Source organism: Telluria sp. PB2R4 (assembly GCF_059685695.1).
In genome coordinates this window covers 113926-171596 of sequence record NZ_JCASIC010000011.1, presented here as the reverse complement: position 1 = coordinate 171596, position 57671 = coordinate 113926, and the positions used below count along the sequence as shown (strand labels likewise).

37 protein-coding genes and 1 pseudogene (2 of these 38 only partly in view) are annotated in these 57671 nt (G+C 66.9%); 24 read left to right on the top strand and 14 right to left on the bottom strand.

Annotated elements, in window-relative coordinates; translation table 11 throughout:
- The 3 genes from AC56LU_RS18175 to AC56LU_RS18165 form a co-directional block, all read left to right on the top strand.
- Positions 1–1414: the 3' portion of a hybrid sensor histidine kinase/response regulator gene (locus AC56LU_RS18175; RefSeq protein WP_497177014.1), read on the top strand. Its footprint begins 1043 nt before the window's first position; the window shows 1414 of its 2457 coding nt (coding positions 1044–2457); its start codon lies off the left edge, out of view; it ends in the stop codon at positions 1412–1414.
- Positions 1415–1538: 124 nt separating this feature from the next.
- On the top strand, positions 1539–1946 hold the full coding sequence (locus AC56LU_RS18170) for a hypothetical protein (RefSeq protein ID WP_497177013.1): 408 nt from the start codon (positions 1539–1541) through the stop codon (positions 1944–1946).
- A gap of 33 nt (positions 1947–1979) precedes the next feature.
- Positions 1980–2420, top strand: a complete 441-nt coding sequence (locus AC56LU_RS18165; protein WP_497177012.1) for a hypothetical protein — start codon at positions 1980–1982, stop codon at positions 2418–2420.
- A 34-nt stretch (positions 2421–2454) separates the two neighbouring features.
- Here AC56LU_RS18165 and AC56LU_RS18160 read toward each other — a convergent pair whose 3' ends face one another.
- Complete coding sequence (locus AC56LU_RS18160; protein ID WP_497177011.1) at positions 2455–3666, bottom strand: MFS transporter; 1212 nt, start codon at positions 3664–3666, stop codon at positions 2455–2457.
- An 86-nt stretch (positions 3667–3752) separates the two neighbouring features.
- Here AC56LU_RS18160 and AC56LU_RS18155 point away from each other — a divergent pair, with 86 nt between their 5' ends.
- Together AC56LU_RS18155 and AC56LU_RS18150 are read left to right on the top strand one after the other, a co-directional pair.
- Complete coding sequence (locus AC56LU_RS18155) at positions 3753–4595, top strand: AraC family transcriptional regulator (protein ID WP_497177010.1); 843 nt, start codon at positions 3753–3755, stop codon at positions 4593–4595.
- A gap of 102 nt (positions 4596–4697) precedes the next feature.
- Positions 4698–6971: a S9 family peptidase gene (locus tag AC56LU_RS18150; RefSeq protein ID WP_497177009.1), complete on the top strand. Its 2274-nt coding sequence runs from the start codon at positions 4698–4700 to the stop codon at positions 6969–6971.
- A 76-nt stretch (positions 6972–7047) separates the two neighbouring features.
- Here AC56LU_RS18150 and AC56LU_RS18145 read toward each other — a convergent pair whose 3' ends face one another.
- Positions 7048–8292 (bottom strand): sensor histidine kinase, encoded by a 1245-nt coding sequence (locus AC56LU_RS18145; protein WP_497177008.1) that lies wholly within the window; start codon positions 8290–8292, stop codon positions 7048–7050.
- On the bottom strand, positions 8282–9640 hold the full coding sequence (locus tag AC56LU_RS18140; RefSeq protein WP_497177007.1) for a sigma-54-dependent transcriptional regulator: 1359 nt from the start codon (positions 9638–9640) through the stop codon (positions 8282–8284). Before AC56LU_RS18140 ends, AC56LU_RS18145 begins: the two co-directional genes overlap by 11 nt.
- 214 nt (positions 9641–9854) lie before the next feature.
- On the opposite strand from AC56LU_RS18140, the gene AC56LU_RS18135 reads away from it, so the two are divergent.
- From AC56LU_RS18135 to AC56LU_RS18065, 15 genes are all read left to right on the top strand, one after another.
- Positions 9855–11135 (top strand): efflux RND transporter periplasmic adaptor subunit, encoded by a 1281-nt coding sequence (locus tag AC56LU_RS18135; protein ID WP_497177006.1) that lies wholly within the window; start codon positions 9855–9857, stop codon positions 11133–11135.
- 24 nt (positions 11136–11159) lie between these two features.
- Entirely contained in the window at positions 11160–11840 is a 681-nt protein-coding gene (locus AC56LU_RS18130; protein ID WP_497177005.1) for an ABC transporter ATP-binding protein, read from the top strand.
- A 10-nt stretch (positions 11841–11850) separates the two neighbouring features.
- Positions 11851–14274, top strand: coding sequence for an ABC transporter permease (locus tag AC56LU_RS18125; protein ID WP_497177004.1), 2424 nt, complete (start codon positions 11851–11853; stop codon positions 14272–14274).
- 972 nt (positions 14275–15246) lie between these two features.
- Positions 15247–15951, top strand: coding sequence for a phasin family protein (locus AC56LU_RS18120; protein WP_497177003.1), 705 nt, complete (start codon positions 15247–15249; stop codon positions 15949–15951).
- A 473-nt stretch (positions 15952–16424) separates the two neighbouring features.
- On the top strand, positions 16425–18770 hold the full coding sequence (locus tag AC56LU_RS18115) for a GH92 family glycosyl hydrolase (protein ID WP_497177002.1): 2346 nt from the start codon (positions 16425–16427) through the stop codon (positions 18768–18770).
- Positions 18767–21076, top strand: a complete 2310-nt coding sequence (locus tag AC56LU_RS18110; protein WP_497177001.1) for a GH92 family glycosyl hydrolase — start codon at positions 18767–18769, stop codon at positions 21074–21076. The genes AC56LU_RS18115 and AC56LU_RS18110 overlap by 4 nt, the downstream gene beginning before the upstream one ends.
- A 4-nt stretch (positions 21077–21080) precedes the next feature.
- Entirely contained in the window at positions 21081–22076 is a 996-nt protein-coding gene (locus AC56LU_RS18105; protein ID WP_497177000.1) for a LacI family DNA-binding transcriptional regulator, read from the top strand.
- Positions 22066–23325, top strand: coding sequence for an AGE family epimerase/isomerase (locus AC56LU_RS18100; protein ID WP_497176999.1), 1260 nt, complete (start codon positions 22066–22068; stop codon positions 23323–23325). The genes AC56LU_RS18105 and AC56LU_RS18100 overlap by 11 nt, the downstream gene beginning before the upstream one ends.
- Positions 23326–23400: 75 nt before the next feature.
- Positions 23401–23739, top strand: a complete 339-nt coding sequence (locus AC56LU_RS18095) for a four-helix bundle copper-binding protein (RefSeq protein ID WP_497176998.1) — start codon at positions 23401–23403, stop codon at positions 23737–23739.
- 265 nt (positions 23740–24004) lie between these two features.
- Positions 24005–26002 (top strand): LTA synthase family protein, encoded by a 1998-nt coding sequence (locus tag AC56LU_RS18090; protein WP_497176997.1) that lies wholly within the window; start codon positions 24005–24007, stop codon positions 26000–26002.
- A 243-nt stretch (positions 26003–26245) separates the two neighbouring features.
- Positions 26246–28366, top strand: a complete 2121-nt coding sequence (locus AC56LU_RS18085) for a protein-disulfide reductase DsbD family protein (RefSeq protein WP_497176996.1) — start codon at positions 26246–26248, stop codon at positions 28364–28366.
- A 57-nt stretch (positions 28367–28423) separates the two neighbouring features.
- Positions 28424–29029, top strand: a complete 606-nt coding sequence (locus AC56LU_RS18080; protein ID WP_497176995.1) for a redoxin domain-containing protein — start codon at positions 28424–28426, stop codon at positions 29027–29029.
- Between the two features lie 104 nt (positions 29030–29133).
- A complete protein-coding gene (locus AC56LU_RS18075; RefSeq protein WP_497176994.1) occupies positions 29134–30045 on the top strand; it encodes an alpha/beta fold hydrolase in 912 nt (303 codons plus the stop codon).
- A gap of 72 nt (positions 30046–30117) precedes the next feature.
- Entirely contained in the window at positions 30118–31443 is a 1326-nt protein-coding gene (locus AC56LU_RS18070; protein WP_497176993.1) for an ATP-binding protein, read from the top strand.
- An 84-nt stretch (positions 31444–31527) separates the two neighbouring features.
- Positions 31528–32625: an extracellular catalytic domain type 1 short-chain-length polyhydroxyalkanoate depolymerase gene (locus AC56LU_RS18065; protein ID WP_497176992.1), complete on the top strand. Its 1098-nt coding sequence runs from the start codon at positions 31528–31530 to the stop codon at positions 32623–32625.
- A gap of 170 nt (positions 32626–32795) precedes the next feature.
- On the opposite strand, the gene AC56LU_RS18060 is transcribed toward AC56LU_RS18065, so the two are convergent.
- Positions 32796–36323: an indolepyruvate ferredoxin oxidoreductase family protein gene (locus tag AC56LU_RS18060; RefSeq protein ID WP_497177052.1), complete on the bottom strand. Its 3528-nt coding sequence runs from the start codon at positions 36321–36323 to the stop codon at positions 32796–32798.
- 144 nt (positions 36324–36467) lie between these two features.
- Between AC56LU_RS18060 and AC56LU_RS18055 the strand changes: the two genes are divergently transcribed.
- Positions 36468–36935, top strand: a complete 468-nt coding sequence (locus tag AC56LU_RS18055; protein ID WP_497176991.1) for an Lrp/AsnC family transcriptional regulator — start codon at positions 36468–36470, stop codon at positions 36933–36935.
- On the opposite strand, the gene AC56LU_RS18050 is transcribed toward AC56LU_RS18055, so the two are convergent.
- The 3 genes from AC56LU_RS18050 to AC56LU_RS18040 all read right to left on the bottom strand — a co-directional run bounded on the left by AC56LU_RS18050 (position 36930) and on the right by AC56LU_RS18040 (position 44108).
- Positions 36930–38489: an EAL domain-containing protein gene (locus AC56LU_RS18050; RefSeq protein WP_497176990.1), complete on the bottom strand. Its 1560-nt coding sequence runs from the start codon at positions 38487–38489 to the stop codon at positions 36930–36932. The two genes, AC56LU_RS18055 and AC56LU_RS18050, sit on opposite strands and share 6 nt — an antisense overlap.
- Before the next feature lie 128 nt (positions 38490–38617).
- A complete protein-coding gene (gene pelA, locus AC56LU_RS18045; RefSeq protein ID WP_497176989.1) occupies positions 38618–41101 on the bottom strand; it encodes a pectate lyase in 2484 nt (827 codons plus the stop codon).
- A gap of 82 nt (positions 41102–41183) precedes the next feature.
- The gene (locus tag AC56LU_RS18040) at positions 41184–44108 is read right to left on the bottom strand and encodes a TonB-dependent receptor domain-containing protein (protein ID WP_497176988.1); all 2925 of its coding nucleotides are present in this window, start codon (positions 44106–44108) and stop codon (positions 41184–41186) included.
- Between the two features lie 384 nt (positions 44109–44492).
- Here AC56LU_RS18040 and AC56LU_RS18035 point away from each other — a divergent pair, with 384 nt between their 5' ends.
- Positions 44493–45941 carry a Gfo/Idh/MocA family protein gene (locus AC56LU_RS18035; protein WP_497176987.1) on the top strand — a complete coding sequence of 483 codons (1449 nt, stop codon included), beginning with the start codon at positions 44493–44495 and terminating at the stop codon, positions 45939–45941.
- Between the two features lie 109 nt (positions 45942–46050).
- A complete protein-coding gene (locus AC56LU_RS18030) occupies positions 46051–47112 on the top strand; it encodes an AI-2E family transporter (RefSeq protein ID WP_497176986.1) in 1062 nt (353 codons plus the stop codon).
- A 21-nt stretch (positions 47113–47133) separates the two neighbouring features.
- Here AC56LU_RS18030 and AC56LU_RS18025 read toward each other — a convergent pair whose 3' ends face one another.
- The 5 genes and pseudogenes from AC56LU_RS18025 to AC56LU_RS18005 all read right to left on the bottom strand — a co-directional run.
- Positions 47134–49074, bottom strand: coding sequence for a TonB-dependent receptor domain-containing protein (locus AC56LU_RS18025; RefSeq protein ID WP_497176985.1), 1941 nt, complete (start codon positions 49072–49074; stop codon positions 47134–47136).
- A gap of 54 nt (positions 49075–49128) precedes the next feature.
- Positions 49129–50322, bottom strand: a complete 1194-nt coding sequence (locus tag AC56LU_RS18020; RefSeq protein WP_497176984.1) for an MFS transporter — start codon at positions 50320–50322, stop codon at positions 49129–49131.
- Positions 50323–50465: 143 nt separating this feature from the next.
- A complete protein-coding gene (locus AC56LU_RS18015; protein ID WP_497176983.1) occupies positions 50466–51707 on the bottom strand; it encodes a hypothetical protein in 1242 nt (413 codons plus the stop codon).
- A 184-nt stretch (positions 51708–51891) separates the two neighbouring features.
- Positions 51892–52392 (bottom strand): chemotaxis protein CheW, encoded by a 501-nt coding sequence (locus tag AC56LU_RS18010; RefSeq protein ID WP_497176982.1) that lies wholly within the window; start codon positions 52390–52392, stop codon positions 51892–51894.
- Positions 52393–52415: 23 nt separating this feature from the next.
- Positions 52416–53303 (bottom strand): annotated as a pseudogene (locus tag AC56LU_RS18005) (methyl-accepting chemotaxis protein); the annotation flags it as partial.
- Between the two features lie 10 nt (positions 53304–53313).
- Between AC56LU_RS18005 and AC56LU_RS18000 the strand changes: the two are divergent.
- Positions 53314–53862, top strand: a complete 549-nt coding sequence (locus AC56LU_RS18000; protein WP_497177051.1) for an EAL domain-containing protein — start codon at positions 53314–53316, stop codon at positions 53860–53862.
- A gap of 1 nt (position 53863) precedes the next feature.
- Here the strand turns inward: AC56LU_RS18000 and AC56LU_RS17995 are convergent, their stop codons facing one another.
- Both AC56LU_RS17995 and AC56LU_RS17990 read right to left on the bottom strand, forming a co-directional pair.
- The gene (locus tag AC56LU_RS17995; protein ID WP_497176981.1) at positions 53864–55069 is read right to left on the bottom strand and encodes a cyanophycinase; all 1206 of its coding nucleotides are present in this window, start codon (positions 55067–55069) and stop codon (positions 53864–53866) included.
- 62 nt (positions 55070–55131) lie between these two features.
- Positions 55132–57671, bottom strand: the 3' portion of a protein-coding gene (locus AC56LU_RS17990; RefSeq protein WP_497176980.1) for a TonB-dependent receptor. Its footprint extends 235 nt past the window's final position; the window shows 2540 of its 2775 coding nt (coding positions 236–2775); its start codon lies beyond the right edge, outside the window; it ends in the stop codon at positions 55132–55134.

The following is a 57671-nucleotide window of genomic DNA, read 5'->3' as shown; positions in this document are numbered from 1 at the left end:
CGGCCTGCCGCTCGCGCGCATCGGCGAGGAGCCCTGGGGCGGCATCATCCATCCCGACGACCTGCCCGCCCTGCTCGCGGCCTGGGAGCGCAGCCTGGCCACCGGCGCGCCCTACGAGATCGAACACCGCGTGCTGCACCGTTCCGGCGAATATCGCTGGATGCTCAACCGGGCCCGGCCGTCGCGCGACGCGGCCGGCCGGGCCACGCGCTGGATGGGCACCCTGACCGACATCCACGACAAGAAGGCCGGCGAGGACGAGCTGCGCGCCCAGGCGCAGCGCAAGGACGAGTTCCTGGCGATGCTGGCGCACGAGCTGCGCAACCCGCTGGCGCCGATCAGCAACGCCGCCCAGCTGCTGTCGATGGCCGTGCACGACCCGCAGCGGGTGCGCCAGTCGAGCGAAGTCATCATCCGCCAGGTGCGCCATATGACCTCGCTGGTGGACGACCTGCTGGACGTCTCGCGCGTGACGCGCGGCCTGGTCGAACTGGAACGCGAACGGGTCGACATCAAGGCGGTCGTCGCCAGCGCGGTCGAGCAGGCGCGCCCGCTGATCGAGGCGCGCGGCCATGCACTCGATCAGCACATGGGGTCGCGGCGCTGCTGGGTGCACGGCGACCGCGTCCGCCTGGTGCAGGTCATCGCCAACCTGCTCAACAACGCGGCCAAGTACACCGCCCAGGGCGGCACCATCGCGCTGTCGGTCGAGACGGATGCGGGCTCAGGAAGCGTGACCATCTCGGTGCGCGACAACGGCATCGGCATCGACCGCGCCATGCTGCCGCACGTGTTCGGGCTGTTCACCCAGGCCGAGCGCACGCCGGACCGCTCGCAGGGCGGGCTCGGGCTGGGCCTGGCGCTGGTGCACAGCCTGGTGCAGCTGCATGGGGGCCGGGTCGCCGCGCACAGCGAAGGACTGGGCAGGGGCAGCACCTTCACCGTCACCCTGCCGGTGGTCGACGGCGACGCCGCCACGGCCACGGGCGAAGCGCCGGCGGTGGCGGGTGCTTGCGTCCGCGCCGGCGCCGGCCGCCGCATCCTGGTGGTCGACGACAACGTGGATGCGGCGCAGTCGCTGGCCGAGGTGCTGCGCTCGCTCGGGCACCTGGTCGCCACCGCGTACGACTCGCACGGGGCGCTGGCGCAGGCCGGGACGACGTGGCCGGACCTGTTCATCCTGGACATCGGCCTGCCCGACATCGACGGTTATGCATTGGCGCGTCGCTTGCGTGAAGCCGAGGCAAGCGGCGCAGGCACGCCCGCCGCGACCCTGGTCGCCCTCACCGGCTACGGCCAGGCCCACGACCGGGTGCTCGCCCGCACCGCGGGCTTCGACCACCACTTCGTCAAGCCGGTCGACCTGTCGGCGCTGCTGGCGATCGTCGAGCGGGCGCCGCGGCCTACCGGTTAAGGCAGGGCCAGGCGGCCGATCGCGCGGCAGAATATTCATAACGATTGGAAACAAATATTTCGTTCGTTACGGTTTGGAACAATTTCGAATCGTGCAGATGCTGGAGTCGGATTACGATTAATGCATGAACTTCAGCTTCTCAACCCCCACCTGCGGCGACTGCCTGGTCAAACTCTGGGCCAGCGGACGCTACGGTTTCTCGCTCCCGAAGAAGGTCGAGATCACCGGACCGGACGGCGTGACCGCGAGCTTCCTCTACCATAGCCGCAAAGTCGGGCAGTCGTCTGAACTCACCAACCGTATGCTTGTCAGAATCGCGATTGCCCAATTCCTGGCAGGCGGCACGGGCCATGCGGGTGGAATGCACCAGATCGACGATACGGTGGCGCCCTTCAGCGGCACCCTGACGCAGATCCGCCCCTTCGCGCCGCCGCCACCGCCGCCGCGCGTGCGGCCGTCGCGGATCATGCCGAGGGGGGACGCGAATCGCGCGGCGGCCCCCGGGCTGGCCTGCGCCAAGGAAGCGGCATGACTTCTTTACGAACTCGGACCATGAGGTAGACGCATGCGTATCACCTTCACTCCCGGCCAGGTCGGCATGCTGATCGGCAGAGCCGAACGCCAGCTCGAACAGATCGTCGCCGACTCGATACGCGAGGCCGGCAACGGACGCAACATCTCGCGTGGCGCCCAGCACACGCTGCACGAAACCGTGGTCACCCTGATCCGGCTGTACCGCGAGCAGGTGCCGCAGGGCGCGCCGGTGGCGACGCGCATCGCGCGCGCCTACGCCAAGGGCACCGACGCGCACAGCGGGGTGCCGACCCTGGCCTGCGTGCGGACCATCCTGTCGGTCATGCGCGATGCCCGGGAGCTGCTGGCGGCGCTGCAGCCGGATTCTCAGCCGGATTCTCAGCCGGATTCGCAGCCGGATTCGCAGCCGGTCCTGCAGCCGATCGCACAGCCGGACGGGGCCCGCCGCTCCGAGAAGGCGACCGTCGAATAGATCCTCGCTCCGGGTGCGGCATGACGCGGGCCGGTCAAGCAGGGCTGAGCCGGCGCGCGCGGGTCGTGCCGCCCACGCCCACCGCCGTGGCAATCGCCAGTGCCTGGAACAGGGCCACCCCAAGGAACACCCAGCCCGGCCGCCCCGCATCCATCACCAGGCCGAACAGCAGCGGCCCGATCGCCAGCCCGCTATCGAGTCCCGAATACACCACGCCGTACACGCGGCCGGTCGCACCCTGCGGCGCGGCCGCGCGGATCATCAGGTCGCGCGAGGGTCCGGCCACGCCCGAGCAGAGGCCGATCAGGCCCATCAGCGGCAAGGCCATCCAGGACGGACCGGCGCCCGCCGCCAGCACCAGCGCCAGCAGCGCTGCCGCCGTGAAGGCCAGGGCCACGGTACGGTCGTGATGTGTCGACTGCGTGCCGAGAAAGCCGCCGGCCACCATTCCCAGCGCCGAAGCCAGCATGTAGGCGGTGTACGAGCTGGTGGCCAGGGCGTGCGAGATCCCGTACAGCGATTCCAGGCTGATCGTCGCAAAACTCTGGATGCCGCCCAGCGCCACTGCCGTCAGCAGGAAGAAGCCGAAGCACAGCCACACCGCGCGCAACTTGAGGAAGCCGAGCGTGTTGCCCTGGGCCTGGCCGCCCTGGCGCACGACCGGGTCCGGGTACAGCACGTGGCGGTTCAGTACCAGCAGCGCCAGCACCAGCATCGGGATCGCCGCCGCCGACAACAGCGCGACGCGCCATCCCTGGCTGGCGGCGATGGAAGCCAGGAAGACCGGCGCCGCGGCCCAGCCGATATTGCCGCTGATGCCGTGCACCGAGAAGCCGTGCGCCAGGCGCGCACGCGACACGCGCTGGTTCAGCAGCGTGTAGTCGGCCGGGTGGAAGATCGCATTGCCGGAACCGGCCAGCAGCGCGCCCACCACGAGCCCGGCGTAGCCCTCGGCGCGCGACAGCACCAGCGCGGACACGCCCAGCATGCTCATCCCGAAGAACAGCACGGCGCGGGCGCCGACGCGGTCGACCACGAAACCGGCCAGCGCCTGCCCCACGCCCGAGACCACGAAGAACATGGTCATCAGCAGACCCAGCTCGGTGTAGCTCAGGCCGAAAGCGGGTTTCAGCCAGGGGATCAGTGCCGCCAGGATCAGGTGGTAGAAGTGTGAGGTGCCGTGCGCCAGGCCGACCAGGCCGATCACGCGGGCATCCTGCTTGAGGGTGTTGTTCTGTTCTTCCATCGGAACCTCTCATCGAAAAAGCCAGTGTAAGCAAAGTGCCGGCGTCCGATTTAAGATAGTGCGTCAAGATTTATCGAGAACCTGCCATGCACGCACATCGCCCAACGCTGCCACCCAGTCCGGGCCCCGGTCCGACCGCCGGCCGTCCCGTCAGCCTGACGGCACGCGACCTGCCCGCCGACGTGTCGGTCGGCGCCCACAGCCACGAGTGGGGACAGCTGACCTATGCGCACGACGGCCTGCTGCGGGTGAGCGCCGAAGACAGCAGCTGGATCGTCCCGCCCCAGCGCGCGATCTGGATCGGGCCGCACGTCGTCCACGAAGTCACGGTACTGGAAGCTTCCTGCCTGAGCCCCCTGCGCATCCACGCTTCGCGCGACCCCTTCCAGGGCGAGAACTGCCGCGTGGTGGAGGTGAGCAGCCTGCTGCGCGAACTGATCGCGGCCCTCGAGACCGGCGAGCAGCCGCGCGCACCGGAACGCGCCATCCTGCTGGGAGAACTGATCCTCGACGAGCTGGGGCGCGCGTCTTCGCGCCCGATCCGCGTGCCGCTGCCGCGCGACAAGCGGCTCAAGGGCCTGTGCGAAGCGTTGGTCGCCGCACCCGGCGATACCCAGACCCTGGCCGAGTGGTCAAGCGCCGTGGGCGCCTCCGAGCGCACGCTGGCGCGCCTGTTCGAGCGCGAGCTGGGCATGAGCTTCGGCCAGTGGCGCCAGCAGGTGCGCCTGGCCCACGGCGCCTCGCTGATCGCGCGCGGCATGCCGCTGTGGCAGGTGGCGCAGCAACTGGGGTACGCCAGCCAGTCGGCGTTCACGGCGATGTTCAGGAAGACCTTCGGGTCGACGCCGTCGGCGTTTTTCGCAAACGACCGCCAGCGGCGCAGACAAACGCCCGGTCGCGCGGACGACGCGAACCGTGGAAATTCGTGAGTTTTCACATGGCGTTTTCTGCTAACGTTGGACAAGTCCGATTCTGACGACCATTCCTTCTTGCTTCGCCCACCGTGCGTGGTTTTTTTGGTTGAACTGGTCATGGCTCTTCGTCACGCTTTGTTGCTGGCTGCTGCCCTGCTGAGCGTACCGGCTTCTTATGCCGGCGATCGGCCTATCGCGACCTCCGCCTTCTTTGGCAGCCCGCAGGTGGGCGGTGCCAGACTCTCGCCGGATGGGAAGCGGCTCGCCATGCTGGTCAACAACGCCAAGGGTCGCGACCAGCTCGGCGTCGTCAACCTGGAAGATAATTCCATGAAGGTGGTCGCCGTATTTTCGGACGCCGACGTCGGCCGCTTCGAATGGGTCAATAACGGCAGGCTGATCTTTAATTCGCGCGACAAACGCACAGCGCAAGGCGATGTGCGCAAGGCGCCAGGCCTGTTCGCCGTCAACATTGACGGCAGCGGGCAACGCCAACTGGCCTACACGGGCCAGCTCCCGCCGTCTCCTACCGCCGCGCGCAGCAGGCTGCCCGCGAATACGCTGATGCTGGGGCAAGCGGGCGCGCAGGATTCGGATTGGGTCTACGTCCTCAGGCCGGATATCTCCAGCGACCGGGTCGACCTGGTCAAGGTCAATACCTTGACCGGCTTCAGCAAAGAGGTGAAAGGGCCGGGTGCCACGCTGAGATGGTGGCTGGACGCGAAAGGCCAGCCGGCATTGGCGACCACGCTCGAGAACCGCATGGAGGTACTGCATTACCTCGACCCCGCAACCGGGAGCTGGCGCGAACTGGGCAGCAGGCCGACCATGGCCTACGCCGACACTGGCGCTGCACCGGCTCCGGCTCCGGCGCCGGCGCCGGCAGGCACATCGGACGACAGGATCGACAAGGTGGTCGTCACCGCTCGCGGCGCGACGCTGAAGTTCACCCCGCTGGGTTTCACGCCCGAGGGCGAGCTTTATGTAATCAGCCGCAAGAACCGCGACAAGGAGGCCCTGTTCGCCTATGACCTCGTCACTGGCACCTTGGCCGACCGTCCGCTGGTCGACCTGGACCAATACGACTTTCACGGCACACTGATTACCACCGCCACCAAGCTGCTTGGCGCCCGCTACACCGCTGATGCTGAAAGTACGAGCTGGTTCGACCCCGCCATGAAGCAAGTGCAGCAGACCGTCGACCAGCTGCTGCCAGGCCGTGTCAATTCCCTGAATGTCGGGAGGCATTCCGAAACTCCGTTCGTGCTGGTCGAATCCTGGTCGGATCGCCAGCCGCCTGTCTTCCTGCTTTATGACCGGGAGACCGGGAAACTTTCCAAGGTCGGAGAAAGCCGACCAGCCATCGCGCCGGTTCACATGGCAGAGCAGGCGCTGGAGCACGTCAAGGCACGCGATGGACTGCCGATCCCGACATGGATCAGCGTCCCGCGCCATGGCCGGGGCAAGAAGCTGCCGATGGTCGTGCTGGTACATGGTGGTCCCTACATGCGCGGCCACGAATGGGGCTGGAGCAGCGAGAGGCAGTTCCTGGCGTCGCGTGGCTACGTCGTGCTGGAACCCGAATTCCGTGGCAGCACGGGTTTTGGCCTGGCGCATTTCCGGGCCGGCTGGAAGCAGTGGGGGCTGGCGATGCAGGACGATATCGCCGATGTGACGCGCTGGGCCATTGCCGAGGGAATTGCCGATCCGCGACGCATCTGCATTGGCGGCGGCGGTTACGGTGGATATGCCGCCCTGATGGGCCTGGTCCGCGATCCGGGACTGTACCAATGCGGGATCGCCTGGGCCGGCATCGCCGACATCGATCTTCACCACAAAGGAGACGCGAATGGCGACAGCGGCCTGTCCGATGAATACAAGCGCTACGGCTTCCCGACACTGGTGGGGGATCCCGTCGGGGATGCCGCCCAGTTCGCGGCGACCTCTCCGCTGAAGCAAGCCGCGCACATTACCCAGCCGCTGCTACTCGCCTATGGCGGGGACGACCGGCGCGTGCCGGTCTCCCATGGCCTTCAGTTCTATGACGCAGTCAGGCAAACGAACAAGCATGTCGAGTGGGTCGTCTACGACAAGGAAGCCTACGGCTGGGGCCTGATGGCTGGTGGAGACGAGCGGCGCGTGTCGGTCTACCAGGGCGGCTTGTTGTATGACCCGGTCAGGCAAACCGACAGGAATGTCGAATGGCAGGTCTATGAAAAGCACCGCATGGTGTATGACATATACAGAGACCCACCGAGCTACGAGCGTGTCGCGTTCATGACTGTCTACGAAAAGGAAGGGCACGGCTGGAGCCTGGCCGAGACGCGCGTGGATTTCTGGAAACGCGTCGAGACCTTCCTGCAGCGGCACATCGGTGAGCGCACTGACTAGCCTGTACCTTGCCAGGGCAGAACGCAGCCGTCATCCAGCATGCACGCCTGATCGACCACCTCTCTGGCGCGCACCCTCAGAAGCTGATCACGAAGCGTGCCCCCGCCCCCACCGGCCGCGCATAGCGCACCGTCCCGCCGTTCTCGTGCACCAGGTGACGCACCATCGCCAGCCCGATGCCGCCGCCCTGCTTCTTCGTCGTGAAAAACGGTGTGAAGATATGCGCGACCAGATCAAGCGGCACGCCGGCGCCGTCGTCCGCCACTTCGATGCGCAGCCGGCCGCCGCGCACCAGGCGCGCGCTGACCCGCGCGCCGGCCTTGGGGATGCCGCCGGTCGCCTCGAAGGCGTTCTTCAGCAGGTTGATCAAGGCCTGCTCCAGCTGCCCCGGGTCGGCCACCAGCTCGAGCGTCGCCGGCTCCACCGAAAACTGCACTTCGCCGCCGCGCGCGCACCAGGCCGGGCTCACCAGCGCGCGCACCCGTTCGAACAGGGCGCCGACCTGGAAGCGCTCCGGCCGCGCCGGCGGCACGTTCGACAGGCTGCGGTAACTGGCCACGAAGTCGGCCAGGCTGTCGGCGCGCCGGCTGATGGCGTCGAGGGCGATCGCCAGGTCATGGCCGACGTCCACCGGCAGCACCGCGCGGCAGTCCTCGACCATGTCGCGCGCGGTGCGCGACAGCGAGGCCACCGGGGTGAGCGAATTCATGATCTCGTGGGTCAGCACATGCACCAGCTGGCGCCAGGCGTCCAGCGCCGCGGCTTCCAGCTCGCTCTCGACCGGCATCAGCGCGGCCAGGCGTTGCGCCCTGCCCTGCAGCGCCAGCTCGGATACCGCCAGCAGCGCACGCTCGACGCCACGCTCGGTGTCGAACTGGATCATCGTACGGTGCTCGCCCCGCTGCCCGGCCAGTTGCAGGTACAGCGCACCCGGATCGCTGGCGCGGCCCGGCGCCACCAGCCTGCGCGCATTGCCGTTGAGGGGGCTGACGGCATGCTTCTCGCCTGCCAGGTCGATGCGGAACAAGGCGATCGGGGCGTGCTCCAGGCTAGTCTCCAGCGCCAGCGCATTGTCGACCAGGTGCTGCTGCTCGATGCTCAGTACGGCCTTGGGCTCGGGCGGCTTGGGGTGGCGCAGCATCGCCAGGCGCTCCAGGCTGCGCCACAGCGTGAACAGCAGGGGCAGCGCCGCCAGGCCGCAAAGAACCACCAGGCGCGGAGAATCATGGACCATCCCCGCGCCGAAGCCGAGTACGGCGATGCCCGCCACGCACAACAGGACAGCGGCCTTGAGCCTTGACTCCCGCGCTTCAGATGCCATGCTTGCCCAGCTTGCGGTACAGCGCGGCGCGGCTGACCCCCAGCATGCGCGCCGCCAGGCTGATGTTGCCCTTGGCCTTGTCGAGGGCGGCGGCAATGGTCTCGCGTTCCAGCGTGCCGAGGCTGAATTCCTCGGGTGCCGCCATGGCCGGCAATTCGACGACAGGTGTGGCTGCGGGCGCGGCCAGCCCGAAGTCCTCGAAGCGGTACTCCGCCTGCGCCGCCAGGATCGCCGCGCGCTCGCAGGCATGGCGCAGTGCGCGCACATTGCCGGGCCAGGACCAGGCGCACAGCGCTTCCAAGGTGCTCGGCGCCAGCTCGCGCACCGGGCGCCCGTACTGGGATTCGTACAGCGACAGGTAGTGGTGCAGCAGCTGCGGGATATCGTCACGGCGCTCGCGCAGCGGCGGCACGCGCAGCACGATGGTATTCAGGCGAAACAGCAGGTCGGGCCGGAACACGGCGGGATCGAACAGGCGCGCTTCATCCAGGTTGGTGGCGCTGACGATGCGCACGTCGATCGGTTCGGCACGATCTGCCCCGAGCGGCGTGACTTCGCGCCGCTCCAGCGCGGTGAGCAGCTTGGCCTGCGCGCCGAGCGGCATGTTGCCGATCTCGTCGAGGAACAGGCTGCCGCCGCGCGCGGCCTGGAAGCGGCCGGCACGGTCGCTTCTCGCATCGGTGAACGAGCCCTTGCGGTGGCCGAACAGTTCGCTCTCGAAGGTCGCTTCCGGCAGCGCGCCCATGTCCACCGCGAGGAAGGTGGCGCCGGCGCGCTTCGAAGCGGCATGGATGGCGCGCGCCACCAGTTCCTTGCCAACGCCGTTCTCGCCGAGCACCATCACGTTGGCCTCGGTGGGCGCGACCGCGGCGATCATGGCGCGCAGCTCGCGCATCGGGGCGGAGTCGCCCATCAAGGGCGATGCGGCCGCCGGAACAGCGCCCATCGGAACGGCGCTGGCCTGGCGCGCCAGCGCACTCTCGACCGCCGCCACCAGGCGCGCGTTGTCCCAGGGCTTGGTGATGAAGTCGCTGGCGCCGCGCTTGAGCGCCTCGACCGCCAGGGGAATGTCGGCGTAGGCGGTCAGTGCGATCACGCTGGGCGGGCGCGCCAGCGCACGCAGGCGGCCAAGCACCGCCAGCCCCTCGGCGCCATCGATGCGGCCAGGGGTGAAATTCAGGTCCAGCAGCACCACGTCCGGCATCGCCTCGGCCAGCTGGGCGTCGAGTCCGCGCGGGTCGCCCAGGGTCGCGACCCGTCCATGGCGCCGGCGCAGCAGCATCTGCGCGGCGCAGGCGACGTCCTCGTCATCGTCGAGGATCAGGATGGATGCGGTCGATGGGGACATTCGGCTCTGCGCAGGTAAACACAGAGCGCATTCTAGCAGCGGAAAACCCCGCGGTGGACAGCCCGGCGGACAGCTGTCCGCCTGCGAACATGCATACCTGTCCGGATCCGGACACTTTTGTCCGCAAGTCTGCCGAAAGGGGCAAAAAACCGGGTGGCACGGAAGTTGCGATGACTGAGGCATCGCAAACCCGGACGCACGACACTTGAAGAACATGGACCGACTCCCTCCCCACGCCGTCACCGGCGCCGCCATGGATACCGTGGCACCGACGCGCCGCAGCAAGCTGTATGTGCGCGCCGGCGTCATCCTCGCCCTGCTCGGCGCCTTTGCCGCCGGCGCCTGGCACCTGATGCCGCACGGCCTGCAGGTGGCAAGCGCCGACGTGCGCGTGGCAAGCGCGGCCAACGGCATCTTCCGCGACGACATCGTCGTGCGCGCCACCGCCCAGCCACTCAATTCGATCATGCTCGATTCGGTGGAGTCGGGCCGGGTCGAGGAAGTGCTGGTGCAGGACGGCCAGTCGGTCGCCAAAGGCCAGCTGCTGTTCCGCCTGTCCAACCCGCAGCGCAACCTGGCCCTGCTGGAACGCCAGGCCGAACACGCGCAGCAGATCTCGAACCTGGCCAACCTGCGCGTGGCCCAGGAAACCAGCCGCAGCGAGCACCGCCGACGCTTGTCGGACGCCGAGTTCGCGGTGCAGCAGGCCGAGAAGCAGCATGTCCGCAATAGCCGCCTGTCGCAGCAGGGCTTCATCTCGGCTGTGGCGCTGGAAGAGTCAAGCGACCGACTGGCGCAGCAGCGCCGCATGCTCGAGAACGAACAGCGCCGCTTCGACACCGAGGAAAGCGTGCGAAAGCAGGGCCTGCAGCAGATGGAAACGGCGATCGATGGCCTGGCCTCCGGCCTGCGGTTGGTGAGCGCCACCGTTGATGCGCTGGCGGTGCGGGCGCCGGCGGCCGGCATGCTGACCGACTTCCGCCTGCAGGTGGGCCAGACCGTGCAGCCCAACCAGAACATCGGCCGCATCGACGACCCGCAGCGCTTCAAGCTCTCGGTCCAGGTCGACGAGTTCTACCTGAGCCGCGTCACGCGCGGCCTGGCGGGCAGCGTGACCCAGGACGGCAAGCCTTATGCGCTGCAGGTAAGCAGCGTGTTCCCGCAGATCCGCGATGGCCGCTTCACCGCCGAAATGGTGTTCCTCGGCGCCCAGCCGGCGGTGATCAGCCCTGGCCAGAGCCTGGACGCGCAGCTGACCCTCGGCCAGTCGGCCCAGGCCCTGCTGCTGCCGCTGGGGGCGTTTGTGAACGACACCGGCGGGGCGTGGGTGTTCGTGGTGGACAAGGCAAACAGCCGCGCCGAGAAGCGCCCGGTACGCCTGGGGCGCCGCAACAACAGCCACATCGAAGTCCTGTCGGGCCTGGCCGCCGGCGAGCAGGTCATCATTTCCAGCTACGGACCATTCGGCAAGGCCGAACAGCTCCAACTCAACTAAAACTTCAACAAGAAAGGAAGCACCATGCTGCAACTCAGGGGCGTCTCCAAGATCCACCAGGCGGGCGAAGTGCAGACCCGCGCCCTCGACCGCGTCGACCTCGACATCGCGGCCGGCGAATACGTCGCCATCACCGGGCCTTCGGGCTGCGGCAAGTCCACCCTGCTGAGCGTACTCGGCCTGCTCGACGTGCCGAACGAAGGCGATTACTTCTTCGAAGGCCAGAACGTGGCCGGCTGGAGCGAGGCGCGCCTGAACGCGCTGCGCCGCGGACGGGTCGGCTTCATCTTCCAGAGCTTCAACCTGATCGAGGAGCTGAGCGTGTTCGAGAACGTCGAGCTGGCGCTCGAATACACCGGCACCGCGGCCGCCGAGCGCCGCCGCCGCGTCGATGCCATGCTCGATCGTCTGGGCGTGGCGCACCGCGCCAGACACCGTCCTTCGCAACTGTCGGGCGGCCAGCAGCAGCGCGTGGCGATCGCGCGCGCCCTGGTGGCCGAGCCCAGCATGCTGCTTGCCGACGAACCGACCGGCAACCTGGATACCGCCCATGGCGACGAGGTGATGCGCCTGCTGCGCAACATCAACGCCGAGGGCACGACCGTGGTCATGGTCACCCACTCGCCGGCGCATGCGGCCCAGGCCTCGCGCACCCTGCACCTGGTCGACGGCCGCGTGGTGGTCGACGCCCTGCAGGCCGCATGAGGAGCGACAAATGATCCTGCGCTCGCTTTTCCGCTTCTTCCGCGATTTCCGCATCGGCTGGCGCCTGCTGGTCAAGGAACCCGGCTACTCGGCCGTGGTGGTGCTGGGGCTGGCGGTCGGCTTCGCCACCTGCTTCCTGCTGCTCGGCTACGTGGCCCATTCGCTGTCCTACGACCGCCACGTGCCGCAGCGCGAACACGTCTACCGCCTCATGCAGAAGTGGAACATCGCCAGCGCCAGCGGCCACTGGAACGATTCCAGCAGCCTGCCGGCGCGCGACGGCGTACTCGCCAGCGGCGCCCCGGTTCTGGCCAGCGCCTTCATCGAACGCAGCATCGACGTCAGGGTCGGTGGCCAGGTGCAGAAGATCAGCGTGACGGTGGTCGATCCCGACTTCCGCCGGATCTTCCAGCCGACCGTGCTGGCGGGCGACCTCGCCGTGACCCTGGCCCGGCCGGACACGCTGGCGCTCACGCGCGAGACGGCGACGAAACTGTTCGGCAGCATCGACGTGGTCGGCAAGACCGTGCAGGTGGCCGGTCAACCCTACCGCATCACGGCCCTGCTGGAAGACCAGCCGGCCGCCACCACCCTGCCCTATGCGTCGCTGGCGGGCAGCCGCACCACGATCTGGAAGGACGAGTACCGGCAGCTGGTGACCACCAACTGGGGTTCCTCGCACGGCGGCGTGTATGTCAAGCTGCTCCCCGGCGCGGATCCGCGGACCGTGCTCGACTCGGTACGGCGCGCGATGCTGGCCTCGAGCTTCATCAAGCGCATGAGCCCGGAACAGATCGCGTCCCTCAACGGCCGCGACCTGATCGACTTCCGCCTCGGTCCGCTGAGCGAAGCCTACCTCGACCCCTTGATCAAGGATTTTTCGCCGACCCATGGCGACCGCAAGACCATCTTCGGCCTGGGCGCGGTGGGCGCGCTGATTTTGGTACTGGCCGCCACCAACTACGTCAACCTGGCGACCGTGCGCACCCTGCGCCGCCAGCGCGAGATCGCCGTGCGCAAGGTGCTCGGCGCCTCGACGCAGGCGGTAAGCCGCCACTTCCTGGCCGAGTCGGTTCTGGTCTGCCTGATCGCGACCGCGATCGGCCTGTTGCTGGCCTGGCTGCTGCTGCCGGTGTTCTCCGACCTGGTGCAGCGCAAGCTGGACCAGATGTTCACACCGCTCTCGCTTGGCCTGAGCCTGCTGCTGGGCGTGTTCGTGGGCCTGATGGCCGGCGCCTACCCGGCCTGGTCGGCCGTCAAGGTGCGCCCGACGGCGGCGCTGGCCGGGCGCGGCAACAGCGAGACCGTGGGCGGGTTGCGCCTGCGCCGCGTGCTCACGGTGCTGCAGTTCGCCACTGCGATGGGCCTGACCAGCCTGACGCTGGCCGTGGCCTGGCAGACCCGCTACGCCAGCACCCTCGATCCCGGCTTCGACCCCGCGCCCTTGCTGAGCGTGGCGACCTCGGACGACATGCGCAGCGCCAACGTGCGCGCCTTCCGCGACGCCCTGGCGCGGATCCCGGGCGTGACCGGGGTGGGCGTCAGCGAGTCGACGGTGACCGTCAACTTCAACAGCACGGCCCTGCAACGCGAGGGTGGCAGCCCGATCGAGATCAATAACCGGCAGGTCAGCCCCGATTTCTTCGACGTGTACGGCCTCAAGCCGGCTGCCGGACGACTGTATGAACCGGCGCGCGACAAGGTCGAAGACGAGGACAAGATCGTCATCAATGAAGCGGGCGTGCGCAAATTCGGGTTCGCAAGCGCCCAGGATGCGGTCGGCAAGTTCATCATCACCCCGAGCGGCGAGGACAGGATGCAGGTGATCGGGGTGGCGCCCGACATCCGGCACCGCTCGGCGCGCGAGGAGATGCAGGCCACGGTCTACTTCCCGGGCGATCGCACCGGCGTGTTTACCGTACGGACCGGTGCGGATCAGCAGGCCGTGCAGCGCGCGATCGAGGAACTGTGGCCGCGCTACTTCCCGAACGACGTGCTGGAAGTGCAGCGCGTGTCGTCCATGTTCGCGCTCAGCTATGCGGACGACCTGCGCATGGCCAAGCTGCTCGCCGCATCGAGCGTGATCGCCACCGCCATCGCGGCCTTCGGCATCTACGTGCTGGCGGCCTACAGCGTGCAGCGCAAGGCGCGCGAGATCGTCCTGCGCAAGCTGTATGGCGCCGGCCACGCCGCCATCGGCCGCCTGGTGGCGCGCGAGTTCGTGGTGCTGATCGCGATCGGCGCCCTATTCGGGCTCCCGGTCGCCTTCGTGGCGGTGCAGCGCTACCTGGCCGGCTTCACCGAGCAGGCGCCGGTGGGCGCCTGGACCCTGGCGGCGGCCCTGGCCGTGGCCGCGCTGGTGGCGATGGGCTCGACCGTCCGCCATGCGGTGGCGGCGGTGCAGATCCGGCCGGCGCAGGCCTTGCGCGAGTAAACCCGGCCTGGCCGATGTCGGCCAAGGAACAAAGGCCGGACGCCGAGATGCGTCCGGCCTTTGTTTAGTTCACGGCCGCTATCGACCGTGGTTCAGCCAGTCGACGAGGGACCGCAACCGACCCAAAGCTGCCGTTGCCATGAGCGTCCCGGTCTACCTTGGTGCTTGCCCGGTCGTCTACACCGGTCCTGTGCCACCCTAGTTCGCTCGCCACATCTTCCATATCTGAACAAGCACTGGAAAACTATGAATCAAGACAATTGCAAGCGGTATGCAAGCCATCGCAATGGCCAATCGCACACTTGGAAACTCCGCCACGTAGTAAGTTCCAATGCCGGCAAAAACTGACATCAAAGCTCCCGCCCCTAGAAATTTCAGCGTAGCAACCACCAGTTCTCTCATTTATTCACCATTTTGCGCGTTATTGGCTCTATGGAAAACCCAACATCTTTCATGTATTAGTCGTACTACGTCTGCTTTTTTGACCGAACCCGGCCGTTGGACTCAGCATAACACCTTGCCAAAGGCGAAAAATCACGGACTATTGCGGCCGGATAAAATCGCCCATCGTAGTCGTAGACAAAGCTGTTCGCCGCTCCGCATCAGGAATCGCGGCCGTAACATGGCCGTTCGCAGCGCAACGATGCCGATGCCAAACCAGGTGCTGCCGGCACGTGACTTTCCATTGTTAGTCTTTTTCGTGACTGTGGATGCAACCGGCCTTCGGTCTGGCGCCAGCCTCAAGCAAGGGCGATCCGCAAACATTGCCGGAATTTAATGAGCGTAAATACTTTTGCATGTTTGTCCCGTGCGTGCCACGGGAGAGGGCATAGTGTCAGTCTCGGGCGATACCCTCTGTGAGTCTGCATTCGAGCAGCATGCAGTTGCTTTTTCCCTGGCTCTCCAGGCGCCATCGCATGCCATTCCTCACGTAATCACCTTTCATGCGGCTTAACGCCGAAAAGGACCGCTATGTTCCCATTCTCGCAACTCGTCAATCCTGTTGTCCGTTCCCATCTGGACCCACGGATCGCGTTCTTTAACTTCCTGTCCACATCGCTATTAGGTTCCTTCCAAAGTCTATACCAGGCTAATCTCAAGTTCAGCCAGACGATGCTCGAGGCAAGCATGAAAACCAGCCAGCGCATGCTCACTAACAAGCATGCCAGCGATGTAATAGGGGCTGTCATGTCCGGCACCCAGCCGGCACCCAAAAAGCTGCGTGCCTGTCAGCAGCCTCCATCCCCTCTTGCGGCCGCTACCCCGGTCGAGTTGGCGAGTGTCCCCCACCAGCACGAACCAGAAACTATCCGTACCGAATGTGCATGGGTAGACGAGGTGACGCGTGTCACTGCTGCAGAGTCCGACGTCAACCTGCGCCTGAAGAAAGAAACCCTGAAGAAGTTTCGCGACCCGTTTCAGAAGGAAGGAATGCAACGCGGCAACGGTAGTGTTCAAGCCAAAGCGACCCCGCAAAGTGCCCGCGAGGGCGCGGGCGCGAGCCTGCAGTTCGACCTTGACTATGAAGTTGCCCACGACGTTGCCCACGATGGTGCCCACGAAGCCGAGGGCGCGAGCATGCATTTCGACAGTTTGGCAGAGAACGGTTCATGTTATGGCCATGTGCAGGGCCCGGTAGCTCGACCAGCTCAGCAATCAAACAACAGGAACCCGTGAAATCCAACTTGATCTGGCTCAGCCGGTAATTGTCGTCTCACGAGACGGGCATACAAGCGCTACTGCTTATTCACGAACATCCCCTGTCATCCCGACCTTTGTCGCGCATCGGCTGTTATCAAGGGCTGCGACCGGCCTTGCCTCTTCAGCCACGTCAGCGGCTCGATGCCGCTGCGTTCCGCGTTGAGCGCTTCTGGCCCGATAACGCGCATTTAACAGAACCAGCGTAAGTCCTTCCTTGCTTTCAAGGCAAGTAGACAATTTCGTTCGTACTCAGTGCGTCTCCCAAACCGCTCACTTCGCAATCACGCCTTCGACGGGAAAATCCGAAAACATCCTGGCTGCTAACCCAGCAATGTTTAGTAAACAAGCTAAACAATGGCTGGGTTACCATCGCATTATTGCTCAAAAAGCAAACTCGGCTTATACATGCGAGAGACAAGAATGCGCTTGCCGCCACTGTTGGAGACCCCATGACCGTTCGCCCGATCCGCGCCCTCCCCATCCTTGCATTGCTGGCCACACTGGCATCCGCCACGACGGCCACCCATGCCGCCGCTCCCGGCTCCCCGGCGGCAGCCGTCAACGTCTTCATCGGCACCGGCGGCGACGGCCACACCTTCCCCGGCGCGACCCGCCCCTTCGGCATGGTGCAGCTCAGCCCCGATACCCAGGTGCGCCACTTCCGCCAGAGTTATCCCTGGGCCGCGGGCTACCGCTACGAGGACAATTCGATCCTCGGCTTCTCGCACACCCACTTCTCGGGCAGCGGCCACTCGGACCTGGGCGACGTGCTCCTGATGCCCACGAGCGGCGTCCTGAAACTGGAGCCGGGTTATCCCGAGCGGCCCCATTCCGGCTACCGCTCGCGCTTCTCGCACGACCAGGAAAAGGCGGAGCCCGGCTACTACGCGGTGCGCCTGCGGGACAACGAGGTCGACGTGGAGCTGACCGCCAGCGAGCGCGTGGGCCTGCACCGCTACCGCTTCGGCAAGGATGCCTCGGCCAAGGTGGTCCTCGACCTGCGCTCCAGCATCTACGACTACGCCGGCAAGAACCTGTGGTCGCGCCTGCGCGTGCGCGATGCCACCACCCTCACCGGCATGCGCGAGACGCGCGGCTGGGCGCCGGGCCGCCAGCTCTACTTTGCAGTGAAATTCTCGCGCCCGATGAGCGCGCACCAGCTGCACAACCGCGAAGAAGCCATCGAATACCGCGGTTTCGCCGCACCGGGCAAGACCCCGGCCGACAAGGTCCTGGTCGAGGGCAAGGCCCTGGTGGCGGCGCTGGAATTCGGCGCCCCCCAGGATGGCACCCTGCTGGTCAAGGTCGCGCTGTCCCCGGTCAGCGAAGACAATGCGCTCGCCAACCTGGACGAGATGCCGGGCTGGGACTTCGAGGCCGAGCGCGCCCGCGCCGGCGCCGCCTGGAACTCGGCGCTGTCCTCGGTGAAGGCCGAGGCCCCCGAGCCGATGCGCACCATGTTCTACACCGCCCTGTACCACAGCATGCTGGCGCCCTCGCTGTTCATGGACCGCGACGGCCGTTACCGCGGGCCGGACAACGCGGTGCACCAGGCCAAAGGCTTCGACTTCCATTCGACCTTCTCGCTGTGGGACACCTACCGCGCCCTGCACCCGCTGCTCACGCTGGTGGCGCCCGAGAAGCGCAACGCGGACTTCGTGAACTCGTTGATCGCCGCGCGCGAGCACAGCCCGCACGGCATCCTGCCGGTATGGTCTTTCCATGGCCTGGAAACCTGGTGCATGATCGGCTACCACGCGGTGCCGGTGATCGCCGACGCCTACATGAAGGGCATCCGCGGTTTCGACGCGGACAAGGCGCTGGCGGCGATGACGGCCAGCGCAGAATACGGCCCCTACGGCGGGCTGGAACACTACATGAAGCTCGGCTACGTGCCGATCGACCGCGAGCCGGAAGCGGCGTCCAAGACCGTGGAATATGCGTTCGACGACTGGACCATCGCGCGCATGGCCGAGAAGATAGGCAGGAAGGACGTCGCCAGCGCCTACTACAAGCGCGCCCAGAACTACCGCAACGTGTTCGACAAGGAGACCGGGTTCATTCGCGCCCGCAAGTCGACCGGCGAATTCCGCACCCCGTTCAACCCGACCCAGTCGGGCTACGGCAGCGACTACACCGAGGGCAGCGCCTGGCAGTATTCCTGGTATATGCCGCACGATAACGCCGGCTTGATATCGATGCTGGGCGGCGACAGCGCCATGGCGGCCAGGATCGACGAAGTGTTCGAAGCGAAGATCAAGGACGACACCTACGCCCACATGGAAGACATCGCCGGCCTGATCGGCCACTACGCCCATGGCAACGAGCCCTCGCACCACGTGGCCTACCTGTACAACTTCGCCGGCGCGCCCTGGCGCACCCAGGAACGCCTGACCCGGATCATGGCGACCCAGTACCACAACCGTCCGGACGGCCTGTCGGGCAACGACGACCTGGGCCAGATGTCGGCCTGGTTCGCCTTCACCGCGCTGGGTTTCTACCCGGTGGCGCCGGGAAGCAACGAGTACGTGATCGGACGTCCCTTCCTGGAACGCGCGCGGCTGGACCTGCCGAACGGTAAGCGCTTCACGGTGCGCGCCGAGAATCTCAGCGAGGCGAACGCCTACGTGGGGCGCGTCACCCTGAACGGCAAGCCGCTGGCCCGCAGTTTCCTGAAGCACGAGGAGATCAGCGCCGGCGGCGAGCTGGTGTTTACGATGCAGGCCACGCCAAATAAAGACTGGGGCAAGGAGCGCAACGACCGTCCGTACACCCAGACGGCTTACCAGCCATGATGCGGCTGATTGGCGCGATATTCCTGCTGGCTGCATGCGCCGCTCAGGCCCAGACCGTCGGCAAGGTGAGCGACCCCGTGGAATGGGTCAATCCCCTGATGGGCACCATGAGCAAGCCGGAGCTCTCGAACGGGAATACCTACCCGGCGATCGCCGTCCCCTGGGGCATGAACTTCTGGACGCCGCAGACCGGCAAGATGGGCCACGGCTGGGCCTACACCTACGACGCCGACAAGATCCGCGGCTTCAAACAGACCCACCAGCCTTCGCCCTGGATGAACGACTACGGCCAGTTCGCCATCATGCCCGTGACCGGGTCCAAGCGCTTCACCCAGGATGCGCGGGCCAGCTGGTTCTCGCACAAGGCGGAAGTCGCGAAGCCTTATTACTACAGCGTGTACCTGGCCGACGCCGACGTGACGACCGAGATCGCGCCGACCGAGCGCGCGGCCCAGTTCCGCTTCACCTTCCCCAAGTCCGATGCCAGCTACGTGGTCGTCGATGCGTTCGACAAGGGCTCCTGGGTCAAGATCATTCCAGGCCAGCGCCGGGTGATCGGCTACAGCACCCTGCACCGGCGCGGCCCGCTGCCGAAGAACTTCCGCAACTACTTCGTCATCGAGTTCGACCAGCCCTTCACCTCCACCGACACCTGGCAGGGAGAGACGCTCGAAGAAGGCAAGCTGGAAAACCAGGGCAATCACAGCGGCGCCCTGCTCGGCTTCGCCACCGCCAGGGGCCAGAAGGTCCACATGCGGGTGGCGTCCTCGTTCATCAGCTTCGAGCAGGCCGAACTGAACCTGCAGCGCGAACTCGGCCAGGACGATTTCGATGCCACGCGCGCCAAGGCCAAGGCCCTGTGGAATGCCGTGCTGGGCAAGCTGTCGGTGGAGGGCGGCACGGTCGACCAGACCCGCACCTTCTATTCGAGCCTGTACCGCACCGTGCTGTTCCCGAACAGGATGTACGAGCTCGACGCCGCGGGCAAGCCGGTACACTGGAGTCCGTACAACGGCCAGGTGCTGCCCGGCCGCCTGTTCGCCGGCACCGGCTTCTGGGACACCTTCCGCGCCCTCTACCCCTTCCTGAACCTGGTCTACCCGAGCATCAACCGCGAGATGCAGGAGGGCCTGGCCAACGCCTTCAAGGAAGGCGGCTGGCTGCCCGAGTGGTCCAGCCCCGGCTACGCCGACATCATGATCGGGAATAACTCGGCCTCGGTGGTGTCCGACGCCTGGATCAAGGGCGTGCGCGGCCAGGACATCGAGACCCTGTGGCAGGCCCTCAAGCATGGCGCCGACAACGAAGGCCCGGTGTCGGCGGTCGGACGCAAGGGCGTCAAGTTCTACAACGAGCTGGGTTACGTGCCCTACGACGTCGGCATCAACGAGAATGCGGCGCGCACGCTGGAATACGCCTACGACGACTTCACCATCTACCAGCTCGGCCGGGCGCTCGGCAAGCCGGCGGCGGAGATCGACATCTATGCCCGGCGCAGCATGAACTACAAGAAGCTGTTCGATCCGGAGACGGGCCTGATGCGCGGGAAGAACAAGGACGGCAGTTTCCAGTCGCCGTTCAATCCGTTCAAGTGGGGCGACGCCTTCACCGAGGGGAATAGCTGGCATTATTCCTGGTCGGTGTTCCATGACGTGGACGGGTTGGTCAAACTGATGGGCGGGCGCAAGGCATTCGTGGACAAGCTCGATTCCGTATTCACGCTGCCGCCCATCTTTGACGAGAGCTACTACAAGTCGGTGATCCACGAGATCCGCGAGATGCAGATCGCGAACATGGGTCAATACGCCCACGGCAACCAGCCGATCCAGCACATGATCTACCTGTACAACTACGCCGGCGCACCATGGAAGGCCCAGCACTGGATCCGCGAGACCATGGACCGCATGTACGCGCCGACCCCGGACGGCTACTGCGGCGACGAGGACAACGGCCAGACCTCGGCCTGGTACGTGTTCTCGGCGCTCGGCTTCTATCCGGTGACCCCTGGCGTGAACCAGTACGTGGTCGGCACGCCGCTGTTCCCGAAGGCCACCGTGAAGCTGGAGAACGGGCGCAGCCTCACCGTGCGCGCCGTCGGCGCCGGCCGCTACGTCGACGCGCTGCGCATCGACGGCAAGCGCGTCGAGCGCAACTGGCTCGGCCATGCGGAACTGCTGCAGGGAGCCACCCTCGACTTCAGCATGTCGGCGCAGCCTAACCGGGTACGCGGCACCCGCGAGGCGGATGTCCCCTACTCGTTCTCGCGCGATCCTGCCCGGCCCCAGGTAGTGCGAGACGAAGGCTGAACCGATGCCGGTCACGATCCGCGACATTGCCAGGGCGACCAACTATTCGATCGGCACGGTTTCGCGCGCACTGAAGAACCAGGACGGCTTGAGCGAGAACACGCGCAGCCGCATCCGCAGCGCAGCGCGCGAGCTGGGCTACGACTTCGGCAAGCTGCGCCAGGGAGAAGTGCGGCGCGTCGCTTTCCTGCTGCACCGCCAGCACGACACCCGGTCCGCCAGCCCGTTTTACCTGCCGGTGCTCCACGGCGCCGAGCAAGCCTGCCGCCGGCACGGTATCGCGCTATCGTTCGTGGTGCTCGGCCCGGCCGAGTCGGTGCTGGACCTGGTGCGGGTGCACCAGCCCGACGCCCTGCTGTGCGCCGGCTATTTCGAGCCCGAGCTGCTGGGCGCCCTGCGCGACACCGGCAAGCCGCTGGTGCTGCTCGACATGCGCCTGCCCGGCTACCGCTGTGTCAATCCGGACCACCGGCTCGGCGGCTACCTGGCCACGCGCCACCTGCTGCGCCTCGGGCGCAGGCGCGTCGCCATGTTGTGCGGCTCGCTGGCCCACCACAGTATCCACGAACGCAGCCGCGGCTTTCGCCAGGCCCTGTTCGAGGCGCGCATGCTGGCCGACCCGGAACTGGAAGTGCAGCTGCCGAGCGTGGGCGACCCGCTGGAGAATCTGCGGCGCGCGGTGGACGGCCTGCTGGCCCTGCCGCGTCGGCCCGACGCCCTGTTCTGCTACAACGACAGCACGGCGCTGGCGGCGATGCAGCACTGCCTGGAACGCGGCCTGAAGATCCCGCACGACCTGGCGATCGTTGGTTTCGACGATATCGGCGCCGCCGCCAGCGCCATTCCCCCGCTCAGCAGCATCGCCATCGACAAGGAGGCGCTCGGCGCGACGGGCGTCGAGCTGCTGCTGGAAAAGAACCCCGTATCCGCAGCTGCGAGTGACGCCGACCGGACGCTTCCGGTCCAGCTGGTGGTGCGCGAGAGCAGCGATGACAATTAAGGACAAGGACACCATGGACCAGATGCCCGATTTCTTCTCGCCCGACGCATTGGAGCGCCACGTCGCCCACACGATGTCCTTCTACTACCCGCGCTGTGTCGATCCCAGCGGCGGCTTCTTCCACTACTTCCGCGACGACGGCGGCATCTACGAGCGCCGTTCACGCCACCTGGTGTCGAGCACGCGCTTCGTGTTCGTGTTCGCGAATGCCTGGCGCCAGTTCCAGGACCCGGCTTACCTGGACATGGTGCGCCACGGCCTGGATTTCCTGCGCTGCGCGCACCGCAATCCGGATACCGGGGGCTACGCCTGGCAGCTCGATTGGGAACATGGCGCCGCGCGCGTCACGGACGCCGACAACCATTGCTACGGCCTGGCCTTCGTGCTGCTGGCCTACGCGCATGCCTTGATGGCAGGTGTGGAGGAAGCGCGCGGCTGGATCATCGAGACCTTCGCGCTGATGGAAGAGCGCTTCTGGGAGCCGGAGCACGGCCTCTATGCGGACCAGGCCAGCGCCGACTGGCGCGTGCTCGACCCCTACCGCGGCCAGAACGCCAACATGCATGCCTGCGAAGCCCTGCTGGCCGCCTTCCGCGCGACCCGGCACCTGCCCTACCTGCACCGCGCCGAGCTGCTTGCCCAGAACATCACGCGGCGCCAGGCCGGGCGGGCCGGCGGCATGGTCTGGGAACACTACACGCAGGACTGGCAGCCCGACTGGGAATTCAACCTGCACGACAAGGCCAACCTGTTCCGCCCTTGGGGCTACCAGCCCGGCCATTTCACCGAATGGAGCAAGCTGCTGCTGCAGCTCGAGGCGCACGGCCAGCTCCTGGCCGGCGCGCGCGACTGGCTGCTGCCCACCGCCCAGGACCTGTATGCGCGGGCGCTGCGCCATGCCTGGGACGGCAAGCACGGCGGCCTGCACTATGGCTTCGCGCCGGACGGCAGCGTCTGCGACGCCGACAAGTATTTCTGGGTGCAGGCCGAGACGCTGGCCGCGGCCGCGCTGCTTGGCGCGCGCACCGGCGCCGAGCGCTACTGGGTGGACTACGAGCGCCTGTGGCGCTACTGCTGGGAGCATTTGGTCGACCACCGGCACGGCGCCTGGTACCGCATCCTGACGGCGGATAACCGCAAATATTCCGATGAGAAGAGTCCCGCAGGCAAAGTGGATTACCACACGATGGGCGCCTGCTACGACATCATGCCGGCGCTGTACCGGCGCGCCTCGCAGGCCTCGGCCTGACTTTCATCGGGGAATCGGGCGCTCGGCCCTCGAGCATTGCGCTAGGATCATCTCCACTACAGCAAGGAGATCAAGATGAGCGAACAAGCAAACGTACAATCCTGCATCGAGGCCTGCGAAGCGGCCCTGCGGGCCTGCCAGGCCTGCGCGGCGGCCGACATCCGTGAAGGCGAGAACCACTGCGCACTGATCAACCTCGACTGCGCCGACATCTGCACCGCAACCCTGAACGTGCTCTCGCGCGGCTCGCCGCACCACGGCGACTACTGCGCCCTGTGCGCCCATATCTGCCGTGCCTGCGCGGCCGAATGCGCGAAGCACGCCGGCATGCACCAGCACTGCGCCGAATGCCAGGCGGCATGCGAGCGCTGCGCCGCCGAGTGCGACAAGCACGCCCGCGAGCGCCACATCTGATCCACCTCAAACCGCGCTAGCCGCAACCCTCCCCGACGCCCGCCGGACCGAACCGGCGCGGCCGTCTGTTGTCTATGTTGTATGCACGCCTCGTTTTAACAGTTTCTTAACACCCCCCTAACGCCGGACTGAGCCGTTGCTGCGTAGCATCGTCTATGATCTGTGCATACATATACATATAAGGCTGCGACGCTTCACATCGCATCCAGGGGACATCGCTCGACGATGTGTTGGACCACGCTCTTTTACCGGGCAGCGCAATTCCATGTTTCCAAAAGCATCGAGCTCCACCCTGCGCGACACCACGCCTTCGGCACGGCTGGCGCGCTTCACCCGCTGGGCCGGGCCCTACGCCAGCCTGGTGCAAATGCTCCTCCTCGGATTGGCGATCCTCACCCTGTCGCGCATCGCGCTCGCCGCCTGGCAATGGGAACGGGTGCAGGCAACCGGCATCGCGGCTGCGCTGTTCCTGCAAGGCGTACGGGCCGACCTGATCCTGCTCGGTTATTTCATCGCGGTCCCACTACTGCTGGCGCCCCTGTTCGCGCACCGCTTCTCGGCCCGCCTCTGGCGCGTCGCCACGGTGGCCTGGGCCACCTTCGCCCTGGTACTCATCGTCTTCATGGAACTGTCCTCGCCACAGTTCATCATGCAGTACGACGTGCGCCCGAACCGCCTGTTCATCGAGTACCTGGCCTATCCGCACGAAGTGTTCGCCACGCTGTGGAATGGCTTCCGCACTGCCCTGCTGCTGGGCGTGGGGCTCACCGTCGTGGCGTCGGCAGTCCTGTTCCGCCTGTTGCGGCGCGCCTCCAGCGACATGAGCATGTGGTCGTCGCGCAAGCTGTTGCTGGTGTGGCCGCTCATCTGCCTGGCCGTGTTCATGCAGGTGCGCTCGACCACCGGCCACCGTCCGGCCAATCCCGCCCTGTTCGCGCTGACCGGCGACTCGATGGTCAACTCCCTGATCATCAATTCGGCCTGGTCGGTCTTCGACGCGATCGGCGCGATGAGCAAGGAAGCCAACTCGTCCGAGATCTACGGCGAGATCCCGCGTGCTAAGGTGCTCGAACAGGTCCGGGCCGCGCCCTGGCTGCGCGATGCACGCTTCGACCATCCCGAGCTGCCGACCCTGCACCACCAGCAGGCCGCGATCGCCCGCGCGCGTCCGCTCAACCTGGTCATCGTGCTGCAGGAAAGCCTGGGCGCCACCTTCGTGCAGTCGCTGGGCGGCCTGCCGGTGACGCCGGAGCTGGAGAAGCTCAAGGACGAAGGCTGGTGGTTCGAGCAGCTCTATGCCACCGGTACGCGCTCGGTGCGCGGCATCGAGGCGGTGGTCGCCGGCTACGCGCCCACGCCGGCGCGCAGCGTGGTCAAGCTGTCGCTGGCCCAGCAGAATTTCTATACGCTCGCGGCCGGCCTCGGCCAGCAGGGCTACCACACTGAATTCGTCTATGGCGGCGAGGCGCACTTCGACAACATGCGCAGCTTCTTTACCGGGAACGGTTTCCGCAAGGTGGTCGACATCGCCGAGATGCGCCCGAAGTTCGTGGGCAGCTGGGGCGCCTCGGACGAAGACCTGTTCGACAAGTCGCTGGAACGCCTCCAGACACTGCACGCCGCCGACAAGCCCTTCTTCAGCCTGATCTTCACCTCGTCCAACCACGAACCCTTCGAGTTCCCGGATGGCAAGATCTCACTGCACGATCCGGACAAGCAGACCGTCAATAACGCGGTGAAGTATGCCGACCACGCGCTCGGCAAGTTCATCCGTGAAGCGAAAAAGCAGGACTACTGGAAGGACACCGTGTTCCTGATCGTGGCCGACCACGACAACCGGGTCTACGGCGACGCCCTGGTGCCGCTCAAGAAGTTCCACATCCCGGGGCTGATCCTCGGCGCCGACATCCAGCCCAGGCGCATTTCCACGATCGCCAGCCAGGTCGACCTGGGCCCGACCCTGCTGTCGCTGCTGGGCGTGTCGAGCACCCACCCGATGATCGGGCGCGACCTGGTGCGCGACAGCACGACGCCGGGCCGCGCCCTGATCCAGTTCGGCAACCTGTTCACCTGGCTCGAAGGCAGCTCGGCCACCATCCTGCGCCCCGGACAAAAGCCCCTGCTGGGGCGTTACGATGCCGCCACCGGCATGCTCGATCCGTACGCGGGCGTGCCTAGCCAGGCCCAGGTCGAGCAGGCAATGGCGCATGTGATGCTGCCTTCGCTGCTGTATCGCGAGCAGCGCTACCGGCTCGCGCCCTAGCGCCTGACAATTCCCCCATGGCGGCGTTGCATCGTCTCGTCGTACTAACGTACTGCCTTCGCCGATGCGTCGGGTGGCCGCATCCCTTGTCCTGGGGTTTTGTTAGACGCTGGCGGCAGCTAGTCCAGAAACAAAATCGCAACAAAGTCGCAGATCCCGACTTGCTTTTTTGGCTTTGGTTCCTGCTAAGATGAATTGTCCCGCGGGTGGGCCGCGGTGCACTTCCAGACAGGGAACAAGAAGATGGATGCAAGACCGCGAGCGACAATTGTCTTCCTGCGTCTCCTGCTGGCGCTCGTGTTCATGTTTCACGCGGCCTGGGCGCAAGCCGCGTCCTCGGCCGATACCGGCCATGCGCGCGCAAGCCTGCTGGTGCACGCTCCCGGCGGCATCAAGCCCGGCGCGGAGGTCTGGCTGGGCCTGCGCATCGAGCACCAGCCGCACTGGCATACCTACTGGCTGAACCCGGGCGACTCCGGCCTGCCCACCACCCTGGCCTGGACCCTGCCGGGTGGCTTCTCCGCCGGCGGGATCGCCTGGCCGACCCCGAAGCAGATGCCGCTCGCCCCCCTGATGAACTACGGCTACGACGGCGACCTGCTGCTGCCGGTGCGCCTCACCGTGCCGGCCAGCTACAAGGGTGGCGCCCTGCCGGTGAAGCTGCGCGCCGACTTCCTGATCTGCGAAGAGGCCTGCATTCCTGAATTCGCGGAGCTCGATACCGAGCTCACCTCCGGCCCCATGTCCACGCATGCGACGCTGTTCCAGCGCGCCTTCGATGCCGCCCCGCGCGCCGTGCCCGGACTGGAAGCAAGCGCCCGGGTGGAAAACAGTGCGCTGGTCATCGAGGCCTCCGGCCTGCCGCCCGCCTACCGCGGCAGGCCGCTGCAGCTGTTCCCGGAAAACGGCGGTGTGCTCGAACATCCGGCGCCGCTGAAGCAGGAATGGCAAGGCGAGCGACTGGTGCTGCGCGCCCAGCTGGCAACGCAGCGCAGCGACAGCCCCGCCGCAATGGATGCCGTCATCACGGCGGACCACCAGGCACCCGGCCTTCGCATCGGCTTCGCGATCTCGGGCGGCTGGCCGCAATCCGACGCCGCAGCCCCGGCGGCGGCCAGCACGGTGGCCTCCCCGCCGCCCCTGGACGCCGACCGCCCCTGGCTGATGGTGCTCGCCCTCGCCTTCGTGGGCGGCGCGATCCTGAACCTGATGCCCTGCGTGTTCCCGGTGCTGTCCCTGAAAGTGCTCGGCTTCGCCCAGCACGGCGGCGACCGTCGACGCATCGTGGCCGGCGGCCTGGCCTACACCCTCGGTGTGATCGCCTCTTTCCTGCTGCTGGCCGCGCTGCTCCTGGTGCTGCGCGCCAGCGGCGAGGGGCTGGGCTGGGGCTTCCAGCTGCAGTCGCCCGCCTTTGTCGCCGCGCTGGCCATCCTGTTCACGCTGATCGGCTTCAACCTGGCCGGCCTGTTCGAGTTCCATCACATGCTGCCCGACCGCATCCTGAATGCGCGCGCCCGCAACCCGGTGCTGGACGACTTCCTCACCGGCGTGCTGGCGGTGGCGGTCGCCTCGCCCTGCACCGCGCCCTTCATGGGAGCGGCCCTCGGCGCCGCGCTGTCGCAACCCGCGCCGCAGGCATTGTCGGTGTTCGCGGCGCTGGGCGCCGGCATGGCCGCGCCCTACCTGGCGGCCACCCTGTTCCCGGCCGCCGCCCGCATGCTGCCGCGTCCGGGACCGTGGATGGTCCGCTTCAAGACCTTCATGGCCTTCCCGATGTTCGCCACCGTCGTCTGGCTGCTGTGGGTGCTCGGGCTGCAGGCGGGGGTCGACGCGGTCGCGGCGGTGCTCGGCCTGGTCGTGGCCGCCGCCTTCGGCGCCTGGGTGCTGGGTATTCCGGCGCGCGGCCGGGCGGGCAAGCTCGTCGGCATCGGCGCCGCCGGCCTGGCGCTGCTCGGAACGGCCGCCTGGGCCTGGCCGGCCTTCCAGCAAACCACCGGGAGCGTGGTCGCGGCCGACGCTGCAAGCGGCTGGCAGGCCTGGTCGCCGCAGGCGCTGGCCAGGGCGCGCGAAGCAGGTCGGCCGGTGTTCGTCGACTTCACCGCCGCCTGGTGCGTCAGCTGCCAGTACAACAAGCGCACTACCCTGGCCGACCCGGGACTCATGGAAGACTTCCGGGCCAAAGGGGTCGTGCTGCTGCGCGCCGACTGGACCCGGCGCGACGAAACGATCACGCAGGCACTGAAGGAACTGGGACGCAGCGGCGTGCCCGTGTACGCCGTGTATCGGCATGGCGCCGCGCAGCCGACGCTCCTGTCGGAACTGCCGAGCGTGGATGAAGTCAGGCAGGCACTCGCCGCGCCTTGATGTGGCAGACGTAGCAGATCAAGCAGACCAACCAGACTAACTGTTCAGGAGGATTTCATGAAGCGCACCATCGCATTCTCGCTGCTGGCCGCCGGCCTGCTATTCAACGGCAGTGCCCTGGCCGAAGCCGTCGTGGGCCAGCCCGCGCCCGCCTTCAAGGGCGTCGACGCCGCCGGCAAGCCGGTATCGCTGGACCAATACAAGGGCAAGTACGTGGTGCTCGAATGGGTCAACCCGGAATGCCCTTTTGTGAAGAAGCACTACGACAGCGGTAACATGCCCAGCACCCAGAAGTACGCCGCCGACAAGGGCGTGGTCTGGCTGGCGGTCAGCACCAGCGCCGACGGCGACCGCGCCGGCAAGTCGGCCGCCATCAGCGACTGGGTGAAGGCGAAGAAGGCCATGCCCGCGGCCACCATCATGGATACCGGTGGCGCGATCGGCAAGGCCTACGGTGCGCGCACCACGCCGCACATGTACCTGATCGACCCGAGCGGCAAGCTGGTGTACGCCGGCGCAATCGACAGCAAGCCGAGCGCCAACCCGGGCGACATCAAGGGCGCCACCAACTACATGGTGCAGGCGATCGACGAATCGCTGGCCGGCAAGCCCCTGAGCCAGGCCGTTACCAAGCCTTACGGCTGCTCGGTCAAGTACGGTTGATCGGGCCGCGGGACCATGCGCCTGGAATAAATTTGGCGCATGGCCCGCCACGCCCGGCGGCCGCTGCTATGATGATTCCCAACATACACAACGAGGGGATTTGCATGCGCCGCACGCTGTTTTCACGCCTGTCTTTACGCGGCACTCTGCTGGCCGCCGCGGCCTACGCAGCCTTCCTGCCGCTCACGCATGCGCTGGCAGCGCCCTTCGAGTCGAACCGCATCAGCGTGCGCACCGAGGGTTCCGGCCCCGACGTGGTGCTGATCCCGGGCCTGAACTCGTCGCCGCGCGCCTGGGAGTCGACCGTGGCCGCAGTAAAGGGCTATCGCTACCACCTGGTGCAGGTGTCGGGCTTCGCTGGCCAGCCTGCGGGCGGCAACAAGGAGGGCAATGTGGCGGCGCCGGTGGCGGAGGAGATCGCCCGCTACATCAAGGAAAACGGCCTGAAGCAGCCGGCCGTGATCGGCCATTCGATGGGCGGCACCATGGGCATGATGCTGGCGGCGCGCCATCCGGAAGCGTTGTCGCGCCTGATGGTGGTCGATATGTACCCCTACCTCGGCACCTTCTTCGCCGGCCCCGGCGCGCCGCCGGAGAAGGTCGAAGCGGTTGCCAACGCGGCGATGGCCGGCATCCGCAGCGCCAGCCCGGAACAGCGCGCCAAGAGCACCAGCGACACCATTGCCGGCATGGTCAATACCGAAACCATGCGCGCCTCCGCCATCTCGGATTCGCGTGCCAGCGACCCCGACGTCAGCAGCCGCGCCTACCGCGAGCTGATCGTGACCAACTTGATCCCGGAACTGAATAAAATCACCAAGCCGGTGACGGTGCTCTACGTGCAGCCGAAGGGCGTGCCGCTTCCGGCCGAGCAGTTCGACTACGTGTACAAGAGCGCCTATGCGCCGGTGAAATCGCTGACGCTCAAGCGCATCCCGGACAGCGCGCACTTCATCATGTGGGATCAGCCGCAGCGTTTCCAGGGTGAGGTGAAGGCCTTCCTGGCGGCACCCTGAGTTTGTGCATTTTTGAAAACTATGTAAGATGATTCCTACGCGGCACGCTGATTTCAGTTAAAGTGGCGCGACATGACACCGATCCTCACTATCACGCTCAGCTCCGAACTCGACGTCATCGCGTCGCGCCAGCGTGCGCGCCAGATCGCGGCATTCTGCGGGTTTAATCGGCAAGACCAGACGCGCATGGCGACGGTCGTTTCCGAACTCGCGCGAAACGCGTCCGGCCATAACGGATCAGTACAGTTCTCGGTAACGAACGAGCCGGGCAGGCAGGCGCTGGTCATTCTCGTCGAGTCCAGTTCCGCAACTGTTTCCGACCTTGACGGCGCGGGGCTTTTCATAGAGCAACACGAGGTGTTTGCAGACGGTGAACGATCCAGCATCAGGTTTCACAAGCCGTTTGCAAGGAATTCGCCCCATCTCGACGCCGATTCGCTCCAGCTTGCGGTACATCGGCTAGACGCCTTGCCGGCGAACGTCGCTTTGTCAGATGCAACACAGCAAAACAAGGATCTCAACGATGCGCTGCTGGCCCTGCGATCGAAGCAGGCCGAGTTACTGATCGTCTCGAAGAATCTGGAAGAAACCAACAAGACGGTCGCGACATTAAACCGCCTGCTGCACGAAAAGGCGGAATCGCTGGTCCTGGCGAACCGCCGCAAAGATGAATTCCTCTCCCTCCTGAGTCACGAACTGCGCAGTCCCCTGTCGGCGACCTCGATGGCGGCGCAGATGCTGCAACGGGATACTTCCGATGCGGCCCAGCCGGCCAGGCTCGGTCAACTGATCGCCAGGCAGACAAGCCATATGAGCCGCCTGGTCGAGGACCTGCTCGATGTGTCTCGTATCGGAATGGGTCTTATAACCGTTGATAAAAAGCCGCTCGACATGGGCGAAGTGGTGAAAATCGCTGTCGAACAGATCATGCCCGCCCTTCAACGGAAGAAGCACCGTATCAAAGTCGTGATTCCGCAAAGTCCCTGCATCGTGAATGGGGACCAGACCCGACTGATCCAGGTGATGGGCAACCTTCTGGCCAACTCGATTCGCTATACGCCTGAGGGCGGCGAGATCGCAGTGATCTTGCGAGCACAGGAAACGACGCTCAGCGTGGAGGTGAGGGACAATGGCGCCGGCATATCCGCTGCACTGCTGCCCCATCTGTTCGACCTCTACGTCCAGGCGGAACGGTCTCCCAGCCGGCAGGATGGTGGCCTTGGTCTCGGGCTGGCGCTCGTTAAAAGTCTGGTCGAAATCCATCAAGGCACGGTCTTCGCGACCAGCGAGGGCGAGGGACGAGGCAGCGCGTTCACCATCGTCCTGCAGCTGATCAGACATGAGAACGCAGCGACATCGGGTCACGAATCCAACTCGGCTGCCGGCGCGACCAGCTGACCGGGCTCGCCGCGTTCGCCAACGCACCGAAGGCCGCCACAGGAACGGTTATATTGCACTGCAACATAGCTTTGCGGAGCCCATATGGCCAAGCCTGTCCCCGGAGTACGCCTGCTGCGCAGCCTGACCCGCGCCGCCAAGGCACAACGCTCATTGGCGACGACACTGCTGACCGCGTTCTCGCCGGCGCAGGCGCCCGCCCGTCAACGCCCGCCACGGAATGCCCCGCCGCCAAAAAGGCCCGCGCATGCAAGGCCGCTCCCCGCACCAGGCACATGGCTGGCGGCACAGTTCCCGCTGCCACCCCAGCCCGGCCAGGCCTTCGACCGGACCATGTCCTACTGGCTATACCTGCCGAAAAGCCGGCCTGAGACCGTGGCCAAGCATGGGTGGCCCCTGGTCGTCATGCTGCACGGCTGCCACCAAAGCGCCATCGACTTTGCCGAAGGCACGCGGATGAACCGGCTGGCCGAAGAAAAAGGCTACGCCCTGCTCTACCCGCAGCAAGGCGAGACGATGCAGGCGCAGCGCTGCTGGCGCTGGTACGACCGGGCCAGCCAGGCGGGCGACGGCGATACGGCGGCGCTGGCGGCGCTGGTCGAGGGGGTGTGCGGCCAGCATCCGATCGACCGCCGCCGCATCTATGCATGCGGCCTGTCCGCCGGCGCCGGCATGGCGGCCGTGCTGGCCCTCAACCATCCCGAGCTGATCGCCGCGGTCGGCCTGCATTCGGCGCCCGTGTTCGGCGCGGGCCACAGCGCTGTGGGGGCACTCCAGGTGATGCGCCACGGCGCGCCCTTGCAGTCCGACGCGGCCATCCGCGCCGTGCTGGAGCGCCGGGCCATGCCGCCGATGCCGGCGCTGATGATCCAGGGCGAACAGGACAAGGTCGTTCGTCCGATCAACCAGTTCCAGCTGGCGCGCCAGTGGCTGCAATTGAACGGTTTGCCGGCCGGGCCGGCGACGCGGGTCACCGTCAAGCCGGGCACGCGCAGCGGCAGCCGCAACGCCCATGCCGTCGACGACTACCTGGTGGGCCGCAAGCTGCTGCTGCGGGTGGTGCGCATCGGAAACCTCGGTCATGCATGGAGCGGCGGCGATCCGGCCAGGAAGTTCAACGACAAGGCCGGGCCGGACGCGAGCCGGATGATGCTCGACTTCTTCGGCAAGCAGCGGCGCTGAGGACCGGGCCGACGCGGCCGACGGTGGTCGCCGTTCGTAGGGTGGTCGGCTATGCCGGGGACCGCCTAGGGCCGCGCGTTCAACTCGTGGTGGCATGCACGCGCGGGCTGCAGAACCAGGATTTGAACGCGCGTGCGGCGAAGCCGCACACCCTACGAGTTAACATCCGATCAACGATGCAGGTGGACCACCTTCATCTCCACCGTTGGCTGCCTGAACTCCTCCAGCAGGCGCGCGGTTTCCTCTTGCGCGCGCGCCATGTTGGCCGCCTTCACATGGCCATAGCCGCGGATCGACTCGGCCACCTGCGCCAGCTTGAGCGCCGCCGCGCGGTTCTCCGCAGTGAGTTCGGCGGCCAGCGTGTCGACCAGCGCCAAGTAGTCGCTGCGCAGCCGGCGCTCGGCGCGGCGCTCGTGGGTGTAGCCGAACGGATCGAAGGCGGTCCCGCGCAGTCGCTTGAGCGGCGCCAGCATGCGGAAGGCCGAGCGCATCCACGGACCGAAGCGCATCTTGGCGGGGACGTCGCTACCGGGCTTCTTGCGCGCCAGCAGCGGCGGCGCCAGGTGGTACTCGACGCGGAAGTCGCCCTCGAACTGCTCGCGCAGCCCGTCAAGGAAACCGGTCTGGGTGTGCAGGCGCGCCACTTCGTATTCGTCCTTGTAGGCCATCACCTTGAACAGCGAACGGGCGACTGCCTTGCTCACCGCCCGCTTCGAAGCCGCACCCTCGATCGCGACCTCGCGTGCTTCGACTTTCGCCACTGCGGCGCGGTACTGCTGCGCATAGGCGGCATCCTGGTACTGCGCCAGCCAGCCGGCGCGGAAGTGCACCAGTTCCTCGAGCGAAGCCGGCGGGGTGAACTGCACCACCTTGGACGGCTGCGCCAGGCGCTGCGCCGCCTTGCCGTCGGCCGCCACCAGGCGTCCCAGCATGAAGGCCTTCTTGTTCATCTCGACCGCCACGTTGTTCAGCTCGATCGCGCGCAGCAAGGCTTCCAGGCTGACCGGCACCAGCCCGAGCTGCCAGGCCGCGCCCATCATCAGGATGTTGGCGCCGATCGGGTCGCCCAGCACGCTGCTCGCCACCTGCTGCGCATTCAGGCGCAGCGCCGGGCCGCCGGCATCCAGGATCTTGGCAAGCAGATCGTCCTTGCGGATGTCGGCGTCCGGATCGCGGGTGAATTCGGCGGTCGGGGTTTCGTACTCGTTGGCGACCACGCGCGTGTGTCCGCGCCGCATGGTCGCCAGCGCCTCCGGCATGGCGGCCACCACCAGGTCGCAGGCCAGCAGCGCGTCGGCCTGCTGCAGGTCGATGCGCACCTGGTGCAAGGCTTGCGGCGAGCGCGCCAGCCGCAGGTGCGACATCACCGCCCCGCCCTTTTGCGCGAAGCCCATGAAGTCCAGGGTCGAGGCGCCCTTGCCCTCGAGGTGGGCGGCCATCGTGACCAGCGCGCCGACCGTGACGACGCCGGTGCCGCCGACGCCGGCCACCAGCATCTCGAAGGGCTTGTCGAATCCGTAGGCGGGCGGGAGCGGGTAGGCCGCCAGCATGTCTTCCAGCTGGCGCAGTTCGAGCGACGCAGCGGCCGGCTTCCTGAGCTGGCCGCCGATGACCGACACGAAGCTCGGGCAGAAGCCCTCGGCGCAGGAATAATCCTTGTTGCACGAGGCCTGGTCGATCTGGCGCTTGCGGCCCAGTGGCGTCTCGAGCGGCAGGATCGACAGGCAGTTCGACTGCACGCCGCAGTCGCCGCAGCCCTCGCACACCGCCGGGTTGATCACCATGCGGCGCGGCGGGTCGGGGAACACGGTCTTGTCGGGCTTGTTCTTCTTGCGGCGGCGGCGCTTTTCGGCGGCGCAGGTCTGGTCGTACACCAGCACCGTCACGCCCGGGATCTCGCGCAGGCGGCGCTGCACGACATCGAGTTCGCTGCGATGGTGCACGGCCACACCTGGCGGCAGGGTCACGCCCTGGTAATTCTCCGGCTGGTCGGTGACGACGACCGCCTCCACCGCGCCTTCGCTCAGCACCTGCTGCAGGATCTGCGGGACGCTCAGCTTGCCGTCCACCGGCTGGCCGCCGGTCATGGCCACCGCGTCGTTGTACAGGATTTTATACGTGATGTTGGCGCGCGCCGCGATCGCCTGGCGGATCGCCAGCGAACCGGAGTGATAATAGGTGCCGTCGCCCAGGTTCTGGAACACGTGCTTTTCGCGCGAGAAGCGCGAGGCGGCGACCCAGGGCACGCCCTCGCCGCCCATCTGGGTGAGCGTGACGGTATCGCGCTTCATCCAGCTCGCCATGAAGTGGCAGCCGATGCCGGCCAGCGCGCGGCTGCCTTCGGGCACCCGGGTCGAGGTATTGTGCGGGCAGCCGGAGCAGAAATACGGTGTGCGCTTGACCGCGTCGGCGCCGTTGGACAGCAGCTCGGCGCGGCAGAATTGCGGCAGGAATTCCTGCAGGCGCAGCGCGGGCAGCTTCGGCCCGAGCCAGCGCACCAGCACCGGCGCGATGCGCGAGGGGCGTAGTTCACCCAAGTGCGACAGCAGCGGATGGCCCTCGAGATCCAGCTTGCCGAGCACCTGCGGACGCGATTGCGGCGGCAGGTTGTAGAGCAGGTTTTTCAACTGCCCTTCGATGACGTCGCCCTTCTCTTCCACGACCAGCACTTCGCACAAGCCCTGCGCGAAGGCGTGCAGGCGGGTGCGCTCGAGCGGGAAAGTCAGGCCCGGCTTGTACAGGCGCAGGCCGAGTTCGTCGAGCTTGTCCAGTCCCAGGCCGAGGCGCTCGAACGCTTCCAGCAGGTCCAGGTACGCCTTGCCGGCCGCGATGATGCCAAGCGTGGCGGCGGGCGCGGGGACGACCAGCTTGTCGATCGAGTTCACGGCCGCGAAGGCATGCACGGCCTGCAGCTTGTCGGCCACGCGCTGTTCGATCGCGAGACTGGGCAGGTCGGGCCAGCGGTAATGCAGGCCGTCGGCTGGCGGGACGTAGGCTTCCGGCATGTTGAAGCGCGGAGGCTCGGGCAGCTCCACGACGGCGCCCCCTTCCACGGTCTCCGAGATCGCCTTGAAACCGACCCAGGCGCCCGAGAAGCGCGACAGCGCCCAGCCGTACAGGCCGAACTCCAGGTATTCCTCGATATTGGCCGGGTTCAGCACCGGCATGCCCCAGGCCATGAAGGCATGGTCGCTCTGGTGCGGCATCGACGACGATACGCAGCCGTGGTCGTCGCCGGCCACCACCAGCACGCCGCCCAGCGCTGACGACCCATAGGCATTGCCGTGCTTGAGCGCGTCGCCGGCGCGGTCCACGCCGGGCCCCTTCCCGTACCACATGGCGAACACGCCATCCACTAGACGGTTGGCGTCGCCGCCGACCTGCTGGGTTCCCAGCACGGCGGTGGCGCCCAGTTCCTCGTTAATCGCGGGCAGGAATTCGATGCCCTGCCGCTGCAGGATCTTGTTGGCGCGCCAGGCTTCCTGGTCGACCGCGCCCAGCGGCGAGCCGCGGTAGCCCGAGATGAAGCCGCCCGTGTTCAGGCCGGCGCGCTCGTCCAGCGCCTTCTGCATCAGCGGCAGCCGGATCAATGCCTGGGTGCCGGTGAGGAAGACGCGGCCGTGCTCGCGCTTCAGGTTGTCGTCCAGCCGGTAGGACGGATCGGCCAGTGCCGTCCCCGTGCCGACCTCCTCGTGCATCGTTCCCATCTGCTCGTCTCCACTATGCCAGCCCTGCAGGGCTTGTTGATAGTGAAAGATGATAGTCCCGCCCGAGGAAATAACTTTTCTAACTTGCCCGCTTTTGCTTCAGAATAGGTAAACTATTTCACTGCAGAGCATGTTATGGACAAATTCAACCTCGACGCCGCTTCGCTGCGCATCTTACGGGAATTGCAACAGGATGGCCGCCTGTCCGTCAACGAACTGGCCGAGCGGGCCGGCATGTCGGCCTCGCCCTGCTGGCGGCGCCAGAAGGAACTCGAAGAGCACGGCTACATTCGCCGCTATGCCGCCCTCCTCGATCGGCGCAAGCTCGATCTCGGGCTGGTGTGCATGCTGCACGTCTCGCTCACCCGGCACGAGGCCGGCGTGGTCGATGCCTTCGAAGCGCAGATGAAGGCCTGCCGCGAAGTGATGGAGTGCTACGAAATGACCGGGACCTCCGACTACATCGTCAAGGTGATGGTCGCCGACATGGATGCCTACCACGACCTGCTGCACAACGTGCTGCTCAAGCTGCCGGGCGTGTCGCAGCTCAACACCAGCGTGGCGCTGCGCGAGGTGAAGTACGAGACCGCCCTGCCGCTATAGGCGGGTGGGCAGGCGCAGCACATCGGCAAACGACATCGGTTTGCCGAACACCCAGCCTTGCGCGTACTGCACCGCGTGCTCGCGGAGGAAGGCTGCCTGGGCCTCGGTTTCCACCCCTTCGGCGACCATGCGCAGGCCCAGTGTGCGTGCCATGGCGATGATATGTCCGACCACCTGGCTGGTCGGCGCCCTGGTGCCGATCGCGTCGATGAACGAGCGGTCGATCTTGAGGAAGTCCAGTTCCAGCGCTTCGAGGTAGGACAGGCTCGAGTACCCGGTACCAAAGTCGTCGATTGCCACCTCGATGCCGCGCGCGCGAAACGCCGCGGTGACGGGCACGGCGTGCTCCATGTCGAGGAAGCTGCGCTCCGTGATCTCGAGGATCAGGTTGGACGCCCTTGCGCCGCTGCGCTCCAGGAAACCGTCGACCAGGTCGACGATCGCCGCCGATTGGAGATCGGCGGCGGACAGGTTGATCGCGATGTGGAAATCGGGGTGGGACGCAAGGTAGCTGCCCACATCCGCCTGGACCAGGGCGAGCACGCGTTCCGTCAGCCGGGTGATGATGCCGGAATGTTCGGCCACCGGGATGAACAGGTCCGGCCCGATCTGCTCCCCGGTCCCGCGCTTCCAGCGCAGCAGTGCCTCGGCGCCGACGCAGCGTCCGCTTGCCAGCTCGACGATCGGCTGGTACTGCAGGTAGAACTCGTTGTTGCTCAGGGCATGGCGCATGGCGGCGCCGATCGAACGCTGGCGGCGTCCCAGCGTCAGCACCGCCGCCGCCATTGCCACCCCGACGATCGCCGCCACCGGCACCAGGCGCCAGGCGATGTGCTTGGCGCGATCCTCCATGTAGGTGACCGGCACTGCCGCGACTGCCGCCATCAGGAAGCGGCTTGAACGGGCCACGGCCACCAGTTGCCGGCCGTCGATGAAGCTGGCCTCCGGACGGCCTCCGAGCTGCGCGAGCCAGGCACGGCTGACCGCACCGTTCGTCAGTTCCGCGGGACTGTCGGCAGCGGCCTCCAGCTGCATTACCGCGAGTGCGGTTCCCGGGATCGCGGCCGCGATGTCCAGCGGCAGGTCACGGTGCAGCAGCGTGGCGAAACCGTCCCGCTCCAGCGCCATCAGCGGCGAATCGCCCAGCGCGGCGAGCGGCACGTGCGGATAGATGGCGACACCGCGCGAGCTGCGCAGCGTGGCTTGGCCGAGTGGCACCGGCACGCTGCCCATCGAGGAACACACGATCGTGTTGTCCTGGACGAAGCCGACGGCCTGGATGTAGGTGGAGGTCAGGTCGAGCCGGCGCATCAGCGCCAACGCCGCCGGAGAACAGGGAGCCGCCCCCAGGCTTCGCAGCTGCCGGACGGCGGCATCGGCCTGGCCGGCCGTTTTTTCGGCGCGGTGCAGGACAGCGCGCGCGTAGGCGCGGGTCATCTCGGCCGACATTTCGTAGGCCTGGCGCTGGGCCTCCTGCCATGCCAGCCACGGAAGTACAGCGGCAATGGCCAGGGCCAGCAAGGCGGCGATCCAGGTGATGGTCCTACTGCGCATTTCGACCCTTGCGATCCTTCGACAAGTCGCTGTACCGCGGCGACAAACGGTATGTTCAGTATACCGCGCCTTGTCGCCGTCTTTACGCTATTGCAAGCTCGTCGCTGGCACCATCCAAGCTGTGCAGGTCAGTTCCGGTTCGCGGATAGCTGGGCCCTGCGCAGGCGGGCGGCGAAATCGCGCAGGAAGGCTTCGCGCCAGCGGCTGATCGTTTTCGCCCCCTGGTGGAGTCCCTCCCGCAAGTGCGGATCGGGGTTGTCGGTCCACCAGTTTGGATACCTGCCGGACGGCTGGCGCGCCCGTTCGGGCGCCGCCATGCGCGAGGTGAAACCGCCGGTCTGCCCGTCCAGTCCCGGATGGTCGCTGGCGATGCGGTAGGTCCAGGTCTTGTCTTCCTTGGGCGAGAACAGGAAGCGCCATGAACCGTCCGCTTGCGGGAAGCCGGGGAATACCTGTTCGTCGATGACCAGGCTGGCGCGCGGCGCCGCTGGCGCCATGCCTGCGGGGCGATAGACCAGCTCCATGATGGCGAAGGTCTCGACCACGTCGCTGGCGGAAGTTGGCGCATCGAAGACCACGCGCGGACGGTCCCAGGCGCGCACGAAACTGCCGCCCCAGCCCTCCAGCGCGGGATTGTCCGGGTTCGCACCCAGCACGTAGGCCAGCGAAGGCGTGTCGCCCATCTTGACCTGCGGCGCGATGGCGGCGAAGTAATCGCCCAGGGCGCCGGCGCCCTTGACGTGGCGCTCGACGAAGGCAGTGTTGCCCAGGTCGCCCGACTGGCTTCCGCCAATGAACCAGCCGCGGTAGCTGGCGTTGTTCTCGATGATCCACAGGTCGGCGTGTTCGCGCGCCAGGTAGTCGTAGGCCGCGTTCGACCATTTCTTGTTCGGCCCGCCGATCATGTAGACGCGCAGCTTCGGCTTGATGTCGGGGGCGTCGTGCAGCGCCTGCGCCAGGTCTTCGAAGCCGCCCCACAGCAGGACCCAGAGCGGGCGCGGATCGGGCAAGCGCGCACGTTCGACGATCCAGTTCGAGCCCTCGGTCGGCCGTCCCCAGCCCGGTGGCGCCGCCAGGTCCAGCCCGCCCTGCTTCGCCATGCCGCGCAGGGTGGCGGGAGTCGGATAAGCGGCCGACCAGGTCTTCAGGTTCGGGTAGTCCTTTTCGTAGACATCGATGATGCTCAGCAGGTGGCGCTTGCGCTCGCGCCCCTCGCCCCAGGGCGAAGCAATCAGGCCTTCGAGCTCGATGGTGTCGGCATACAGCAGCAGGTGCACCAGCGACTGGAAATCGTCGAAGTCGGTGCCGCCGATATCGGTCGAGACGATCACCCGGGGCTTTGCCGCCGCCATGTTCGCGGGCGCCCAGCTTGCGTAGCGCTCCAGCGCCCTGGCCGGGGCCGTGCCGAACCAGGCATAGCCGTTGCGGCGCTCGATCGACAGGGCGTTGACGTCGTCGTGGATGCTGCGGTCGCGGTCGCCGAACACGGGTATGAGGCTGCGCGCATCGTAGTAGCGCGACCAGATCGGGCCCGCGCCGGGTGCGTGCAGCAATCGCCGGCCGCCCTCCGGCGTGGTGGCCCGCCACGCCACATCGCGCAGCGCCGCTGAGCGCAGCCAGGCCACGCCGGCGTGCACCGCGTCCCGCACTTCAAGCGAGGGCTCGGGGAGGCGCATCAACAGCAGCAGGACACCCGTGCTTTCGGGCGTGGCCATGGCGCTTGGTTCGAAGTTGCGCGCGCCCGCCAGTTCCAGGCTCAAGGCATCGTATTGCTGCCCCCAGCCGGTCCGCTTGCCGCCATTCGTCTGCTGCGTGGCCAAGAATAGGCCGACCGCGCGCCGCAGCGCCGCGCGCGCGTCGTCGCGGAACGCGGCGGGAACGAAGGCAAGTTCGCCGCGCCCTTCCCCGATGTCCATCAACAGGTTCGCGACCCGCGCCATGGCGTCGTCGTTCAGGGTAACGGCATCGTGGTAGCCGCCCTGCAGCGGATAGATCTGCGGGAAGCCGCCGTTGGGGTATTGCGCGTCCAGGAGATAGCGCAGCCCCTTCAGGAAAGCGGCGCGATAAGGCTCGCCCTGGGTTCCGGGCAGCTGCGCCTGCACCCGCGTCAGGAAGCGCATCTCGGTCGTGGTGGCGCCGTTGTCGATCGTGCCGACGTAGTTCCAGGATGTCTTGCGCTGTCCGTCTTCGCCCGGCACCCAGTGCTCGCCCGGCCGGCGCGGCGCGCCGCCGCGGTCGGCATTCTTGCCCCAGCCGCCGGCCGGCGTCTGGAAGCCGAGGATATTCTGTGCCACCCGCAGCGCATCAGGCCCGCCGTACCAGGCGGCCGGTTTGCGAAGCGGCATGCCGCCATCGGATGGACTGGAATGCTGGCGCGCCGCCGCCACGGGCTGGCCGCGCCGTTCCGCCGCCAGCGCGGCCTTGTCGGCTTCCATCCGCGCGCGCGAACGCGCCAGGTACGCCGTCCAGGAAGCCTGCTGCCCGGCCGGCAGCGTGGCGATGCGCGCTTCGCTCAGCGGCTGGGCCGGTGTCATGCTGCCCAGGACCGCCGCCTGGCAGATGGCGGGGAGCGCCAGGCAGAGGGCGCCCAGCAAGCGTGCAGCGTTTCGCATGTTCCACCTCCTTAAAAAACGAAAAAGCCGGCATGGATGGAGGCTTGCGCCCCCGTCCATGCCGGCCATGCGCAGGATCGGCTTAGAACTTGTATTCCACCGATACGCGATACACCCGTCCCATCATGTCGGCCAGGCTGGTCAAATAGCCGCCGCTGTAGATGGTGTTGGCGGTGAGCGGTGGCCATTCTTCCGTGATGTTGTTCACGCCCAGCGACACGGTGGTGTTCTTGAAGCCCGTGTAACGCACGTTCACGTTGAACTGGCTATACGATTCCACTTCGGTCAGGGTCGAGCCGGCACGCGGCGTCAGGTCGGTCAGCGCGGTGTTGAAGCGCTGCGACAGGGTCGTGCGCCACGCTCCGTTGCTGTAGGTGACCGCGGCGGTGTACTTCCAGCGCGGGTTCACCTGCGGCATGCCGGCCAGGCCGGCGTTCGGGCCGGCGCTGCCGTAGCGGCCGTCGTTGGTGATGATGCCGACGTTGCTCATCCACGGGCCGCCCGCTTCGCTCTGGAACTCGTACTTGTGGTACCAGGTCGCATCGAGTTTCGCGTCGAAGTTGCCGAAGCTGGTCTTCGGGAAGCGGTAGCTGGCCGAGATGTCCGCGCCGCGGATGCGGGTCTGGCCGCGGTTGGCCTGGCTGGCGATGATGTAGTCGATCGTGCCGTCGGCGTTGCGGTTGATGAAGCTCTCGTACTTGGCCGGGTTCTGCTGGATCTCGGCGATCGAGACCGCGCCCAGCACGTTACGCAGCTTCAGACCCCAGTAGTCGACGGTGAGCGACATGTTCTTGATCGGCTCCAGGCCGATGCCGAAGTTGAAGCCGCGCGACTTTTCCGGTTCCAGGTGCGTATTGTTGGGCGACTTGGTCCAGTAGGTGGTCAGGACGTTGCAGACCTGGTCGGCCGTGTAACCCTGGCGCGGCGTGCCGGTGCCGGCCACCAGCGGCTGGCTGCCCGGGCACAGGACCGGATCGTCCATCACCAGGGTGCGCACTTCCGGCGTCGGGTTCTGGATGTCCATGATCGACGGCGCGCGGAAGCCGCTCGACACCGAGGCGCGCATCACCACTTTCTCGTTCGGGGTCCAGCGGGTCGCCAGCGCCGGATTCACGGTGGTCTGCTTCAGGTCGTCATAGCGGTCGGCGCGCACCGAACCGTTGATCAGCCAGGTCTTGGTGATCGGCGCGTCGGCCTCGAACATCAGCGAGGAGATCTTGCGCTTGAGCTTCTTGGCCACGCCCTGCGGCGTCTCGCCGACCAGGTCGGAGCGCGTGACGTTGCCGGCGGCGTCGATGGCGAGGCCACCGTTGGCGCCGGTGAGCACGAAGTCGAGCGGCGCGTTGAAGGTGCGCGCCGAGTCTTCGCGCAGCTCGCCCGACACGGCCAGCACCAGGTCGCCGCCGCCCAGGGTCCAGACCGGACGGGTGACGGTGGCGTCGATGCTCTTGTTGAAGGCCTTGTTCAGGCGGTAGGTGTAGTCCTCGGCCTGGATACTGCGCAGGTACTGCAAGCCCGCCGCATCCTGCGGACCGAACGGATTCAGGATGCCCTGGTCGAAGCCGGCCTGCGCCTTGGAGTACAGGATGTAGCCTTCGCCCACACGGGTGTCGCGCTTGGAGCGGCCGTAGTTGGCGCCGAGACGGTAGTCCCAGCCCATCACGTCGCCTTCGAGCGACAGCACGATGCGGTCGTTGCTCTGTCCGTCGTTGCGGTAGGCCGGTCCGAGTTCGCCCGGGCCCCATTGGAAGTAGATGGCGCGGTTGTTCATGTTCAGCGGCGTCGCCGCGCCCGGGGTCTTGGCCGGGTCGATGAACATGGCCGGCGTGTTGGCGCCGGTGTTGCTGCCCACCACCTGCGGCAGCGGCGTGATGCCCTTGCCAGGATAAAAGCGGCTGCTTGCCGGCATCGAATAGGTGGTAAACGGCTGGACCGAACCGGGCACCTGCATGCCGCGGAATTTCTGCACGGTGAACTCGGAATGCAGCAGGTCGAGGTCGAGCTTGTGCCCGCCCGCGAGATTCCAGCTGGCGCGCCCGGCAACGGTGGTGATCTCGCTGCCGTCGGTAACGGCATTCCAGTACAGCGGATTACGGATGCAGCCCGGGGCGTAGGTCGGCGGCGTGTTCCCGCTCAGGTTGCCCAGGGTCGGCAGCGACCAGGGCGATGCGCAGCCGGTGCCGAAGTTCGGGTTGTAATTCGAGTTGGCGTTGCGCGCGAAGCCGAAGTTGGCCAGCGGGTTGGGGTTGCGCGCGTCCGGCGTGATGCCCAGGCCCAGTCCGCGCAGTACGGCCGGGTCGTGCTGTTCCGGACGGTCGCCCTGGAACAGCGGCGTTTTCTTCTGGTGGTCGACGGCGATGTAGGCATTCCAGCCGTCATCGCTCAGGTCGCCCCAGCCGAAGATGCCGCCGAAGCTCTTGGTCCTGCCGCCGCCGCTCAGTTCAGGCTGGGCGTATTCGGCCTTGACCGCGCCGCCCTGGTAGCCGCGCTTGGTCCAGTAGTTCTGCACGCCGCCGATCGCGTCGGCGCCGTAGATCGAGGCGCCGCCGCCGTTCAGGGTCTCGACGCGGTCCAGCGCCATGCGCGGGATCACGTTGACCGAGACGTACTGGTCCTGCAGCGGCTCGTTCGCCAGGCGGCGGCCGTTCAGCAGCGACAGGGTGCGCATCGGGCCGAGGCCGCGCAGGTTGGTCACCGGGCCGGCCGCACCCGAGTTGGTGCCGAGCGACAGCGATTGCGGCTGCTCCAGCACGAAGTCCTTCAGTTCGGTATGGCCGCGGGCTTCCAGTTCCTGGGCCTTGACGGTGGTAACGGGATTCGTGCCCTCGTCGTCGACACGGCGGATCAGCGAGCCGGTCACCACCACCGCCTGCGCGACTGGCACGGACGACGGCGGGTTGTCCACCTGCGCGGTGTTCTGCGCCTGGGCCGCCAGCTGGAACAGCGCCAGGCTCACTGCGCTTGCCAGTTGGGCGCGGCGTGGGGTGGGAACAAAGCTTGGGTTCATTCACGTCTCCTATCTTTTTTTAAGAATTGATATGACCACACTACTGATTGGCCAGGCCACCGTGTTCGGAAAGCTGCTGGCCTCACCGTCATTCTTGACCACTCTTTGTCGGTTCAGCAAGAATTGATATGACCGGATTATAAATTGGTCAGGCCACTTTGTTGCAACAAATATTTACGCTTCCTTGAAAAAAAGGAGGAAATCCCTGTCAATTCGGGCGCCGGCGGGCGCAGCTACCCGACCGGATTGTTGTGTTTGAGCGACAAAAAGCGCTCAAGCACTTGCCATTTTTCAGTCAGACCAATCGTTAAATTGGTCTTGCCAATTTCAATTCTTCAGGCGAACATAGCTACCAGCCCGACACAACAAGACAGGAGACGAAGAATGAATGACAAGAATTCTGGTGGAATCGACCGCCGCACCGTGCTCAAGACGGCCGGGGCGGCGGGCCTGATGCTCGCCACCGGCGCCTATGCGTCTACCCACCGCAAGCGCTATGCCGTGGTCGGCGTGGGTTCGCGTGCGCGCATGTTCACCAACGCCATGACCGGCAAGTTCCGCGACACCAGCGAAGTCGTGGCCGTCTGCGACCGCAATGCCGGCCGCCTGGCGCGCGCCGTCAAAGTCATCACCGAGACCGGCGCCAGCCAGCCGCGTCCTTATAGCGCGGCGGACTTCGACCGCATGATCCGCGAGACCAGGCCGCAATTCGTGATCGTCACCACCACCGACGCCAGCCACGACGACTACATCGTGCGCGCGCTCGACGCCGGCTGCGACGTGATCACCGAAAAGCCGATGACGACCACCGCGGAAAAGGCGCAGCGCATCATCGACGCCGTCAAGCGCAGCGGGCGCCAGGTGCGCGTCACCTTCAATTACCGCTATTCGCCGCCGCGCACCCAGATCAAGGAGCTCCTGATGTCGGGCGAGATCGGCGACGTCATCTCGGTCGACTTCACCTGGCTGCTCAATACCGTGCACGGCGCGGATTACTTCCGCCGCTGGCATGCGAACAAGGCCAACTCGGGTGGCCTGATGGTGCACAAGTCGACCCACCACTTCGACCTGGTCAACTGGTGGCTGGGCGCCCAGCCGGAAACCGTGCATGCCTTCGGCTCGCGCCAGTTCTATACTCCGGAGACCGCACGCCGCATGGGCCTGTCCGGCCCGCACGAGCGCTGCCTGACCTGCCCCGAAAAGCAGAAGTGCAGCTTCTACTTCGACCTGGCCTCCGACCCCGGCCTGAAAGCCCTTTACCTCGACAATGAGAAACATGACGGCTACTACCGCGACCAGTGCGTGTGGCGTCCGTCGATCGACATCGAAGACACGATGAACGTGATGGTCCGCTACGACAATGGCGCGCACCTGAACTACGCGCTGTCGGCCTATGACGCCTGGGAGGGCTACCACATCGCCTTCAACGGCACCAAGGGCCGCATCGAGCACCGCATCGTCGAATCGGGCGGCGCCGCCGGGGCCGCCAAGGTGCAAAGCGGCAGCGAGAGCGTCTCGATCCGGGTGATCCCGATGCGCGGCCAGCCGCGCGACATCGAACCGATCATCGGCAAGGGCAGCCACGGCGGCGGCGACGACGTCATGCTCACCGAGATCTTCGGCGACGGCCCGGCCGACAAGTACAAGCGCGCATCGGACGAGCGCGCCGGCGCCTGGTCGGCCCTGGTCGGGATCGCGGCCAACAAGTGCTTCGAGACGGGACAGACGGTGCGCGTGGCCGACCTGGTCACCGGCCTCACGCCGCCCGAGCGCGCACCGATGCCGGACCGCCGCGCGCCGGTAGCGATGCCGATCCGGATCAAGATTCCCTGATCCGCGACCCGTGTCGCGCGGGCGGCATCGCTGCATGGCGGCGGCGACGGTGCGCACCTCCGTGTTGTTCGAGTATCATCGTTGCCATCGCCGTCCTTCGAGCCTCCCGATGACACAATTCACGCTGCCGCAAAACTCCTTCCTTCTCCTGCTGGGAGTGGTGACGCTGGCCTTCTTCTGGGTCTTGCTGCCGTTCTCGGGCGCCGTGTTCTGGGGGGTGGTGCTGGCCATCGTGTTTGCGCCCCTGCACGCCCGGCTCCTGGGCGCGCTGGGCCAGCGGCACAATACGGCGGCCTTGCTGAGCCTGGCGCTCATCGTGCTGATGGTGATCCTGCCCGTGACGCTGATCGCCGCCGCGCTGGTCGACCAGGCCCTTGGCCTGTACGCCATGATCGGCAGCGGCAGCACGCTCGATCTCGATGCGCTGCAGCGCCGCGCGCTGGCGCGCCTGCCCTCATGGGCCGGCACGCTGTTCGACCGGTATGAATCGACCATCACGGACACGCTCGAGGACAAGCTCAGCGCCGGCCTGGCGCAGGCCAGCCAGATGGCTGCGGGGTATGCGCTCGATGCCGGGCGCAACGCGCTCGGCTTCCTCGTCAGCACCAGCATCATGCTCTACCTGCTGTTCTTCCTGTTCCGCGACGGCCGCGGCATCGCGGCGCGGATCAAGCGCGTGGTGCCCCTGGATGCCCACTACAAGCGGCCCCTGTTCGACAACTTCGTCACCGTGATCCGGGCCACGGTGAAGGGCAATGTGCTGGTGGCGGCGGCCCAGGGCGCGCTGGGCGGCCTGATCTTCTGGTTCCTCGACGTGCCCGGACCGGTGCTCTGGGGCGTCGTGATGAGCTTCCTGTCGCTGCTGCCGGCGGTGGGCGCCGCCATCGTCTGGGGACCGGTGGCGGCCTGGTTCATGTTCACCGGTTCGGTCTGGCAGGGCGCGGTGCTGGCGCTGTACGGCGTGCTGGTGATCGGCCTGGTGGACAACCTGCTGCGCCCGATCCTGGTTGGCAAGGACACCAAGCTGCCCGACTACCTGGTGCTGCTGTCGACAATCGGCGGCATGGCGCTGTTCGGCCTGAACGGCTTCGTGATCGGGCCGGTGATCGCAGCGCTGTTCGTCGCGTGCTGGGGCCTGTTCGCACGCGCCGACGAATTCCACGCGGAGTAAGAGAAGGATCGGTAGGCGCAGTCAGTAATCGATCGACAGGTAGGCCGAGGCCAGGCGTCCGTTGATGACGTCGTAGGCCCCCGCTCCGCGCAACTCCAGGCCGTAGGTGTCGAACAGGTTACTCACCGCCACCCGCAGCGACGCGGGGCGGCCGGCGAGCGTGAAGCGGTAGCGGCCGCTCAGTGCCGCCAGGGTCCGCGCCGGCAGCGCGACCCGGTTGTCGACCGTGGCCGTGATCGCGCCGCTGTGCGACGCCGTCATGTCCAGCGACAGGCCTTCCAGCCACGGCGTGCGCCAGTCCAGGTTGAGTTCGACGGTGCGCCGGCTCATGCCGACCGGCCGCTCGCCCACCCGTCCCAGTTTCACTCCCTCGCCGGTCGCGCGCGGCCGCGACAGCACCGCGCCGGCGACCACGTTCAGGCGCGAGCCCAAGGCGCCCGCCAGCGACAGCTCCAGCCCCTGGTTCTGCACGTCGCCCAGCTGCGCGTAGCGGTTGGCCGCGTCGAAATTGAAGTAAGGCTTGCGCAGGTCGAACAGGGTGGCAACCAGCTTGATCCCCGGGCCCACGGCATAGCGCAGTCCGAGGTCGCCCTGGGTGGTGCGGATGGCCGGCATCAGTTCGTTGCGGTTGACCGCGTTGCTGGGCGCAACGCCGCTCTCTTCCAGCCCGCGGGTAAAGCTGCCGAACAGGGCCAGCGCGGGCGTCATGTTCGCCGCCGCCGACAGGTTATACAGCCAGGGCTTGTCCTCGGCGCTGGCGAGCGGTGTGCCTGGCTTTTGCAGGCGCTTGCGGTAATCGGTTTTCTGCAGGCTGAAACCGATCTCGCCGACATGGCGCCAGCGTCCGTCGTAGGCGAAGCCGCCGGTCCACTGGCGGGTGCGGTCGCGGGTCTGCTCGCCGAACACGAAGCTTGGCGCCGGGGCGGTGTACGGCGCATCGATCGTGGTGCGCCCCAAGTCGAAGGCCTGCGAGCCGTCGTAGCGGCGCTGGCGGTCGCGCCCGCGCACGCTGGCGTGCAGCTTGTGCAGGCGCGGCCCCTCGAACACTTCTCGGGTGACGCGCAGTTCGCCGCTGGTGGAGGCGTTCTCCGCCGGCGGATCGACGATCAGGCGGCGGTTGGCGCTGCCTTCAAGCGTCACGCCGGTCAGGAGGTGGGTGAAGGCGCGGTGGTCGTTGTACAGCGAGCGGAAGATCCCGGCGCGGACCGTCCAGCCCTCCCCCGCCCGCAGGCTGGCCAGGGTGCCGGCATTCATCGCGGTGGTGCGGTAGTCGGCCCACTCCGGCCCGTTGAAACGGCGGCGCTCGATGCGCGGCGGCAGCATGGGGCCGGCAGGCAGGTAGCTCGGCGCCTTCTCGTCGTCGTAGGTCTCCGAGCGATTCCAGAACGGGATGATCTCGAGCGCCGCGCTCGGGCGCCAGCGCAGGCTGAGCGCCGCATTGCGGGAGCGGCTGTCGGTGCCGTTCGGGTACTCGTTGCTGCTGGCGGCCGCGCCGATCCCGAGGGACAGGCTGCCGCTCAGCGGCAGTTCGCCGTCCGCCTCGACGAAGGCCCCGCCGTAGCTGTCGCCGCCGGTGAGCAGCGCCAGCCTGGCCTGCTCGCCCGGCTTGCGGAAGCTGTAGTCGACGATGCCGGTCGGCGCCGGGAACGGATAGCCCTGGGCCGAGATGCCGACCCGGATGTTGGTCGAACGCCGGATGCGCGCATTCAAGCCCCAGACCTGGTCGAAGTACAGGCCCTCGATACGTGCATTGCCCGCCGCGGTCGGCGAGAAACCGCGCACGCTCCCCGCGTTGTACAGGCCGATCGTCTCGCGGCCGACGCTGGTGCCGAAGGCATCCTCGGCCTGGCGCATGGCGTTTTCATCGGCCCGGCCCTGCGGCGGTATCTGGGACAAGGTTTGCGCCCAGGCGGGCGCCGTGGCGAGGGCCAGCAGGAGGGTCGTGCTCTGAATCTTCGGCATGGGGGACGGCGCAGGTCGGAAAGCTCGGCATTATCCAGCATCGACTCGGCACCATCAAGCTTGCCTGCCGGCGCGTGCGGCCAGCACGGCAAATACGGCTGCAATCACGAGGATGGCGGCGCTCACCCCGAAGGCGGCGCGGTGGCCCTGCGCATCGAACAGCACACCGCCGACCGTCGCGCCGGCCGCGATCGCCAGCTGCACCACCGCCACCATCAGTCCGCCGCCGCGTTCGGCATCCCCGGGCAAGGTGCGCGCGAGCCAGGTCCACCAGCCCACCGGCGCCGCGGTGGCCACCAGGCCCCATGCGGCTAGCAGCACCGCGGTCACGGCCAGCGAATCGCCGAAACGCAGCAGCGCCAGCGCGATCGCCGCCATCAGGAGGGGGATGACGGTCACAGTGCGGTACAGCCCTTCCTTGAGCAGTCCGCCGATCAGGCTGGTGCCCAGCAGGCCGGCCACGCCGATGCCGAGCAGCAGGAGCGTCAGCGCCCCGCTGTCGACCCGCGTGACCGTTTCCAGGAACGGGCGCAGGTAGGTAAACAGGGTGAACTGCCCCATGAAGAACAGGCTTGCGGCAGCCATGCCCAGGGCGACGGCGGGTTGCCTGAGGAGCGCAAACACCTTGCCGCTGCCGGCCCTGCGCTCGGCGGGCAGCGCCGGGAAGCTGGTCATCTTCCAGACCAGGGCCAGCGCCGCCACCGGGATCAGGGCGAAGAAAGCGCCGCGCCAGCCGACGATCGCGCCCAGGTAGCTGCCCAGTGGCGCAGCCACCACCGTCGCGAGCGCGTTGCCGCCATTGAGGATCGCCAGCGCGCGCGGCAGCGCTTGGGGCGGCACCAGCTGCATCGCGGTAGCGGCCGACAGCGACCAGAAGCCGCCGATTGCGACGCCGATGAAGGCGCGCCCGATCATGAAGACCAGATAGTTTGGCGCGAAGGCCGCCAGGGTGCCGGACACCATCATCAGCAGCGTCAGCGACAGCAGCAGGAGCTTGCGGTCGAAGCGGCCCGCCAGCGCGGGGATGCACAGGCTGGTCAGGAGGGCGAAGGCGCCGGAGACGGAAATGGCCTGTCCGGCCTGGCCTTCGGTGACGCCGAGATCGGCCGCGATCGGGCTCAGGAGGCTGACCGGCATGAATTCGGAGGCGACCAGCACGAAAGCGGCGAGCGACATGGCCAGCACGGCGCCCCAGGCGGGGCCGCCGGCCGTGTCGTCGCGGGCGGGAGAAACGGTAACAGGGTTCATGGGTACCAAGCTTGCCGGGTGCAGGAGGCAGCATGGTATGGGACAAACCCATCGGGAAACCGGCCCCCGATTACATGACCTTATGACGTACATTCATGAATAAGACAGTCCATTAGTTAGCCTACGTCATGAAATGAGGTGAACTAGAACGCCAGCGTGACGCTGCGCGGGCAGTGGTCGCTGGTCTCGATGCGCTGGCCGGGCGCCTGGACCACGGCGGTCTTGCGCGAGCCGAGATTGGCCGGCTGGCGCTTCGCCAGCGGGCCGCTGAGCACGATGTGGTCGAGCCCAGAGAATCCCTTGCAGTTCGCATCGACGCCGGTCAGCGGCACCTGCTGCAGCGACCTGCCGCCATCATTGAGCTCCTGCCACAGGTAGCGCGTCGCCACCCTGCCGTCCGCGTCCGCTGTCGGCAGGCCGCTTGGCGCGCTGCCGTCCGCGCGCACCTGCGCCGGGAGAATGTTGGCCGCGGCCTCTTCGTCGATGCGGCGGTTGAAGTCGCCCAGCAGGACGAAGTCCGGGCTCTGCTTTGCCACGCTGTCGATCCAGCGCTCGAGCGGCGCGACCTGGCGGTTCAGCACCTTGCAGGCGGGCGCGGCATCGTCGAGCAGGCGTGGCTGGTAGATCGGGTGCGGCTCGATGTTGGCGCAGCCGGACTTCAGGTGCACGTTCATGAAACTGATCGGGCGCCCCGCGACTTGCAGCTGGAGCGCCAGTCCGGGGCGGACCTTGCGCGCCTCGGGGTCGAGAGGGTTGTCGACCACCGCCAGGCCGGTGTCCACGTTGCAGCGCCCTTCCCCCAGGCTGCGGTCCCAGGCAAAGGCCAGGGTCTGGAAGCCCTCGTGCGGCGCGTCGCAGACGCTGAAACGCTCGGCATGGCGCCCGAGCAGCCCCTTGATCACCTCGGCCGAACGCACTTCCTGGAACGCGATCACGCGCACGCCCTGCCCCTCGATCAGCTGGCCGATCGTGGCCTGCAGGCCGGCCAGCTTGGCGGCATAGTCGCTGCTCGTCAGCTGTACCGGTGCGCCGCGTCCCTGGTAGGCGTTACACGGCGCCATCATGGCCGACTGCGCGGGGCCGCCGGCCAGGCGCTGGGTATCGGCGACGCACTGGCGCGCCACCCGCGTGGCTTCCTCGGTAATGGCCGTCTGCCCGCGCTCGCGCCGCGGGCGCGTATCGCACCACGACACCGTCTTGCAGACCGCATTCTGGCGATCGAAGTCCTGCTGCGAGCCGGCCCAGCCCATGTTGAAGGAAGCAACGCCGATCTGTGCCGCTGGCGATTGGGGAGCGGGATCGGCGGCGTGGGCTGCCGACGCGGCGAGCAAGGAGACCAACAGCGCAAGGCGGGTTGGTCGAACGGTAAACATCAGGTTTTTCATGGAGGGCCGGCGTGCCTGGAGGGGTTGAAAAGAACGCAATGCAGCGAAACGTCGATTATCGCCAAGTTCGGCGTTCGCGGCAATGCATTCGGGCCGCTTCAATGCCTGCGCCAACGCTGTGCCCAGGCTCGCATCTCCCGGCCAATTCCCGCGCACGGGTGCATTGCGGGCCGCGTCCATCCGGTCACGCTACCGACTTTTCGCCCGGGACGAAACCGTCCTCCGCCAGCATCCGGGCGATATCGAGCAGCAGGATGAGGCCCTGGCCCGTCTTGCCGGCCCCAAGCAGATAATGCTGTGCGATGCCGGTGGCGAGGGGCGGCACCGGCGCGACCTGCGCATCGTCCAGGTTGACGACGTCGGATACGCCGTCCACCACCACGCCGACCATGCCGGCGCCGATGGCCAGGATGATCACCACGGTAAAGGCGTCGTACTGCCGCTTGTCCAGCGCCAGGCGGGTGCGCAGGTCGATTATCGGCACGATCGCGCCGCGCAGGTTCATGACGCCCCTGACCCAGGCCGGCGCGCCGGCAATGGTGGTCACCCCCGAATAATTGCGCAGCTCCTGGACCAGCCCGATGCCGATCCCGTATTCTTCGTCTCCCAGCCTGAAGCTCAGGTAATCTCCGGCGGCTTGCGCCGGCTCGCTTCGCGCCGGCGTCGTGTCGGCGCATGGCGGCATGACGGTCTCCATCGCGGCCCCGCTCATCCGGCCAGCAAGACAGTGTTGCGGGCACGTGCTGCGCCGCTGGCTTGCGCCGGCGTGGCAGGCGGGTGTGCCGGGCGGCGTTCGCCGAGGGTGAAGAAATTAACCGTCTCGACCATGACGCCGGCCTGTTCCTGCATGCTGGCCGCGGTCGCCGCCGATTCCTCGACCAGCGCCGCATTTTGCTGCGTCACTTCGTCCATCTGGGCGATGGCCTGGTTGACCTGTTCGATGCCTGCGCTTTGCTCTTCGCTCGCGGCGGCGATTTCCGCCATGATGTCGGACACCTGCTTGACCGAACCGGTCACCTTGCGCATGGTCTCGCCAGCCTGGTCGACCAGCCAGGCGCCTTCCTCGACTTTGTCGACCGAGTCATTGATCAGACCCTTGATTTCCTTCGCCGCGTTGGCGGAGCGTAGCGCCGGGTTGCGCACTTCGGATGCCACCACGGCGAAGCCCCGGCCCTGCTCGCCGGCCCGTGCCGCTTCCACGGCATCATTGAGCGCCAGGATATCAGTCTGGAACGCGATGCCGTCGATGACCCCGATGATGTCGCCGATCTTGCGCGAACTCTCCTTGATGGTGCCCATCGTTGCAACGACCTGTCCCACGACGGCGCCGGCTTCTTCGGCGAAGCCGGAGGCGCTGATGGTGAGCTGGTTGGCGCTGCGGGCATTGTCCGCATTCTGCCTGACCGTCGAGGTCAGTTCTTCCATCGACGAGGCGGTTTCCTCGAGGCTGGCTGCCTGCTGTTCGGTACGCGAAGACAGGTCGAGGTTGCCTGCTGCAATTTCGCTCGACGCGGTCGCAATGGTGTCGGCACTATGGCGGACATTGGTGACGGTGGCCGTGAGTGCAGTGTTCATCCGCTTGAGGGCCTGCAGCAACTAGGTCCATATCAGCGTCAACCTCTCGCCGCGCGACCTCGAGTCGGGCGCCATCGTCAAGCAGCTTGGCGATCTCATGCGGCGGACCGGACTCAAGCCGGGCAAGCTTCATGTCGAGGCAACCGAGCGCGGCCTGATCGACGTCAACCTGGCCACCACGGTCATCCACGAAATCCGCAGCGCCGGCATCGGTGTCGCCATCGACGACTTCGGCACCGGCTATTCCTGCCTGTCCTACCTCACGCGGCTGGACGTGGACTTCTTGAAGATCGACAAATCGTTCGTGGATACGATCGGCACAGAGGCGCCCACCAACAGCGTGGTGCTGCACATCATCGAGATGGCCAAGTCGCTCAATCTCGTGATGATTGCGGAAGGCGTCGAGACCGACGCCCAGGCCGCGTTCCTGCGTGAACGGGGTGTGCAGTTTGCCCAGGGCTGGTTCTTCGCAAAGCCGATGTCGCCCGACGATTTCGTACGCTATGTGCAGGCCGGGCCGGGAGGCCGTTCGAGTGCCGGCCCGGCAAACGCTTGCTCGGCTGCCTGCATGGCCACGTAGCTTATTCGGCTTCGTAGAGCGGCTGGCGCAGCACGATCGGGCGCACGTCCAGGCCTACCCGGTAGACCGAATAGGCCTCGGCACGGGTGGAGACGTAGCCTTCGGTTTCCGGCACGCGCCGGAAACTGAACTCGAAGCCGCGCTCCGGCTCCGCCGCCGCCGGGCCGCCGAATGCGATCCCGACCGCGCCGGCCTGGTCGCTGTCGACGAGCTTCTCGAGCAGGTCGACGACCATGGTGTTGGCCAGGATGTCCGCATAGAACAAGGGGCCGCGATTGGCGGGCCGTGCCGGATCAAGCTTTTCCTTGTCGTCCCCGGGCGTCAGGCGCATGGTCGAGAAATCGATGCGGTCGCCGCTGTCCAGGTAGCTGATGCGGGCATCGTGCAACTGGAAGCGCGCCGTACTCCGGCCGGGGGCGGCGGGCGGCAGCTCGAGCAGGAGCGCGCCCTTGTAGCCGATCACCTCCGCGTCCCTGCCGGGCCGCAGCACGACGGCGCTGTTCTCGTCCACGCCCAGTCCCAGCCGGTAGCCCCTGGCCAGCATCGCCGGCAGCATGCGCGCGAAACGTCCCCGCACCAGCAGGTGCTGGTCGATGAACAGGCCCGGTCCCGCGAAGCCCAGTCCCGGCGCGAGGTCGCGGTCCTCGCGCACCCCCTGCTTGAGGAAGGGAAGCACGGGCGGCGCCTGGTAGAACATGGTGCTGCTCATCATGGCGGCGCCGGCGCTGGTGCCGGCGATGACGCCGCCCTGGCGGAACAGCGCCCACAGCGCGTCGAGCACGCGCGACCGGCTGCCGTCGGGCCGCAGCAGCGCCGCCGTGATCCGGCCCTGGTCGCCTCCCGTGAAGAAGGCCCCGCCCGCCTTGCGCACGCGCGCCGCCAGCGCCGCATCGTCGGCCGCCTGCCCCGGCGCCGCGCCCAGGCCGGCGCCGACCGGCGCCAGAAAGGGCCGCGCGCCGTGGCGCGCCAGGTGCGCCATGGTGGTGCGGACCGAACGCTCCGGGTTGCCGGCGGCGGTCGGGAACACGGCGATCGTCGCGCCCTTCCCTCCGGCCAGCCGCACGATCCGTTCCCACACCTGGGCATTGTCGCCGCGCAGAGCGCCTCCGATCACCACCAAGGCGCCGCGCGGCGCTTCCAACGCCGGCTGGGCAAGGGCCGCGCCGCTGGCCGCCGCCAGCAGCAACGCGCATAGTCGTTTCCACATCGTCCGCATTTCCCCCCCCCCCAAAAAAAGCGGCTGCCCGGGTCGGCAGCCGCGCGAGCGGATTACTTGAAGGAGTAATTCACGCTGACGAATCCGTTGCGTCCGCGCGGATCGGTGTAGGTCGGGTCGTACCCGGCCAGGAAGTAATACGCCTGGTTCGAGAACGGCGGCGCCTTGTCCGCCAGGTTCAGCACGCCGGCGCGCAGCTTGAGCCGCTTGCTGATGTTCCAGCTGCCGGTCAGGTCCCACAGCGAATACGAGGACACCTTCCGCGATGGCAGCAGCGCATCGCTGACCGGGTCGTAGGTGGTGTTCTGGTCGGTGTAGCCGGACGAGAACCCGTTGGCCAGGGTCAGGCCGAATGCGCCCATGCTCCAGTCCAGGCTCACGCGGTGGCGCCAGCGCTGGATCACCTGGTCATTGAGGAACACGCCGAGATTGCTGCGGTAGCCTTCCTGCGGGCCGAACTGGCGGTCGTATTTCAGGATGTAGGTGCCGCTCAGGTTCGCCGCCAGGCGGCCGTAGGGGCCCTCGGCGCCGCGCCATTCGCCCGACAGGTCGATGCCGGCGGTCTTCAGGCGGCCCTGGTTTTCCTTCTGCAGCAGGATATTGGAGATGAAGCCGTCGCTGTCGCGCTCGATGTACGTTCCGTTGTAGGCGGCCGGGTTGTCGACGATGATCTGCTCGCCCAGGGTGCTGATGACATCCTTCTTGCTGATGTTCCAGTAGTCGAGCGCGACGCTGGCGCCGCGACCGACTTCAAGCACCGCGCCCAGCGACAGCTGCCGCGATTTTTCCGGCTTCAGGTCCGGATTCGAACGGCGCTCCACCGGCCACTGGTCGGTGCACAGGTCGATGCTGCCTTCCTGCTTCACGCACTGGGGATCGGTCAGGAAGCTCGACGCCGTGCCGTAGGTGGTCGGGCGCTTCAGGTCGGACAGCGACGGTGCGCGGAAGCCCGTGCCGGCCGAGGCCCGCACCATCAGCGGCTTGACCGGCTGCCAGCGCAGTCCCAGCTTCGGGTTGGTGGTCGAACCGACTTCGCTGTAGCGGTCGTGGCGCAGCGCGAACTGCATCTCCAGTTCCCTGGTGAAGGGCGCATTCACTTCGGCGAATACCGAGCGTACGTTGCGGCTGTCGTCGGTCGGCTTCAGGTCGGTGGTCGAGCCCACCGCCACCCCGCTGTCGCGGTCGCCCGCGATGTTGTTCGACAGGAGCAGCGCCGACGGACGGAATTCCTGCTCCTCGCGGCGCAGTTCTCCCCCCACCGCGATGGCCAGGTCGCCGCCGCCGAGCGCCATCAGGGCGCGCGAGGCCTTGGCGTCGAAGGACGTGGACACCCCTTTCGACTTGCGCGCCTCGTCATTGACCTTGATGCTGTCGATCAGGTCGCGCCCCGCCTGCGACGAGGGGCCGAAGGGGTTGATGGTGCCGGCGCGCACGCCTGCATCGAACTTGTCGAACAGGACGTAGCCGTCGACATACTTGTCGACCGCGCGGTTCTCGGCGCGCGCCAGGCCGACGTCGTAGTCCCAGCCGGCGGCGATCCCGGTGGCGCCGAGCACGATGCGCTGCGCGCTGCTGGTGACTTCATTGGTACGGTTGCCCGCCTCGGTCATGCGGTAGCGGATGCCCGACACCGTGGCCGGCAGGCCAGCCCCGGTCAAGGCCGCGCGATAACGCTCCGGGAGCACCGCGACCGGCAGGTTGCGGATCCGGATCGGGTTCGGCGACAGCACGTAACTGGACTCGGCTTCGGACTGTACCAGCTCGACGAAGACCTGGTGATCGTCCGCGACCTGCAAGGTAGCGCGGCCGACGAAGCCGATCTTGCGCGACTCCGGATAGATCTCGGTGTCCTGCATGTAGTCGTAGCTGCAGCCGAGCGCGCCGCCCGGGCCGCGCGGCGCATACACGCTGGCAGGCGGACTGCAACCCGGTGCGGACGGATTGACGCGGTTGGCGGTAGCGCCCGCCGCCAGCACGCCGGCGCGGATCAGGGCCGCGCGCTGGGCACTGGAGATGTCGATATTGGCAGGGTAGCTGTTGCTCGACATGAGTGCCGGCAGCGTGCTTGCCAGTGGGCGTTCGGCGATGAAGTCGCGCTGGCTGGAGCGCAGCGCACCGAGTTTCTGGGCGTCGAGCACGCCGAACACGTTGAAGCGGTCGCGTTCCAGGTTGCCGAAGCCGGCGCTGATGCTGGTGGTCTTCTTCTCCGCACCGCCCTCATGGGTGGCTGCGGCCGAGGCGCTCAGGTCGACGCCCGTATAGTCCTTGCGGGTGATGAAGTTGATCACGCCGCCGATGGCGTCGGTGCCGTAGATCGCCGAGGCGCCGTCCTTCAGCACCTCGACGCGCTGGATCGCGCCGGCCGGGATGTTGTTCAGGTCGACGCCGGCATTGTCGCCCGGCGATGCGAAGTTGGCCAGGCGGCGCCCGTTCAGCAGGATCAGCGTCGACGAGACCCCGACGCCACGCAGGTTGGCGCCATTGAAGCCGCGCTGGCCCGAGGTGCCGTCAGTGATGCTGGCACCGTCCGACAGAGGGGCGGTATTCGCGCTGATGTTGCGCAGCAGTTCGGCGGCGGTGGTCACGCCGCTCT

Excerpts from the sequence above, each read along its gene's own strand:
- AC56LU_RS18170 (WP_497177013.1), top strand. The coding sequence starts at position 1,539 with ATGAACTTCAGCTTCTCAACCCCCACCTGCGGCGACTGCCTGGTCAAA.
- AC56LU_RS18165 (WP_497177012.1), top strand. The coding sequence starts at position 1,980 with ATGCGTATCACCTTCACTCCCGGCCAGGTCGGCATGCTGATCGGCAGA.
- AC56LU_RS18160 (WP_497177011.1), bottom strand. The coding sequence starts at position 3,666 with ATGGAAGAACAGAACAACACCCTCAAGCAGGATGCCCGCGTGATCGGC.
- AC56LU_RS18155 (WP_497177010.1), top strand. The coding sequence starts at position 3,753 with ATGCACGCACATCGCCCAACGCTGCCACCCAGTCCGGGCCCCGGTCCG.
- AC56LU_RS18150 (WP_497177009.1), top strand. The coding sequence starts at position 4,698 with ATGGCTCTTCGTCACGCTTTGTTGCTGGCTGCTGCCCTGCTGAGCGTA.
- AC56LU_RS18145 (WP_497177008.1), bottom strand. The coding sequence starts at position 8,292 with ATGGCATCTGAAGCGCGGGAGTCAAGGCTCAAGGCCGCTGTCCTGTTG.
- AC56LU_RS18140 (WP_497177007.1), bottom strand. The coding sequence starts at position 9,640 with ATGTCCCCATCGACCGCATCCATCCTGATCCTCGACGATGACGAGGAC.
- AC56LU_RS18135 (WP_497177006.1), top strand. The coding sequence starts at position 9,855 with ATGGACCGACTCCCTCCCCACGCCGTCACCGGCGCCGCCATGGATACC.
- AC56LU_RS18130 (WP_497177005.1), top strand. The coding sequence starts at position 11,160 with ATGCTGCAACTCAGGGGCGTCTCCAAGATCCACCAGGCGGGCGAAGTG.
- AC56LU_RS18125 (WP_497177004.1), top strand. The coding sequence starts at position 11,851 with ATGATCCTGCGCTCGCTTTTCCGCTTCTTCCGCGATTTCCGCATCGGC.
- AC56LU_RS18120 (WP_497177003.1), top strand. The coding sequence starts at position 15,247 with ATGTTCCCATTCTCGCAACTCGTCAATCCTGTTGTCCGTTCCCATCTG.
- AC56LU_RS18115 (WP_497177002.1), top strand. The coding sequence starts at position 16,425 with ATGACCGTTCGCCCGATCCGCGCCCTCCCCATCCTTGCATTGCTGGCC.
- AC56LU_RS18110 (WP_497177001.1), top strand. The coding sequence starts at position 18,767 with ATGATGCGGCTGATTGGCGCGATATTCCTGCTGGCTGCATGCGCCGCT.
- AC56LU_RS18105 (WP_497177000.1), top strand. The coding sequence starts at position 21,081 with ATGCCGGTCACGATCCGCGACATTGCCAGGGCGACCAACTATTCGATC.
- AC56LU_RS18100 (WP_497176999.1), top strand. The coding sequence starts at position 22,066 with ATGACAATTAAGGACAAGGACACCATGGACCAGATGCCCGATTTCTTC.
- AC56LU_RS18095 (WP_497176998.1), top strand. The coding sequence starts at position 23,401 with ATGAGCGAACAAGCAAACGTACAATCCTGCATCGAGGCCTGCGAAGCG.
- AC56LU_RS18090 (WP_497176997.1), top strand. The coding sequence starts at position 24,005 with ATGTTTCCAAAAGCATCGAGCTCCACCCTGCGCGACACCACGCCTTCG.
- AC56LU_RS18085 (WP_497176996.1), top strand. The coding sequence starts at position 26,246 with ATGGATGCAAGACCGCGAGCGACAATTGTCTTCCTGCGTCTCCTGCTG.
- AC56LU_RS18080 (WP_497176995.1), top strand. The coding sequence starts at position 28,424 with ATGAAGCGCACCATCGCATTCTCGCTGCTGGCCGCCGGCCTGCTATTC.
- AC56LU_RS18075 (WP_497176994.1), top strand. The coding sequence starts at position 29,134 with ATGCGCCGCACGCTGTTTTCACGCCTGTCTTTACGCGGCACTCTGCTG.
- AC56LU_RS18070 (WP_497176993.1), top strand. The coding sequence starts at position 30,118 with ATGACACCGATCCTCACTATCACGCTCAGCTCCGAACTCGACGTCATC.
- AC56LU_RS18065 (WP_497176992.1), top strand. The coding sequence starts at position 31,528 with ATGGCCAAGCCTGTCCCCGGAGTACGCCTGCTGCGCAGCCTGACCCGC.
- AC56LU_RS18060 (WP_497177052.1), bottom strand. The coding sequence starts at position 36,323 with ATGCACGAGGAGGTCGGCACGGGGACGGCACTGGCCGATCCGTCCTAC.
- AC56LU_RS18055 (WP_497176991.1), top strand. The coding sequence starts at position 36,468 with ATGGACAAATTCAACCTCGACGCCGCTTCGCTGCGCATCTTACGGGAA.
- AC56LU_RS18050 (WP_497176990.1), bottom strand. The coding sequence starts at position 38,489 with ATGCGCAGTAGGACCATCACCTGGATCGCCGCCTTGCTGGCCCTGGCC.
- pelA (WP_497176989.1), bottom strand. The coding sequence starts at position 41,101 with ATGCGAAACGCTGCACGCTTGCTGGGCGCCCTCTGCCTGGCGCTCCCC.
- AC56LU_RS18040 (WP_497176988.1), bottom strand. The coding sequence starts at position 44,108 with ATGAACCCAAGCTTTGTTCCCACCCCACGCCGCGCCCAACTGGCAAGC.
- AC56LU_RS18035 (WP_497176987.1), top strand. The coding sequence starts at position 44,493 with ATGAATGACAAGAATTCTGGTGGAATCGACCGCCGCACCGTGCTCAAG.
- AC56LU_RS18030 (WP_497176986.1), top strand. The coding sequence starts at position 46,051 with ATGACACAATTCACGCTGCCGCAAAACTCCTTCCTTCTCCTGCTGGGA.
- AC56LU_RS18025 (WP_497176985.1), bottom strand. The coding sequence starts at position 49,074 with ATGCCGAAGATTCAGAGCACGACCCTCCTGCTGGCCCTCGCCACGGCG.
- AC56LU_RS18020 (WP_497176984.1), bottom strand. The coding sequence starts at position 50,322 with ATGAACCCTGTTACCGTTTCTCCCGCCCGCGACGACACGGCCGGCGGC.
- AC56LU_RS18015 (WP_497176983.1), bottom strand. The coding sequence starts at position 51,707 with ATGAAAAACCTGATGTTTACCGTTCGACCAACCCGCCTTGCGCTGTTG.
- AC56LU_RS18010 (WP_497176982.1), bottom strand. The coding sequence starts at position 52,392 with ATGCCGCCATGCGCCGACACGACGCCGGCGCGAAGCGAGCCGGCGCAA.
- AC56LU_RS17995 (WP_497176981.1), bottom strand. The coding sequence starts at position 55,069 with ATGTGGAAACGACTATGCGCGTTGCTGCTGGCGGCGGCCAGCGGCGCG.